The 57,671-nt window shown below is 37.5% G+C and carries 53 protein-coding genes (2 of these 53 cut by a window edge); 42 read left to right on the top strand and 11 right to left on the bottom strand.

The features are described 5' to 3' along the window. Positions 1-1,478, bottom strand: the 5' portion of a protein-coding gene (gene htpG / locus KXJ69_RS07140) for a molecular chaperone HtpG (protein ID WP_219052304.1). Its footprint begins 412 nt before the window's first position; the window shows 1,478 of its 1,890 coding nt (coding positions 1-1,478); the start codon lies at positions 1,476-1,478; its stop codon lies off the left edge, out of view. 312 nt (positions 1,479-1,790) lie between these two features. On the opposite strand from htpG, the gene KXJ69_RS07135 reads away from it, so the two are divergent. Next, a complete protein-coding gene (locus tag KXJ69_RS07135; RefSeq protein ID WP_219052303.1) occupies positions 1,791-2,801 on the top strand; it encodes a 3-oxoacyl-ACP synthase III family protein in 1,011 nt (336 codons plus the stop codon). Positions 2,802-2,993: 192 nt separating this feature from the next. Here KXJ69_RS07135 and KXJ69_RS07130 read toward each other — a convergent pair whose 3' ends face one another. Beyond that, complete coding sequence (locus tag KXJ69_RS07130) at positions 2,994-5,528, bottom strand: TonB-dependent receptor (protein ID WP_219052302.1); 2,535 nt, start codon at positions 5,526-5,528, stop codon at positions 2,994-2,996. 325 nt (positions 5,529-5,853) lie between these two features. On the opposite strand from KXJ69_RS07130, the gene KXJ69_RS07125 reads away from it, so the two are divergent. Continuing rightward, positions 5,854-6,213 carry a CoA-binding protein gene (locus KXJ69_RS07125; RefSeq protein WP_219052301.1) on the top strand — a complete coding sequence of 120 codons (360 nt, stop codon included), beginning with the start codon at positions 5,854-5,856 and terminating at the stop codon, positions 6,211-6,213. Here KXJ69_RS07125 and KXJ69_RS07120 read toward each other — a convergent pair. Then, a complete protein-coding gene (locus KXJ69_RS07120; RefSeq protein ID WP_219052300.1) occupies positions 6,190-7,647 on the bottom strand; it encodes a sodium:solute symporter in 1,458 nt (485 codons plus the stop codon). The two genes, KXJ69_RS07125 and KXJ69_RS07120, sit on opposite strands and share 24 nt — an antisense overlap. A 165-nt stretch (positions 7,648-7,812) precedes the next feature. Here KXJ69_RS07120 and KXJ69_RS07115 point away from each other — a divergent pair, with 165 nt between their 5' ends. From KXJ69_RS07115 to KXJ69_RS07075, 9 genes are all read left to right on the top strand, one after another. After that, the gene (locus KXJ69_RS07115) at positions 7,813-10,329 is read left to right on the top strand and encodes a T9SS type A sorting domain-containing protein (RefSeq protein WP_219052299.1); all 2,517 of its coding nucleotides are present in this window, start codon (positions 7,813-7,815) and stop codon (positions 10,327-10,329) included. Between the two features lie 84 nt (positions 10,330-10,413). Continuing rightward, on the top strand, positions 10,414-11,034 hold the full coding sequence (gene recR, locus KXJ69_RS07110; RefSeq protein ID WP_219052298.1) for a recombination mediator RecR: 621 nt from the start codon (positions 10,414-10,416) through the stop codon (positions 11,032-11,034). Between the two features lie 3 nt (positions 11,035-11,037). Further along, positions 11,038-12,168: a glycosyltransferase family 2 protein gene (locus KXJ69_RS07105; RefSeq protein WP_219052297.1), complete on the top strand. Its 1,131-nt coding sequence runs from the start codon at positions 11,038-11,040 to the stop codon at positions 12,166-12,168. Between the two features lie 119 nt (positions 12,169-12,287). Further along, entirely contained in the window at positions 12,288-13,625 is a 1,338-nt protein-coding gene (locus tag KXJ69_RS07100; protein WP_219052296.1) for a dihydrolipoamide acetyltransferase family protein, read from the top strand. A 203-nt stretch (positions 13,626-13,828) separates the two neighbouring features. Continuing rightward, positions 13,829-14,314, top strand: coding sequence for a hypothetical protein (locus KXJ69_RS07095; RefSeq protein ID WP_219052295.1), 486 nt, complete (start codon positions 13,829-13,831; stop codon positions 14,312-14,314). A 246-nt stretch (positions 14,315-14,560) separates the two neighbouring features. Next, positions 14,561-14,914: a hypothetical protein gene (locus KXJ69_RS07090; RefSeq protein ID WP_219052294.1), complete on the top strand. Its 354-nt coding sequence runs from the start codon at positions 14,561-14,563 to the stop codon at positions 14,912-14,914. A 66-nt stretch (positions 14,915-14,980) separates the two neighbouring features. Then, positions 14,981-15,532: a hypothetical protein gene (locus KXJ69_RS07085; protein ID WP_219052293.1), complete on the top strand. Its 552-nt coding sequence runs from the start codon at positions 14,981-14,983 to the stop codon at positions 15,530-15,532. Between the two features lie 184 nt (positions 15,533-15,716). Then, on the top strand, positions 15,717-16,244 hold the full coding sequence (locus tag KXJ69_RS07080; protein ID WP_219052292.1) for a DUF7151 family protein: 528 nt from the start codon (positions 15,717-15,719) through the stop codon (positions 16,242-16,244). A gap of 120 nt (positions 16,245-16,364) precedes the next feature. After that, on the top strand, positions 16,365-17,015 hold the full coding sequence (locus KXJ69_RS07075) for a hypothetical protein (RefSeq protein ID WP_219052291.1): 651 nt from the start codon (positions 16,365-16,367) through the stop codon (positions 17,013-17,015). Here the strand turns inward: KXJ69_RS07075 and KXJ69_RS07070 are convergent. Continuing rightward, a complete protein-coding gene (locus KXJ69_RS07070; protein WP_219052290.1) occupies positions 17,012-17,680 on the bottom strand; it encodes a glutaredoxin in 669 nt (222 codons plus the stop codon). The two genes, KXJ69_RS07075 and KXJ69_RS07070, sit on opposite strands and share 4 nt — an antisense overlap. A gap of 3 nt (positions 17,681-17,683) precedes the next feature. Between KXJ69_RS07070 and KXJ69_RS07065 the strand changes: the two genes are divergently transcribed. The 12 genes from KXJ69_RS07065 to KXJ69_RS07010 all read left to right on the top strand — a co-directional run bounded on the left by KXJ69_RS07065 (position 17,684) and on the right by KXJ69_RS07010 (position 26,841). Further along, on the top strand, positions 17,684-18,457 hold the full coding sequence (locus KXJ69_RS07065) for a 3'-5' exonuclease (protein WP_219052289.1): 774 nt from the start codon (positions 17,684-17,686) through the stop codon (positions 18,455-18,457). 11 nt (positions 18,458-18,468) lie between these two features. After that, positions 18,469-19,080 carry a fumarylacetoacetate hydrolase family protein gene (locus KXJ69_RS07060; protein WP_219052288.1) on the top strand — a complete coding sequence of 204 codons (612 nt, stop codon included), beginning with the start codon at positions 18,469-18,471 and terminating at the stop codon, positions 19,078-19,080. 1 nt (position 19,081) lies between these two features. Continuing rightward, positions 19,082-19,423: an Hpt domain-containing protein gene (locus KXJ69_RS07055; protein WP_219052287.1), complete on the top strand. Its 342-nt coding sequence runs from the start codon at positions 19,082-19,084 to the stop codon at positions 19,421-19,423. Further along, positions 19,424-20,671, top strand: a complete 1,248-nt coding sequence (locus KXJ69_RS07050; protein WP_219052286.1) for a competence/damage-inducible protein A — start codon at positions 19,424-19,426, stop codon at positions 20,669-20,671. 76 nt (positions 20,672-20,747) lie between these two features. Then, positions 20,748-20,987, top strand: a complete 240-nt coding sequence (rpmB, locus tag KXJ69_RS07045) for a 50S ribosomal protein L28 (protein WP_219052285.1) — start codon at positions 20,748-20,750, stop codon at positions 20,985-20,987. 26 nt (positions 20,988-21,013) lie between these two features. Next, on the top strand, positions 21,014-21,196 hold the full coding sequence (gene rpmG, locus KXJ69_RS07040; protein ID WP_219052284.1) for a 50S ribosomal protein L33: 183 nt from the start codon (positions 21,014-21,016) through the stop codon (positions 21,194-21,196). A 12-nt stretch (positions 21,197-21,208) separates the two neighbouring features. Further along, on the top strand, positions 21,209-21,361 hold the full coding sequence (locus tag KXJ69_RS07035; protein ID WP_219052283.1) for a DUF4295 domain-containing protein: 153 nt from the start codon (positions 21,209-21,211) through the stop codon (positions 21,359-21,361). Between the two features lie 98 nt (positions 21,362-21,459). Continuing rightward, positions 21,460-22,413, top strand: coding sequence for a signal recognition particle-docking protein FtsY (gene ftsY / locus KXJ69_RS07030; protein WP_219052282.1), 954 nt, complete (start codon positions 21,460-21,462; stop codon positions 22,411-22,413). 24 nt (positions 22,414-22,437) lie between these two features. Further along, positions 22,438-23,025, top strand: a complete 588-nt coding sequence (locus KXJ69_RS07025; protein ID WP_219052281.1) for an SET domain-containing protein — start codon at positions 22,438-22,440, stop codon at positions 23,023-23,025. Between the two features lie 51 nt (positions 23,026-23,076). Further along, complete coding sequence (gene rimO, locus KXJ69_RS07020; protein WP_219052280.1) at positions 23,077-24,384, top strand: 30S ribosomal protein S12 methylthiotransferase RimO; 1,308 nt, start codon at positions 23,077-23,079, stop codon at positions 24,382-24,384. A 9-nt stretch (positions 24,385-24,393) separates the two neighbouring features. Next, positions 24,394-25,620 (top strand): hypothetical protein, encoded by a 1,227-nt coding sequence (locus tag KXJ69_RS07015; protein WP_219052279.1) that lies wholly within the window; start codon positions 24,394-24,396, stop codon positions 25,618-25,620. Positions 25,621-25,698: 78 nt separating this feature from the next. Further along, positions 25,699-26,841, top strand: a complete 1,143-nt coding sequence (locus KXJ69_RS07010) for a glycosyltransferase (RefSeq protein WP_219052278.1) — start codon at positions 25,699-25,701, stop codon at positions 26,839-26,841. A gap of 45 nt (positions 26,842-26,886) precedes the next feature. Here KXJ69_RS07010 and KXJ69_RS07005 read toward each other — a convergent pair whose 3' ends face one another. Then, positions 26,887-29,577 (bottom strand): TonB-dependent receptor, encoded by a 2,691-nt coding sequence (locus KXJ69_RS07005; protein WP_219052277.1) that lies wholly within the window; start codon positions 29,575-29,577, stop codon positions 26,887-26,889. Between the two features lie 88 nt (positions 29,578-29,665). Next, entirely contained in the window at positions 29,666-30,607 is a 942-nt protein-coding gene (locus tag KXJ69_RS07000; RefSeq protein ID WP_219052276.1) for a tetratricopeptide repeat protein, read from the bottom strand. A 127-nt stretch (positions 30,608-30,734) separates the two neighbouring features. On the opposite strand from KXJ69_RS07000, the gene KXJ69_RS06995 reads away from it, so the two are divergent. The 4 genes from KXJ69_RS06995 (at position 30,735) to KXJ69_RS06980 (ending at position 34,222) form a co-directional block, all read left to right on the top strand. Next, positions 30,735-31,988, top strand: a complete 1,254-nt coding sequence (locus tag KXJ69_RS06995) for a phosphatidylserine decarboxylase family protein (protein ID WP_255571264.1) — start codon at positions 30,735-30,737, stop codon at positions 31,986-31,988. 11 nt (positions 31,989-31,999) lie between these two features. Continuing rightward, the gene (locus tag KXJ69_RS06990) at positions 32,000-33,034 is read left to right on the top strand and encodes a lipase family protein (RefSeq protein ID WP_219052275.1); all 1,035 of its coding nucleotides are present in this window, start codon (positions 32,000-32,002) and stop codon (positions 33,032-33,034) included. 86 nt (positions 33,035-33,120) lie between these two features. Beyond that, positions 33,121-33,606, top strand: coding sequence for a hypothetical protein (locus KXJ69_RS06985; protein WP_219052274.1), 486 nt, complete (start codon positions 33,121-33,123; stop codon positions 33,604-33,606). Positions 33,607-33,688: 82 nt separating this feature from the next. Beyond that, entirely contained in the window at positions 33,689-34,222 is a 534-nt protein-coding gene (locus KXJ69_RS06980) for an acyl-CoA thioesterase (RefSeq protein WP_308701032.1), read from the top strand. Positions 34,223-34,290: 68 nt separating this feature from the next. Here KXJ69_RS06980 and KXJ69_RS06975 read toward each other — a convergent pair whose 3' ends face one another. Both KXJ69_RS06975 and KXJ69_RS06970 read right to left on the bottom strand, forming a co-directional pair. After that, positions 34,291-34,947 (bottom strand): HAD family hydrolase, encoded by a 657-nt coding sequence (locus KXJ69_RS06975; protein ID WP_219052272.1) that lies wholly within the window; start codon positions 34,945-34,947, stop codon positions 34,291-34,293. Between the two features lie 10 nt (positions 34,948-34,957). Further along, a complete protein-coding gene (locus KXJ69_RS06970; RefSeq protein ID WP_219052271.1) occupies positions 34,958-37,450 on the bottom strand; it encodes a M14 metallopeptidase family protein in 2,493 nt (830 codons plus the stop codon). A 123-nt stretch (positions 37,451-37,573) separates the two neighbouring features. On the opposite strand from KXJ69_RS06970, the gene bshC reads away from it, so the two are divergent. The 12 genes from bshC (at position 37,574) to KXJ69_RS06910 (ending at position 52,281) form a co-directional block, all read left to right on the top strand. Continuing rightward, positions 37,574-39,169, top strand: a complete 1,596-nt coding sequence (gene bshC / locus KXJ69_RS06965; RefSeq protein WP_219052270.1) for a bacillithiol biosynthesis cysteine-adding enzyme BshC — start codon at positions 37,574-37,576, stop codon at positions 39,167-39,169. A 63-nt stretch (positions 39,170-39,232) separates the two neighbouring features. Next, on the top strand, positions 39,233-40,762 hold the full coding sequence (guaA, locus tag KXJ69_RS06960; RefSeq protein WP_219052269.1) for a glutamine-hydrolyzing GMP synthase: 1,530 nt from the start codon (positions 39,233-39,235) through the stop codon (positions 40,760-40,762). A 19-nt stretch (positions 40,763-40,781) separates the two neighbouring features. After that, positions 40,782-42,692 (top strand): LysM peptidoglycan-binding domain-containing protein, encoded by a 1,911-nt coding sequence (locus KXJ69_RS06955; protein ID WP_219052268.1) that lies wholly within the window; start codon positions 40,782-40,784, stop codon positions 42,690-42,692. Next, the gene (locus KXJ69_RS06950; protein ID WP_219052267.1) at positions 42,692-43,096 is read left to right on the top strand and encodes an OsmC family protein; all 405 of its coding nucleotides are present in this window, start codon (positions 42,692-42,694) and stop codon (positions 43,094-43,096) included. The genes KXJ69_RS06955 and KXJ69_RS06950 overlap by 1 nt, the downstream gene beginning before the upstream one ends. A gap of 37 nt (positions 43,097-43,133) precedes the next feature. Then, positions 43,134-43,670, top strand: a complete 537-nt coding sequence (locus tag KXJ69_RS06945) for a DUF922 domain-containing protein (protein WP_219052266.1) — start codon at positions 43,134-43,136, stop codon at positions 43,668-43,670. Beyond that, positions 43,661-43,879 carry a DUF3820 family protein gene (locus KXJ69_RS06940; protein ID WP_255571259.1) on the top strand — a complete coding sequence of 73 codons (219 nt, stop codon included), beginning with the start codon at positions 43,661-43,663 and terminating at the stop codon, positions 43,877-43,879. Before KXJ69_RS06945 ends, KXJ69_RS06940 begins: the two co-directional genes overlap by 10 nt. Positions 43,880-44,003: 124 nt before the next feature. Continuing rightward, on the top strand, positions 44,004-45,617 hold the full coding sequence (pyrG, locus tag KXJ69_RS06935; RefSeq protein ID WP_219052265.1) for a CTP synthase: 1,614 nt from the start codon (positions 44,004-44,006) through the stop codon (positions 45,615-45,617). A 110-nt stretch (positions 45,618-45,727) separates the two neighbouring features. Beyond that, positions 45,728-47,620, top strand: coding sequence for a membrane protein insertase YidC (gene yidC, locus KXJ69_RS06930; RefSeq protein WP_219052264.1), 1,893 nt, complete (start codon positions 45,728-45,730; stop codon positions 47,618-47,620). A gap of 169 nt (positions 47,621-47,789) precedes the next feature. Continuing rightward, the gene (locus KXJ69_RS06925) at positions 47,790-48,476 is read left to right on the top strand and encodes a toxin-antitoxin system YwqK family antitoxin (RefSeq protein WP_219052263.1); all 687 of its coding nucleotides are present in this window, start codon (positions 47,790-47,792) and stop codon (positions 48,474-48,476) included. A 40-nt stretch (positions 48,477-48,516) separates the two neighbouring features. Beyond that, positions 48,517-49,707 carry a tRNA 2-thiouridine(34) synthase MnmA gene (gene mnmA / locus KXJ69_RS06920; protein ID WP_219052262.1) on the top strand — a complete coding sequence of 397 codons (1,191 nt, stop codon included), beginning with the start codon at positions 48,517-48,519 and terminating at the stop codon, positions 49,705-49,707. A gap of 10 nt (positions 49,708-49,717) precedes the next feature. Beyond that, complete coding sequence (locus KXJ69_RS06915) at positions 49,718-51,337, top strand: S8 family serine peptidase (RefSeq protein ID WP_219052261.1); 1,620 nt, start codon at positions 49,718-49,720, stop codon at positions 51,335-51,337. Next, the gene (locus tag KXJ69_RS06910; RefSeq protein WP_219052260.1) at positions 51,337-52,281 is read left to right on the top strand and encodes an NAD(P)H-dependent flavin oxidoreductase; all 945 of its coding nucleotides are present in this window, start codon (positions 51,337-51,339) and stop codon (positions 52,279-52,281) included. The genes KXJ69_RS06915 and KXJ69_RS06910 overlap by 1 nt, the downstream gene beginning before the upstream one ends. Here the strand turns inward: KXJ69_RS06910 and KXJ69_RS06905 are convergent, their stop codons facing one another. Together KXJ69_RS06905 and lysA are read right to left on the bottom strand one after the other, a co-directional pair. After that, entirely contained in the window at positions 52,282-53,412 is a 1,131-nt protein-coding gene (locus tag KXJ69_RS06905; RefSeq protein WP_255571256.1) for a serine hydrolase, read from the bottom strand. It abuts the gene before it with no gap. A gap of 2 nt (positions 53,413-53,414) precedes the next feature. Further along, positions 53,415-54,620, bottom strand: coding sequence for a diaminopimelate decarboxylase (gene lysA, locus KXJ69_RS06900; protein ID WP_219052259.1), 1,206 nt, complete (start codon positions 54,618-54,620; stop codon positions 53,415-53,417). A gap of 154 nt (positions 54,621-54,774) precedes the next feature. Between lysA and sucC the strand changes: the two genes are divergently transcribed. The 3 genes from sucC (at position 54,775) to KXJ69_RS06885 (ending at position 57,011) form a co-directional block, all read left to right on the top strand. After that, entirely contained in the window at positions 54,775-55,965 is a 1,191-nt protein-coding gene (gene sucC, locus KXJ69_RS06895; protein ID WP_219052258.1) for an ADP-forming succinate--CoA ligase subunit beta, read from the top strand. Between the two features lie 80 nt (positions 55,966-56,045). Continuing rightward, positions 56,046-56,444 (top strand): tellurite resistance TerB family protein, encoded by a 399-nt coding sequence (locus KXJ69_RS06890; protein WP_219052257.1) that lies wholly within the window; start codon positions 56,046-56,048, stop codon positions 56,442-56,444. Positions 56,445-56,576: 132 nt separating this feature from the next. Beyond that, positions 56,577-57,011, top strand: coding sequence for an Hsp20/alpha crystallin family protein (locus tag KXJ69_RS06885; protein WP_219052256.1), 435 nt, complete (start codon positions 56,577-56,579; stop codon positions 57,009-57,011). 68 nt (positions 57,012-57,079) lie between these two features. Here the strand turns inward: KXJ69_RS06885 and rluF are convergent, their stop codons facing one another. Further along, positions 57,080-57,671, bottom strand: the 3' portion of a protein-coding gene (gene rluF / locus KXJ69_RS06880) for a 23S rRNA pseudouridine(2604) synthase RluF (RefSeq protein ID WP_219052255.1). It continues 191 nt past the right edge of the window; the window shows 592 of its 783 coding nt (coding positions 192-783); the start codon falls outside the window, past its right edge — the gene reads right to left on this strand; it ends in the stop codon at positions 57,080-57,082.

The raw sequence follows: 57,671 nt of genomic DNA, 5'->3' as shown, positions 1-57,671 counted from the left end.
AAGTTATCAATGTGGTCACTGTCCACTCTTACAAAGGAAACTTTTTCTTTCTCACCTTCTAATTTTTGAATTAGATGCGAAATAATGGGCGAATCCAACAACAATATCTCATATCCTTTTTCTTTGGCTGTTTCAATATAGCTGTGCTGTGCTTCTTTGTCTGAAGCATACAAAATCACAAGTTTTTCATCCTTATCGGTTTGAAGATCTTTTATTTTTTCAGAAAGTTCCTCAAACGTAAAATAGCTGCCATCCACGGTAGGATACAATGCAAAGTTTTGAGCTTTTTCGAAGAATTTATCTTCGGTCAACATCCCGTATTCAATCACGATTTTTATGTCATTCCATTTCTTTTCGAAATCTTCACGACTATCGTTGAAAAGACTTTTCAATTTATCTGCGACCTTACGAGTGATGTAACTGGCAATTTTCTTGACATTTCCATCTGCTTGAAGGTAACTTCTTGAGACGTTTAACGGGATATCTGGACTGTCAATTACCCCGCGTAACATGGTTAAAAATTCAGGAACAATACCTTCTACATTATCGGTTACAAACACTTGATTTTGATAGAGTTGAATTCTATCTTTTTGAATGTTTAAGTCCTTTGTCATTTTGGGGAAATACAAGATTCCCGTGAGGTTAAAAGGATAATCTACATTTAAATGAATGTTGAAGAGTGGTTCTTCAAATTGCATTGGATATAACTCCCTGTAAAAGTTTTTATAATCTTCGTCTTTTAAATCGGTAGGTTGTTTGGTCCAGGCAGGGTTAGGATTGTTAATGATATTATCCACTTCTTTGGTAGGAGCAGGATCCTCTTCTTTAGCATCTTTAGGCTTTGAAAGGGTTTCGGTTTTTGTTCCAAATTTTATTGGGATAGGCATAAATTTGTTATACTTCACCAATAACTCACGGATTTTTGCTTCTTCCAAAAACGCTTTTTCATCATCACTTATATGTAGAATGATTTCTGTACCGCGCTCTTTTTTATCGTGCTTCTCGATAGTGTAGTTGGGAGAACCATCACAAACCCAATGTGCTGCCGGCTCATCAAGATAGCTTTTGGTAATAATTTCAACTTTACTTGCTACCATAAATGCTGAATAAAACCCAAGTCCAAAATGCCCAATGATTCCAGCATCTTCAGCTTTTTTGTCTTTGTATTTTTCTATGAATTCTTCGGCACCAGAGAAAGCAATCTCGTTAATATATTTTTGAACTTCCTCTGCAGTCATCCCAATTCCTTGATCGATGATATGAAGTTGTTTTTTCTTTTTGTCGATCTTAACTTCAATCATAGGATTGCCGTATTCTACTTTGGCTTCTCCAATACTGGTAAGATGTTTTAGTTTAAGGGTTGCGTCGGTTGCGTTACTTATCAATTCACGAAGGAATATTTCATGGTCGCTGTAGAGAAATTTTTTAATAAGCGGAAAAATATTTTCCACAGATACGTTTATAGTTCCTTTATTCATGGTTTTTTAACTTTAAAATTATAGTGGGCTTATTTCAAATAGAATACCATTATGAGAAAAGTGACAAGGTGTCATTTTGAGATGACATAAAATTAAATGTTAAATATTGTTTAATAAATTTGTATAAAGATTAAACATTCTTATATTTGTGCAAATAGAAATTCCCAACACAAACTACATTAATTTCTATTTATTGGTTAGGTTGTTTTAAGCTAAGGTGCTCGTGAGGTACCTTAGCTTTTTTGTAATTATATTTTTCTAAATAATCAATACTTCTCATTATATTGTTCTCAGTTTTTAATCAACTATTTTATGTATTCTTCAAAAATTTCAGGATTAGGGCGCTATGTACCCGACAATATTGTAACGAATGATGATCTTTCAAAAATGATGGACACCAATGATGCTTGGATACAGGAACGAACGGGTATAAAGGAACGACGATGGGTAAAACGAGGGAGTGATGATACGACTGCCACCATGGGTGTTAAAGCAGCCAATATAGCTATTGAAAGAGCAGGGATTAATAAAGACGATATTGACTTTATAGTGTTTGCAACCCTAAGTCCAGATTATTATTTTCCAGGACCGGGAGTCCAAGTACAAAAGGAGCTAGATATAAAAACCGTTGGAGCGCTGGACGTAAGAAATCAATGTTCTGGTTTTGTATATGCACTTTCGGTAGCAGATAATTATATAAAAACGGGAATGTATAAACATATTCTCGTAATTGGTAGTGAATTACATTCGCATGGTTTGGACAAAACAACAAGAGGTAGAGGAGTATCGGTAATATTTGGCGATGGGGCAGGAGCAGCAGTGGTAAGTAGAGAAGAGGATACGAGTAAAGGAATTTTATCCACACATTTACATTCTCAAGGAGAGTTTGCCGAAGAATTGGTTGTAAAAGCACCTGGTATGGGTACCCGTTGGGTTACCGATATTATTTCTGAAAATGACCCTAATGACGAAAGTTACTTCCCGTATATGAATGGACAATTTGTATTTAAAAATGCAGTGGTTCGATTTTCTGAAGTGATAATGGAGGGTCTTGAAAAAAATAAACTATCTGTAAGTGATATTAATATGTTAATTCCACATCAGGCGAATCTTCGGATTGCTCAATTTATTCAGCGGAAATTTAAGCTCGAAGATGACCAAGTATTTAATAATATTCAAAAATACGGAAACACTACAGCCGCCTCGATACCTATTGCTTTAACTGAAGCTTGGGAAGAAGGAAAAATTAATAAGGGTGACTTGGTAATTCTGGCTGCTTTTGGTAGCGGCTTTACTTGGGGGAGTGTCATAATTAGATGGTAGAAATAACAAACCCTCAATCCTACTAATTTCAGAGAGAGGGTTTACCTAACAAGTTATAAATTTTTTAAGAGGCTAATCCAAATAAATTATAAAACAAGTTTAAAGGTTTATATATATAGACTATACTTCTTGTAAAATGTTTCAGTGAAATTTAAAATTTAACGTCACTATAACATTTTACATCTTTTGTGACTAAAAAATTCCGCCGCTTCCTTCTTTTTCTCTATCGTCACGATTCTTTCTAGATTTAGCACGGTATTTACCGCCTCCAAATCGGTAAGAAAGATTTACATTAATAGTATTGCTTTCCCAATTAAAGGCACCCACCTGGGCGTAAGGAAGTTCCCCTTCGAAAGCAAATTGCATGGTGTCGAAAATATCGTTGTAATTGATACTGAATGTACCACGACCTTCCCATAGACTGTAGCGAGCACCTACATTTACAAAGTACATAGGCTCCATGGTAAACTGAAGGTTTCTCGATTTTCCTCTATAGAAACCAAAGGCAGATAAACTTAATTTTTCTGTAACTCTAAAGTTGTTAAACATTCTGAAATTATACTGAATGTTATCTACTTGATATTCGTTTAATGTAATATCACTTACGGTTGGGTTTTCGACATCTGCCAGTTGTTCTGAAATACCTTTCTGGGTTTGATTGAATAAATCGAAACTAGCATTAAAGCTCCAAAACTTAGTTGGACGATAGTTGCTTGATAATTCTACACCATACGCAGTTGTATTATCAAAGTTATCATACGTAAGGATTACTTTGTTTAAATCGGTTCTGTCTATAAAAAGAGCTCTGTTTATTTCGTCTTCAATAATTCTGTAAAACACACCTGCTGTAATACTTCCTTTTTCGAGATTACGCGTGTAATTGGTTTCAAAAGAATTGGTGAATTGAGGTAAAAGGCTTGTTTTTCCGAAAGATGAAATCAATGGAGTACTCCATTCGCGAATTGGGTTAATTTGACTCACCCCTGGGCGGTCCACACGACGACTATAACTTACCTGAAACTGATTTTTTTCAGAAGGCGTATAGGTTACAAAAGCCGAAGGATACAACTGGAAATAATCATTTGTAAATTTTTTAAACACACTATCCCCATCAGTGGTAACATCTACTAAAGGATCTGAATTAACGAAAGTAAGATCTTCGGTAACCACACCCGTTCCATAAGCTTCTTCCGTATCGGCAACTTCTTCTACCGTTTCGGCTCTTACACCTACTTGCACACTAAATTTTTCCCAGTTTTTACCAAAGGTGGCATAGGCAGAATAGATGTCACGACTATAATCAAAATTGGTGCTTGGTGCCATAATAAAAGGACCTGTTATGTCGAAGGGATTTACCACCTCTTGCGTAGACGTTCTTCCAATTACAGAATTAAATAACCTAGCTTCCAATCCTAATTCGAGTTTTGTGCTTTCGGTTAATGGATTTACATAATCTAAGTTTACTGTAAGTTGGTCTCTTTCGGTATCTACAAAGTCCATATAATCACTTCCAAAAGTGGCACCCAAAAATCTAAAATCGGCGTCTTCATCATTTTCAAAATCATTATAATCTGCTTCCAATTCTATGTTATGTCCTTCCTTTTCAAAATCTATTTTGTAGTTGAAATTATATTGAGAAGAAATATTGTCATTGTCACTTAAAAAGTCCTGAAGTTCGTCTAAACTTGGGTTGTCGCTATATCTAATATCGGTTATCCCTGTGGTGCTACCTTCATACAAGTTTTGATTGGTAAAGACAGATAAGGTATGTTTATCGTTTAGGTAAAAATCAATTCCAAATTTGAATAGATTGGATTGGCTATCGTCTAGGAATTCAAAAATTTGCTCAATGTTATCATCTGGTCTGTTTACATTTCCGTAGTTTTCATTCACAGAGGTATTATGACCCCAATTTCCGTAAAAGTTAAATTTTCCATTGCGGTAATTCATATCAATATTTGAAGTGAATTTGGGTTGCTTTTCGTAGGTAAGACCCACACTGGCGTTTCCGTTAAATCCAACGTTTACATTTTTATGAAGGATGATATTTACGATACCGCTCATACCTTCAGGATTGTACTTTGCCGAAGGATTTGTAATGAGTTCAATTTGCTTAATGGAAGCAGAAGGAATTTGTTTGAGCAATTGCGCTACTGGAACGTTTGAAAGTTTCCCGTCCACCATGACCCGTACATTTTGGTTACCACGTAAGGAAAGTTCTCCTGTTTGCTGGTCTACACTTACAGAAGGTAAGTTATTCATAATATCCGAAGCCGTAGGTCCAGAAGTTGTTAAATCCTTACCTACAGTAATCACTTTTCTATCCATTTTTTGCTGAATGGTAGTGCGTTCTGCCGTCACAGTAACTTCACCAAGTGCTTCGATATCTTCCTCTAAAAGAATATTACCCAAATCTATATTTCGGTTTCCTCGAGTGATTTCAATTTCGGTGTTATAGGATTTATATCCTATATATTGTATCGATACATTGCTTTTTCCTTCAGGAATTTCTTCTATGGCAAACTGACCGTTATCGTCTGTTACACCACCTGTGATAATGTTTCCTTGAAGATCTTTTACTACAATCGCAACATAAGGTATAGGTTGCTGAAGGTTTTTGTCTATTACAGTTCCTGTAATTTTTCCTAGTTTTTCGTCTTCTGGGCCAACGCCTGCAAAAGATGTTAAGCCTATACTTAAGGCTAAAAGAAAGAGAATTTGTCTCATGATTTGTGGTTTGGTTGTTTTTGATTTTTGATTGATGGTTACAAAAAAGTAACACCCATAAGACGAGGATGTCAAAATTCTGTTACAATTAAAATTTTCTTTAACCTAATATTAACAAAAAACCCGAGGTCTAGAACCTCGGGCCTTGTCTTTACTGCTATTATTAACACTAACCATCAACGTAAAATTTTCACAGTAAAGTCTTGAAATATTTCATTTATATAGACGATGTAAATAGTTTTATGTTACAGTAACTTATTTTTTTAACTAAGTTTTAGGTTTTCTTTTAAGCAAGGATTGTAACTTCGATATTTTAAAAAATACTATGAAGAAAACTTTGGTCATAGGAGCCAGTACAAACCCCAATCGGTATTCATATCTTGCGATTCAAAGATTGGTGTCTGCTCAACAACCCGTAGTTGCTATAGGATTAAAAAAAGGAGTTGTTGAAGGAGTAGAATTTGAAACTGAAAAACTTCCATTTGAAGATATTGATACGGTAACATTATATATTGGTGCTAAGCATCAACCCGATTACTATCACTATATCGTTTCGTTACAACCTAAAAGAGTTATTTTTAATCCAGGGACTGAAAATCCCGAGTTTTACACCATTCTAAAAGAAAATAATATTGAGGTTGAGGTTGCTTGTACGCTGGTTCTACTTTCTACGAATCAATATTAGACCTAAAAAGGTAATGAGACCGTTTATCGGTAATAGTTCGTAACCCACTTGATAACCTCCAAGACTTTCTGCGGGTATATTTCCAATAATGGTAATAATTACAACAGAAGCCAAGGTAACAATCCAAACATATTTATCTCTCACCTTAAACTTGGTGAAAATTCCAAAGGCAAATAATCCTAACAACGGTCCATAAGTATATCCTGCTACCACCAAAAGACTATCAATTACATTACTTGTAAGAATATATTTAAAGGCAATAATGACCAAAACTAAAAGAAAACTCATTCCAATATGGGTCATTTTTCTTATTCTTTTTTGCTTCGCTTCAGGTCGTTTTTCAATGTTTAAAAAATCGATACAAAAGCTAGTAGTTAAAGAAGTTAATGCGCTATCGGCACTGCTGTAGGCAGCAGCAATTAACCCTAACAAAAATGTAATCCCAAGAGTTATGCTAAGACCGCTCTTAAGGGCAATTTCTGGAAAAAGTAGATCGGTTTTTGGAGTGCCATCCATTAAGGGAATTGCAATATCAAATCTTTCTGCATAGATAAATAACAAGGCTCCTAGTAAAAGAAATAAAAAGGTGACCCCAACTAGTACAATGCTAAAAGAAACCATATTTTTTTGTGCATCTTTTAGGTTTCTGCACGTTAGATTTTTTTGCATCATATCTTGATCCAATCCTGTCATACAGATAGTGATAAACATCCCTCCAAAAAAGGATTTAAGAAAATGGTCTTTCTTAAAAAAGTTTTCTGTGGAGAATATCTTATTGTAGTTTTTTAGTTCTTCAGATTGTAAAAAATCTGAAAAACTCCAATTAAGTTCACTATTGATAAAATAGATTGAAAGACAAACAGCAACAAGCATAAAAAGGGTTTGAAGGGTATCTGTCCAAACAATGGTTTTAATACCCGCTCTATTGGTGTAAATCCAAATTAATAAAATCGATATTACCACAGTAATTTCGAATGGAACACCATAGGCGTCAAATACAAATTGCTGAAGCACAATAGCAACTAAAAAAAGCCTAAATGCCGAACCTAAAACACGCGAAACAAAGAAGAAAAAAGCACCCGTTTTATAGCTTACCACACCAAACCTACTTTCCAAATATTGATATATGGAGGTTACATTATGTTTATAATATATAGGAAGTAAAACAAAGGCTACCACAAAATATCCCACAAAATAGCCTAACACCACCTGAAAATAACTGAATCCCGAAGCTTCCACCCATCCTGGTACCGAAATAAATGTAACTCCGCTTAAGGAGGCACCAATCATCCCGAAAGCCACCAAATACCAAGGGGATTGTTTTGACGCTTTAAAGAAAACTTCGTTACTATCCTCTTTTCCTGTAAAATAGGAGATAAGCATAAGAACCCCGAAATAACCTGCAATGAGAATTAAAATATAAATGGGCTGCATAATAGAATGGCTAGGTAAATTTGGATAAAAATACAAACTTATAAATTCAAAAAAGCTAAATTTACCCGTCATTCAAAAAAAACGATAAAAAAACTAGCTTAAAACATTTATTTAACTTGATTTGCAATAATTTGAATTGTAAGTTTGAATCTTAATTTTATTACTATGAAAAAGAAATTATTTTTTATAACAACCGTGATTGCTACCATTCTAATTAGTTATCAGGGATTATCGCAAGAATATTTACAAATGATCGATGCTGGCACTTACAGCGTTGAAGAAATTGTTACTAGTGCCGAAGCCTATTTTGAAGATAAAGATAAAGGACGCGGATCTGGTTACAAGCAATTTAAACGATGGGAATATATGGCAAATCGTCTGCAAAATGATAATGGGTATTTAACCCCATTTACCGAACGCCTTGCCGAACTTGAACAATACAATGCCTACCTAAATGAAACGGCCGATCTAAGACAAAATTTATTTGATGATTGGCAAGAACTTGGTCCGGATTATTGGAATGCTACTACCCATTGGAGCCCAGGTGTGGGTAGGATTACAGGTTTTTCAGTAGATCCAGCCAATACCAACCACATTATAGTAGGAGCCAATACAGGAGGCGTTTGGAGAACGACCGATGGAGCTGCCACGTGGACACCGCTAGGGGATTATTTTTCAAATTTATATGTGTACTCGGTTGCAATAGACCCATTCGATTCAGACACCTATTATTTTGGGTCCTATAGTGGGTTAATTTATAAATCTACCGATGCTGGTGCAACATGGAACTTATTAGGAAATGCAGGAAATTCGTTAGTGAATAAAATTCTGTTGCACCCTACAGACCCGAATATTCTTTTTGCCACATCAGAAAATAGTGGAATATATGGTTCTACAGATGGGGGAACTAACTGGACCAAACTTATTACTACCGAAAATAGAGGATATGATATCGAATTTAAACCAGGTGATACCAACACAGTGTATGCCTCAGGAAATGGATTTTATGTTTCTACAGATGGAGGTGTAAATTTCACACCTATATCGGGATTTAGTAGTGGTGCTAAAATGATTGGCGTATCTGCAGACGATGCTTCTGTGGTCTACGTAGTTGAAGCTGCTGGAGGGCAATTTGGAGGGTTTTATCAATCATCCAATAGTGGTGCTTCTTTTACGCAGTTAAATCATGCTGGTAGAAATTATTTTGGATATGACACCGCAGGTTTTGACCCAGGTGGACAGGCACCAAGGGATATGGATATTACTGTAAATCCAAATGATGTAAACGAGGTGCATATTGCAGGAATTTTAACATGGAGATCTTTAGATGGAGGAGCTAACTTCCTTTGTACTGCCGATTGGATCCCAGATGCTGCCGCTGGGGCTAATATTGGTTATTGCCATGCAGATGTAGATATAATGGAATTTGTTGGCTCTACACTTTACGTGGGTACAGATGGAGGGTTCTTTAAGGCTACGGACACTGGAAATTTAAATGCAGATTATTACGAAGATTTAAGTACAGGTATTGGTATTCGTCAGTTTTATAAAATAGGTGTTTCTCAAACATCTCAAGTTCGCGTAACGGGTGGTTCTCAGGATAATGGTAGTTCCTTTTACGATGAAGGGACTGGACAATGGATAGATTGGGTAGGTGCCGATGGTATGGAAGGATTTGTAAGTAAGGATAATATAGATTTCATGTTTGCAATGATCCAATTTGGTGCCATGTACCGTACCACCAATGGGGGTACCGTGCTTAATGATTTATCTGAGCCTGGTTCTGGATCGGGAAATTGGGTGTCGCCATTTGAACAAGACCCAGTGTTACCAAACGTAATTTATTGTGGGTATAACATTGTTTACAAACATTTAAATAATGGTTCTGGAGGTCCCGGTGCATGGATTCCTATTTCTCAAGATTTTGTTAGTAACATAGACAATCTTAAAATAGCACCTTCAAACAATCAGGTTTTATACGCTTCTAGAAATAATTTTTTGTACAGAACTACAGATGGAGGACTAACAGATTGGACAGCAATGACAACGCCAGGCGGTGTCATTAATTCAATTGCTATACATCCAACTAACCCAGATAAGATTGCTGTTGCATTATCTGGAGCAGGCAAAGTAAAAGTTTCGGATGATGGTGGTGCCACTTGGCAAGATTACGCACTTAACTTACCTAATTTTAGTGCATTGGCTGTAGTATGGGATGATAACGGAGAGGACGGTTTGTATGTTGGGATGGACTATGGTATTTATTATATCGATAATACATTTGCAGATTGGCAACCCTTTAATACGAATCTTCCCAATGTGATTGTAAATGAACTGGAAATTAATCAAGCCGAAGGCAAAATTTATGCAGGTACTTACGGAAGAGGCCTTTGGGCATCTCCTAAGTACGGTGTTATTTTAGAAACAAATGACGTTTTAACTCCAGAGGTGGTAACGTTATTTCCTAACCCAACTTCTGAAACGTTAAAGATTTTATACCAAGGGGAAGTAGAGATGGATATTAGAGTATTCGATACTACAGGAAAACTTGTTGTTTTTGAGCCTAATGTTTTTCTTAATAACCAGCATTCCTTGGATGTTTCCCATTTAAATACAGGTGTTTATTTTGTAAGAATGAACAGTGGTAAAGGGGTTGTTACAAAACGTTTTATTAAAAACTAAAAAAAGTAGTTTTAAAATAGAAAGCCTTAGAACGTCAAGTATTTTCTGAGGCTTTTTTTATATCTTTCAGCCAACAAATACTACATGGATTTCTCATCGAAATTATTGGAAAATGCAGTAAATGAAGTCTCGCAATTGCCAGGTATTGGTAAGCGAACTGCTTTGCGCTTGGTGTTACATTTATTAAAGCAACCCGAGAGTCAAACCCTACGGCTCTCGCAAAGTCTTCAGAAGATGCGAGAGGAAATAAATTTTTGTAAGAACTGTCATAATATTTCAGATACAACACTTTGCGAAATTTGTGCCAATCCTAATAGAGATGAAAGCTTAGTGTGTGTGGTGGAGGATATTCGGGATGTCATGGCAATTGAAAATACCAGTCAGTATCGTGGGCAATATCACGTTTTGGGTGGAAAAATTTCCCCCATGGATGGGGTAGGACCTATGGATTTAAACATCCCTACCTTAGTTGAAAAAGCAAAAAGCGGAAAAGTTTCTGAAATCATTTTTGCACTCAGCTCTACCATGGAAGGCGATACCACCAATTTTTACATATTTAAACAAATTGAAGGCACTCAGGTAACCACAACCACTATTGCTCGTGGAATTTCTGTGGGCGATGAATTGGAATATGCAGACGAAATTACCTTAGGAAGAAGTATCTTACACCGTATTCCTTTTGAAACATCCTTAAAAAGTTCCTAAACTTTGAAACTATCTGTCGTCATTCTCAACTACAATGTGAGGTATTTCCTTGAGCAGTGTATCCTTTCGGTGCAGCGTGCGATGAGGGATTTGGATGCCGAAATTATTGTGGTGGATAATGCCTCCCAAGACGATAGTTGTGCCATGGTGAAACAATATTTTCCTTCGGTCATACTCATTGAAAACAAAGAAAATGTAGGTTTTAGTAAAGCCAACAATCAAGGAGTGGCAATTGCCAAAGGAGAATATATTTGTATTCTCAACCCAGATACCGCAGTTGCAGAGGACACCTTTGCCAAATGTATTTCTTTTGCCAAAGCGAATACAGACTTAGGAGCACTAGGGATTTACTACCTCGACGGAACCGGAAATTTTTTACCAGAAAGCAAACGTAATCTTCCTACGCCAACCAGATCGCTCCTTAAAATTTTAGGAATTGCTGGTGGAAGAAGGGGCTATTATGCCAAATATTTAAATGAAAAGGAAACTGGTAAAGTTGAAATTTTGGCTGGAGCGTTTATGTTTTTGAAAAGAGAGGTGTATCTTGAAGTAGGAGGGTTTGATGAAGACTATTTTATGTACGGGGAAGACATTGATATCTGTTATAAATTAATGCAAGCGGGTTACACCAATTATTATGACGGAAGCAACTGCGTGCTACATTATAAAGGAGAAAGTACTCAAAAAGATGCAGCCTATCTGGATCGTTTTTACGGTGCGATGCAAATATTTTACAAAAAGCATTTTAGTAAAAATAAAGTAACTACGGCCTTTGTTTCTTTTGGTGTAAAACTTACAAAAGCCTTTAAAGGGACGCAATCAAATAGAAATAAGAATGACGAACACAGTGCAGAAGAAGTTTGGGTGCTTACGGAAGATTTATCCCTCCTAAAAAGCCTTTCAGAAATTTTTGAAATTCCTGTTAAATCGGTTGCAAAAAGAGCGGTGGAGGAAGATTTGGTTTCCAATAAAATGATTGTATTCGATTCGCAATATCTGTCGTATAAATTTATTTTTCAGTTGATGGAAAAGCAGAAAAACAGAGGGAATACTTTCCGTATAAAACCGCCCAAATCTCAATTCATTATTGGAAGCGACCAAAGCGACCAAAAAGGTGGCACTGTGCTACTTTAGTTGAAGAATTCTCAACGAATTTCAAAATTTTAGCAAACCTTTTAGAAAATATAAAACAAAAACATCCAATTTTAATTAATTTTGCATCGTCCTTTTGTAAAAAAGCATACTAAAAAATTATGGCAAGATTTGAACTGAAATTACCTAAAATGGGAGAAAGCGTTGCAGAAGCAACCGTAACCAATTGGCTTAAAAACGTTGGCGATACCATTGATTTGGACGAAGCGGTACTGGAAATCGCTACCGATAAGGTGGATAGCGAAGTTCCTAGCGAAGTGGAAGGTGTTTTAGTAGAACAACTTTTTAATGTGGATGATGTGGTGCAAGTAGGACAAACCCTAGCTATTATTGAAACTGAAGGCGGCGATGCGGCTCCTGCCAAAAAGGAGGAGAAGGCAGAAACCCCTGTTGAGGTGGCTCCCGAAGTGGTTTCGAAAGTAGAAGAAACCGTTGTAAAAGCAAAAGAAGCAATTCAGCCTGCTATTGAAAGTACCGGTGACCGATTTTACTCACCGCTGGTACGAAATATGGCATCGGCAGAAGGGATATCACAAGCAGAATTAGATGCTATTCCTGGTACTGGCAAGGACGGACGTGTCACAAAAAATGATATGCTTGCCTATCTTGAAAATAGAGGCAAACAACCTGCTGCAACGGCAAGCGCAACTGTCACTTCGAGTCCATCAGTCTCCCCGAGCGCAGTCGAGGGGTCTCAACAAAAATCCAAAGCCCCTGTGAGTGTGAACGGCGGCGACGAAATCATAGAAATGACCCGTATGGGCAAACTCATTGCCCACCATATGGTAGAAAGTGTGTCTACTTCGGCGCACGTGCAGAGTTTTGTAGAATGTGATGTTACCAATATTTGGAACTGGCGTAACAAAGTAAAAGATGCCTTTGAAAAACGCGAAGGCGAAAAATTGACGTTTACCCCCATCTTTATGGAAGCGGTGGCAAAAGCCCTTAAAGACTTCCCTATGATGAATATCTCTGTAGATGGAGACCGCATCATTAAGCGAAAAGACATTAACCTTGGGATGGCAGCTGCCTTAGGTGACGGAAACTTGATTGTACCGGTCATAAAGAAAGCAGACCAACTCAATTTGGTAGGGATGAGCAAAGCCGTTAACGACCTTGCCAACCGTGCACGAAACAACCAGTTAAAACCTGACGAAATCCAAGGCGGAACCTATACCGTTACCAACGTTGGAACCTTTGGAAGCATTATGGGAACGCCTATCATTAACCAACCCCAAGTAGGGATTTTGGCCTTAGGTGCCATCCGTAAAGTGCCTGCGGTGATAGAAACTCCAGAAGGTGATTTTATTGGCATACGGTTTAAAATGTTCTTATCCCATAGCTACGACCACCGAGTGGTCAATGGTGCGCTAGGCGGACAGTTTGTAAAACGCGTCGCCGACTACCTAGAGGCTTGGGATATGAAACGCGAGTTTTAAAAAGTAACATTTGTCATTTCGAGCTGTCACGCTGAGCCTACCTGTGCTGAGTTGTCACACTGAGCTTGTCGAAGTGCTGTCGAAGTATCGAAGTGCCAGTGAGAAATCTCAAAAAAAGTATAAAAAAAGGGGTTTTTACCCCTTTTTTTATGTTCTTCAATTTTAGAAATTGGTGGTTTCATTAACCATTAATTTCTTTTATTATGGCAAATATTACACATAATTTAATTGACCAAACCCTAGACCCCGCCACGCTTTCCGAAATTGAAAACCATCTTAACGCAGTAGAAGCCTTACTGCCCAAAAAAGCGCTCACAGCCGATGAGCGAAAAAAGTATCGTGGATTGGATGTACGTAACCTAGCTTTTGTAGAAGCCGCACTTAAAGTGCAAAAGACCCTTCCGCTTACCGTCTTGCCAGACCCCATGAAAAGTGAGGGAATGGAAAAAGATCTCACGCTTTACAAACAAGCAAATAAAATTAATAGTCGCATAAATCATATTGCTAGATTACTGCTAGACGTAGAGCGTATTGTAGCGCACGAGGCATACAGTATGGCATTGGCACATTACAAACTATACCAAGTAGGTAATAAACTTGGGTTGCCCAATGCCAAAACGGCTGTAGAGCAAATGGAATGGCGCTTTAAAAGCCACGGCGGGGGAAGAAAAAAAGACGATTCGTTGTAAAAGTTAGTTTTTAACTAACACAAGTAACCAAAAACCTAACCGCAGTTAGTTAAAAACTAACAAGTGTAACCAAAAAGCTAACATCAGTTAGCTAAAAACTAACAGGAGTAACCAAAAAGCTAACAGCGGTTAGTCAAAAACTAACCATAGTTAGCTAAAAACTAACTCGAGTTAGCCAAAAACTAACCAATGTTAGAAAAAAACTAACTTTTAACATATATGTAGAATACTAAACCAAAAAAAACGATGAGAGTACCTAAAAAAATTGAGTTTCCGCATCTTGGGCGTATGCTGGGTGCATTTTATAAGGCTCAGCATGTAAATAAAGCCGCTTTGGCAAGAGTGCTACAAAAGGCAAGACCAACGGTGCATAAATATCATAAACGTAGCACCTTACAGTGTAAATTGCTTTGGGATATCTCAGTGGCGTTGCAACACAATTTCTTTGCAGATCTCGCTGCACAGCTCCCAAAAGACTATACCACCCATGCGCCAGATAGCACCACGCCGCTACAAGAACGCATTGCCATACTAGAAGAGGAAAACAAATTGTTAGCCTCAAAACTGGAAGAACTAAGGGCAGCAGTACGAAAAAGTTAATTTGCTATCTTTGGGATAACAGTAATAAATGTAACGATATAACAAGCTGGCAATAATTTAAACTGAATGCAAAACGACCCAAATCTAGCAGTAATTTTAGCTGTAGTTTTAAATTTGCTGATTTTTATAATCTATCTGATTTTAAAAAACAATGGAGAAAAGGGAAGCATATTTAATGGTGCAGTATTTAGTAATCCGATTAAACTCTTCGGACTTGCAAAACGGACTGAAAATAATGGATTAAAATTCACATATTTCGCATTGGTTTTTTCGATTCCGATTCTGACAGTTCTATTTGCGTTTACAGCATTCACTCAAATGTCTGAATTTATAAATCGTGACGAATGTGAATATCAGGAATACTTTAGAAATCAAGAATGGAATGGAAAAATTGTTGATAAATATCTTGATAAAGAAAATCACGCTTATCAAACAATAAGTATAGAAAATGAAAAAGGAATTTTTAAAATACAGGACGGAATTTTATCGGAATTTAATAATTACGAACTGATTCAAATTGGAGATTCTATTTCAAAAACCAAAGGAGAATTAATAGCAAACTTGTATAAATCGAACGGAAAAACGGAATTGAATTCTGATTTTGACTGTGGAAAATAAAACACTATGCACAACAATGTATAACCGCAATTATGGCGGATTCGACTACCCTTCGACGAGCTCAGGGCAGGCTTAAATGAATCCACTCTGAATTGCTAACGTCAGTGCTTAACCGAAAACCATTAACTTTAATCCCATAACAGACGGTTATACGAGACCGTTAGGCAACATTAAATCTTTGTATATGACTAAAAGAATTCTTATAATTTTATTTTCCACCCTACTTGCACTCATAAATTTTAATTGTGAGGGTGAGGATGGAATCAATAGCTTATTAAACCTTTCTGAGATAGGTCCGGGTATTGACTGTGAATTTGGGGGAGTTATGATAGAATCTGGATTGGATTCAAATAACAATGGAATACTTGATAATAATGAAATTGATTCAACAAATTTTTTCTGCAATGAAAATGAGCTGCCAGAAATTTATTCAGCAATATTGCAGCAATCTGGAACAGATTCTCCAACAGCAACTGTCTTAAAAAATGACTTAGATATTGAAATTGAATGGTCACGCATTGCACAAGGAAGGTTTGTGGGGTTTGTTAATCCTTCTTTAGATTTAGAAAAAACTATACTCTTAACGAATAGCTCCGAATTAGAGATAACATTTTCAAATTCGAATGAAATACAGATATTGAATACCTGTGGAGTTAATGCCTATTGTGACGGTTTTGAAAATGTCTCAATAGAAATCAAGGTATATGATTAAACGTTGTCTAACACCCGTATATAACATATAAAACCCTTCAAATTTTCCCACAAAAACCCTAGCCTAAAAAGTGCAGCTTTTATGCTATCTTTACCTACGATTACTAATCTCATTATCCACATGAAAAATTGTATTACGCCTATTTTTTTAGTGCTCTTTGTATTTGTGTTTACAGCCTGTAAAAATGACATTAAAAAAGAACAAGTACAAGACGACACGGCTACAGACTCTATTTATTCTAACATCGACGATGTAGTGGAAGAGGACTATGAGCCCGGGGATGAGGAAATACGTGAGTTTGGTATTATCGAAACCATTGAGGACGGAGGGTATCCCTTTTTTGTGGTAACGGTCAATTTTGTAGAGCGTAACATCAAGCACGATTTTAACCTTAATATCGAAGCCATCGATATGGATATGGAAGAACTCGCAACGCTTACGGACCAATGGGCAACGATTTATTACACTGCCGATATAGAAAATTTTCTATATGATTTGCAGTTTAAAGGCGAATCGGTTTTTGGAGAATATGCTCCAGAAAAAACAGATCCTAGCTGGAAAAAAATAATAGGGGTTTTAAGCGGCGCAGCAGAAGTTACGGCAGGTGATCTACCCGATACAGTAACAGTTACAAGTGAAGAAGGCACCACCTTAAACTTCGATATTTTTATCGATGCCGAGACCGTGAAAGCCAACGGGAATCAAGTGACTGCTTTTTATGAGGTGCGTGGAGTAAACACGATTACGCATCTTCAACCAGCAGAAGATTAATTGTTTTTGGAAATTTCTTCAATGGTTTTTTCTAAATCATCATACCCAAAAATGGTATAGGTTTTATTCCAAATCACAGGAAACCGAATCTTGGTGGTTTCTTGTAATTCCTTATCGATAAAATTCATAAACTGCCGGTAAAGTTTAGGGTCTTCATCAATATTAAAATTGCGATGATTTATTTGATCTCTAAACAAAAATGCAGATAGATTATCACATTTTTTGCAATCGGTTTTAGAAAATACCACCACTTTGTCTTTTAATACATTTTCAATATCCACGACCTCTTCTTCAGGTTCAAGGGTAAGGCTGTTGTCAAGATTTTCGTTTACAATAAGATTGTACGTATAGCTCGACTCTTGGTCTTCCATTTCAATCAAGGTCATCACATGCACCTTTTTGTGAGGAGGAATGTTCATGACCACGGGACGGTCTGCACTGCGACGATAACCCTGTGCGGTAAGCATAATAAATACATTTAGGGTGTCGGCTGTTTTATTTTCAGCCATGAGTACTACGCGTTTTCCATTTTTCTTTTCGGTAACCACAACTTTGTCTTGTTGCGAAAACCCAAGAACGTACATGAATAGCGTAAAAAATAGAATTAGTTGTCTGTTCATACCAAAAAACGAAGATAGTATTCCTATTTTTGTAACACAAATCATACCATGGAGTTAAACTTAAAAAAACCTATTTGCTTTTTCGACCTTGAAACCACAGGGGTTAATGTGGCAAGCGACCGTATTGTGGAAATTTCTATCTTAAAGGTTTTCCCTAACGGAAATAAAGAAAGCCACACGTGGCGAGTAAATCCAGAAATGCCCATTCCGCCTGTGGTTAGTGCCATCCACGGTATTACAGACGAGATGGTCGCCAACGAGCCCACCTTTAAAGAATTAGCGCCCAAAGTGTTTCAATTAATAAAGGATAGCGACTTAGGCGGATTTAATAGCAACCGATTTGATATTCCGTTATTGGCGGAAGAAATGCTTCGCGCCGATATTGATTTTGATATGAAAAAGGCACTATCAGTAGATGTGCAAACGATTTTTCATAAAATGGAAAAACGAACTCTGGAAGCGGCCTATAAATTTTATTGCGATAAAAACCTAGATAATGCGCATAGTGCCGAAGCCGATACTATGGCAACCTACGAAGTGCTAAAAGCGCAACTTTCAAAATATGAGGAACTTGAAAATGATATTAATTTTTTAGCCGATTTCAGTTCGCATCGTGAATTTGCCGATTTTGCAGGATTTATTGGGTATAATAAGGATGGAGAAGAGGTGTTTAACTTCGGAAAACATAAAGGAACGTTGGTAGAAGAGGTGTTGGATAAAGAACCGGGCTATTTTGGCTGGTTGTTAAATGCAGATTTTCCGCTGTACACAAAGAAGGTGCTCACTCGAGTGAAATTACGTAAACTGAATACGAAACAATAATTTTCCGAATAATGAAGATTATTTGCATAGGAAGAAATTATACAGAGCATATTGCAGAACTCAAAAATGAAAGGCCCACAGAGCCTGTTGTGTTTATCAAACCAGATTCGGCGGTATTATTAAAGAACAACCCTTTTATAATTCCTGAATTTTCGCAAGACATTCACCACGAGGTAGAGGTTTTGGTAAAAATTAATAAGATTGGGAAGTACATCGATAAAAAATTTGCGCATAAGTATTATGATGAAATAGGATTGGGCATTGATTTTACCGCACGGGATCTTCAAAGTAAATTAAAAGAAAAAGGATTGCCTTGGGAAAAAGCAAAATCCTTTGATGGTGCTGCCGTGATAGGTAATTTTTTACCTAAAGATTCGTTTAAGGATAGTAATGATATTAACTTTAGCCTTCAAAAGAATGGCGAGGTGGTTCAAAAGGGGAATACCTCCTTTATGTTGTGGAAAATTGATGAGTTAATCGAATATGTTTCAAAATATTTCACATTAAAGATAGGAGATATTATATTTACCGGTACGCCCGCAGGTGTTGGCAGGGTAGCACCCAATGATGTTTTAAAAGGATACATAGAAAGCAAAGAGCTTTTTTCAATAAAAGTTAAATAATATGAGTACAATATATTCAGTAGATAGTTTAAAAGAAATAGCTGGTGACGACCAAGATTTTATGGCAGTAGTAGCCGAAACTTTTTTAACTGAAATCCCACCAGATTTAGAAGCGCTAGTAGGAGCAGTGGAAAATGACAACAGAGAATTGGCCTATCAATTTGCTCATAAAATGAAGCCCAATATCGAAATGTTTGGTATCGATTTATTAAAGGATATTACAGCTATTGAAACCTGGACGCGATCATCCAAAAATAAAAGTGCCATACAAGACACGGTAGAAAAAGTAAACACCACCCTGCACAAAGTTTTTGAACAGCTTAAAAAAGACTTCGCCCTATAAATGCTTGCCGAAATAATTACCATTGGTGATGAAATTCTCATAGGCCAAATTGTAGATACCAATTCGGCTTTTATAAGTCAGCAACTCAATAAAATTGGGGTGCAGGTGCATCAAATTACTTCCATTCAAGACGACAGAGAGCATATCCTTTCCACCTTTAAAGAGGCTTCACAAAGAGCCGATTTAGTTTTAGTTACGGGGGGTTTAGGGCCTACCAAAGACGACATTACAAAACAATGTTTTTGCGAATTTTTTGAGGATACATTGGTGGAAGATGCCGTAACTAAAAAGCATATTCAGTATTTATTCGATAAGTATTTTCAGAAAACACCTACTCAAATGAATTTGGATCAAGCTTTGGTTCCTTCAAAAGCGACAATTCTTTTGAATGAACACGGAACCGCTCCAGGTATGTGGATGGAAAAAGACGGCGTGGTGTTTGTTTCGATGCCTGGTGTGCCCTATGAAATGAAATATTTACTCACGGAAAAAGTCTTTCCGAAAGTAATTGAACATTTCCAGCGACCCTTTATCTACCATAAAACCTTACTTACCTACGGATTGGGCGAAAGCGCCATTGCCGAAAGAATTGAAGAATGGGAAGATGGATTGCCCAAACATATAAAGTTAGCGTATTTGCCTTCTATGGGAAGAGTCCGACTAAGATTATCCTCAAAAAGTAATGATGAGGTAAGAGTAAAAGAGGACGTTGATATATTAATGGACGAACTTGTAGAAAAATTAAAAGATATTGCCATTGGTTTTGAAGAAGAAACTTCGGTGGTCGATAGAATAGGTTCTTTATTAATTAAACAAGGAAAGACCTTAAGTTTAGCCGAAAGCTGTACAGGAGGCGCTATTGCCGAAGAAATTACCCAATTGGCTGGGGTTTCCAGTTTTTATAGAGGAAGTATTATACCGTATGCAACCGAGTTAAAAACTTCGATTTTAGGGGTAGATGCAGCGCTTATAAAAAAGCATAATGTGGTAAGTATTCCAGTTGCAGAGGCGATGGCAATCCAATCCACAAAAATATTTAAAAGTGATTATGCTGTTGCGACTACAGGGATTGCAGGACCTAGTAAGGGCGATGGCGATGATGAGGTGGGTACGGTATGCATTGCTATTGCTGGCCCTAGCGGTGTTGTTTCGGAAAAATTTCTCTTTGGGAAAGCACGTGAACGCGTTATTAGAAAGTCGGTAAATAAGGCTTTTGAAATGCTTCTAAAAGAAATTTCAAAAAACTAAATTTCTTTTGTTGTACACCACAATTAATTTTATTAAATTTGCACCCTGTTTAAAAATAACTATCAAAAATTAGGTTATGTCAAGAGTTTGTGAGCTAACTGGAAAAAAGGCGATGGTTGGAAACAACGTATCCCACGCGATGAACAAAACCAAGCGTAAGTTTAACGTTAACTTGGTTAAGAAGCGTTTTTATATTCCTGAAGAAGATAAGTGGATTACATTACGTGTTTCTACTTCGGCAATGAAAAATATTAACAAAAAAGGAATTTCTGCAGTGATTAAAGAAGCTCGTGCAAACGGTCATCTTTCAAAGTAATTGCATAACCATAAAGTCTATTTACAATGGCTAAAAAAGGAAACAGAGTTCAAGTAATCTTAGAATGCACAGAGCATAAAGAAAGTGGTATGCCAGGAACTTCTCGCTATATCACTACCAAAAATAAAAAGAACACTCCAGATAGAATGGAGTTGAAGAAATTCAACCCAATCTTGAAGAAAATGACTGTTCATAAAGAAATCAAGTAAAAATAGAGCGTCATGGCAAAGAAATCAGTAGCAACGTTACAAACCGGATCTAAGCGTTTAACAAAAGCAATAAAAATGGTAAAGTCGCCAAAGACTGGAGCTTATACCTTTGTGGAAGCTATTATGGCACCAGAAGCAGTAAACGACTGGTTGAACAAACAATAATCAACCGTACAATATATACCTGAAGCCACTTTTTTACGAAGGTGGCTTTTTGTATTTTTGATGATTGCTTTAACAAAACATAATCTCATTTCAAATACATGAGTTTTTTTAAAAAAATATTTTCCAAAGAAAAAAAGGAAACACTTGATAAAGGTCTAGAGAAATCTAAAAACACTTTCCTCGATAAACTTTCCAAGGCTGTTGCCGGTAAAAGTAAAGTAGATGACGATGTCCTTGATAATTTAGAAGAAGTATTAGTGTCTAGTGATGTTGGTGTAAATACAACTCTAAAAGTAATTGAGCGTATAGAAGCTCGAGTAGCTAAAGATAAGTATTTGGGAACTGAAGAATTAAATCAAATTCTAAGAGAGGAAATAGCGGGACTTTTAAGTGAAACCAATACAGGTGAAGCGACAGAATTTGCAATTCCTGAAGGAAAAAAACCGTATGTAATTATGGTGGTAGGAGTAAATGGTGTTGGAAAAACCACAACCATTGGAAAACTTGCCTATCAATTTAAAAAAGCAGGAAAAAAAGTAGTGTTAGGTGCTGCCGATACCTTTCGTGCTGCCGCGATTGATCAACTTCAAATCTGGGCAGATAGAACCGATGTTCCCATAGTAAAACAGAGTATGGGAAGTGATCCAGCAAGTGTTGCTTTCGATACATTAGAAAGTGCGGTGAATCAAGATGCAGATGTGGTAATTATTGATACCGCTGGTCGTTTACACAATAAAGTGAATTTAATGAACGAGCTTACTAAGGTAAAACGGGTGATGCAAAAAGTAGTGGTAAATGCACCCCATGATGTATTATTAGTGTTGGATGGTTCTACGGGACAAAATGCATTTGAACAAGCCAAACAATTTACTGCAGCCACAGAGGTGACCTCCCTTGCAGTCACTAAATTGGATGGAACTGCCAAAGGGGGTGTGGTAATTGGAATTAGCGATCAGTTTCAAATTCCTGTAAAATATATTGGTGTGGGAGAAGGAATAGAAGACCTTCAAGTTTTTAATAAGTTTGAGTTTGTGGATTCTTTTTTTAAGTAACTTCGCTTAAAATTAATTCACTTTATGATTCATCCACATACCGAGTTGAGCTTTATCAACGATGAAATTGGTCACGGTGTTGTAGCCACTCAGTTTATTCCCGCGGGCACTATTACTTGGGTACTTGACGAATTAGACAGAACTTTTACTCCAAAGCAATTTCAGAAAATGAATGAATTGTACCAAGATATCTTAGAAACATATAGCTTTCGAAATAGCAGCGGGAACTTTGTGCTTTGCTGGGATCATGGACGATTTGTAAATCATAGTTTTAAATCCAATTGTCTTTCCACGGCCTACGATTTTGAAATAGCCATTAGAGATATTCATCCGGGCGAACAACTTACCGATGATTACGGCTATTTAAATATTTCTATGCCGTTTAAAGCTGCAGACGAAGGGACTAAACGTAAAATGGTTTATCCAGACGATTTAGAAAAATACTATCCAGAGTGGGATAAAAAATTGGAAGAGAATTTTCCAAAAATCCCCAAAGTGCCTCAACCATTAGCACCCTTACTTCCTAAAAGTGTTCAAAAAGAAATAGATGCAGTTTTATTAGGTAAAAAACCACTTGCATCCATTTTAGAATTGTATTACAAGCCTAAATAGGTTTCCTTTCCATAGTTTAAAGTATCTTTGCAGCTTCAAATCAAAGAATCCATGCGGACTAAGAGTTTAAAGAAGAACAAAATCAATGTAGTGACCTTGGGCTGTTCCAAAAATGTTTACGACAGTGAAGTGCTCATGGGGCAACTACGTGCCAATAATAAAGAGGTTGTTCACGAAGAGGAAGGCAATATTGTAGTGATTAATACCTGTGGATTCATCGCCAATGCAAAGGAAGAAAGTGTGAATACCATTTTGGAATTTGTTCAGAAAAAAGAAGAAGGATTGGTCGATAAAGTATTTGTGACTGGCTGCCTTTCGGAAAGATACAAACCCGATTTACAAAAAGAAATCCCAAATGTTGATGAGTATTTTGGAACTACCGAATTACCTGGTTTATTGAAAGCCCTTGGTGCCGATTACAAACACGAGCTTATTGGAGAACGTCTTACCACAACCCCTAAAAACTACGCGTATTTAAAAATAGCCGAAGGTTGCGATCGTCCCTGTTCGTTTTGTGCCATTCCCATCATGCGAGGAAAACACCGAAGCACACCTATTGAAGATTTGGTAATCGAAGCTGAAAAATTAGCTGCAAACGGCGTAAAAGAACTTATTCTTATTGCACAAGATTTAACCTATTATGGGTTGGATTTATACAAAAAGAGAGATTTAGCTAGATTACTCAAGGAGCTTGTTAAAGTAGAAGGTATTGAATGGATTCGTTTGCATTATGCCTTTCCCACAGGCTTTCCTATGGAAGTGTTGCAAGTGATGCGTAACGAACCTAAAATTTGTAATTATATCGATATTCCCTTGCAGCATATTTCAGACAGTATTCTAAAATCTATGCGCCGCGGAACAACTCAAGAGAAAACAACAAAATTGCTGAAAGAATTTCGCGAAGCGGTACCAGAAATGGCTATTAGAACTACGTTAATTGTGGGATATCCCGGCGAAACCGAAGAAGATTTTCAAACCTTAAAGCAGTGGGTTCAAGAAATGCGTTTTGAACGCTTGGGTTGTTTTACGTATTCCCACGAAGAAAATACCCATGCTTACAATTTGGAGGACGACGTTCCGGAGGAAGTGAAAATGGAGCGTGCCAATGAAATTATGGATATTCAATCGCAGATCTCTTGGGAGTTAAATCAGGAAAAAATTGGAAAGGAATTCCGTGTGCTTATCGATAGAAAAGAAGGTGGATATTATGTGGGAAGAACTGAATTTGATAGCCCAGATGTGGATAATGAAGTGTTGATAAATGCAGAAGAAGGTTATTTGAGAACCGGTGATTTTTTCCAAATTAAAATTACAGATGCTTCCGACTTTGATTTGTACGGAGAACTCGCAAAAAGCTAGTATTTTATAATGAAATATTTTTTCTTTTTTTCGGTGGTGTTTTTTTGGAGTTGCAAAGAAACTTCTGAAAAGCAAGAAACAGCCCAAAAGGTAAATGAGGTTGTTGTTTCCATAAAAAATCCTTCGGCTGAAAATAGCTCACTGCCTCGATTATTCAGTAATGGAGAGGAACTATTTCTTTCTTGGATTTCAAAAAAAGATTCACTCTCCATTTTAAATTATTCAAAATATAGCGATGGGGTTTGGTTGCCTTCTGAAGAAATTATTTCGGGGACCGATTGGTTTGTTAACTGGGCAGATTTCCCTCAAATTGCCGAAAATAGCGGAAACATTCTTACAAGTTATCTTCAAAAATCGGCAGACGGAACCTATACCTACGATGTTAAGTTGAATCTTTACAACGATTCCACCAAAACGTGGAAACGTAATTTTATTCTACATAACGATGGAACAAAAAGTGAACACGGGTTTGTTTCCATACAACCCTATGTGTCTAATTCTTTTTTTGTGACCTGGTTAGATGGTCGAAATACCGCAGGAGGTCATGAAAATCATTCTGAACATGGGAATAGTGCTATGAATTTGCGAGGAGCCATCGTATTTGAAGATGGCACGATAGATTATGATAAAATTCTTGATGATCGTGTTTGTGATTGCTGTAATACTGCAGCGGCAATTGGTTCAAATGATGAATTAATTGTCGTTTATAGGGACAGAAGCGAAGAAGAAGTAAGAGATATTTCAATGAAACGTTGGACACGAGATAGTAATTGGTTACCACCAATAACTATTGGCAATGACCAATGGAAAATAGCAGGTTGTCCTGTCAATGGTCCTGCTGTTGATACATATGAAAGTTCCACAGCGGTAGCCTGGTTTACAGGCGTAGGAGATGAAGGAAAAGTAAATGTCGCTTTTTCAGGAAACTATAAAAACCCAATTCGAGTAGATGCTGGCAATGCAACAGGAAGGGTAGATATAGTGATGCTTTCTGAAACGGAAGCTGCTGTTTTATGGATGGAACCTCAAGGAGAGGATGAGGTCATTCAATTGGTAAAAGTTTCTTCCAATGGTGATAATGGAGTACCCATTACGATTTCAAAAACCAGTCGTGAACGTGCTAGCGGCTTCCCACAATTGGAAAAAGTAGGAGATACCTTGTTTGTTGCTTGGACTGTTACTGCTAAAGAAAGTTCAAAAATTGAGATGGCATCCGTATCTTTGAATGTATTGTAGCATTATATTCTGAAATTCAAACTTCTTATTATCGGCCATACATTTCCTGAGCCTAGCACCACGGCCGCGGGTAACAGAATGATGCAATTAATTTCACTTTTTCAAGAGGCTGGATATACCATCACATTTGCATCTACGGCTTCTGAAACAGAATATTCTGAAACATTACAGCATCGAGAGATTACAACAAGGACTATTTTATTAAATAATGCTTCTTTTGATTCTTTTGTAACAGAACTTAACCCCTCCATCGTGCTTTTTGATCGCTATATCACCGAAGAACAATTTGGTTGGCGGGTGGCAGAAAACTGTCCTAATGCGCTTCGGATTTTAGACACAGAAGATTTACATTTTCTACGAAAGGCGAGAGAAGAGGCTTTTAAAAAAAATATGGAAATCGATTTGTTTTCAGAAACGGCAAAACGAGAATTGGCGAGCATTATACGTAGCGATTTGTCGTTAATCATTTCGGAAGCTGAAATGACACTGCTGAAGGATACATTTCAAATTCCTTTGGGAATACTATACTACCTCCCCTTTTTGTTCGAAGAAAATTCAGAAAATGTTCCTTCCTTTCAAGAGCGCCAGCATTTTATTTCCATAGGTAATTTTCTACATGCGCCCAATGTAGATGCAGTCGTTTTTCTGAAAAATGATATTTGGCCCAAAATAAAACAACAACTTCCCGAAGCCGAATTGCATATCTACGGAGCGTATGCCCCCAAACATATTTTAGAAATGCATAATAAAAAGGAAGGTTTTATCATAAAAGGCTGGGCCGAAAATGTAAAAACCGTGATGGAAAAAGCAAAAGTGTGTTTAGCCCCCTTACGATTTGGCGCAGGATTAAAAGGAAAGCTATTGGATGCAGCAATAAACGGAACCCCTGCAGTTACTACATCCATTGGCGCAGAAGGGATGTATACCATAGCTATTTCAAGAGAGGATGTTTCAGCGTTTGTGGATGCTTCGGTACCACTTTATTCCCAAGAAAAAATCTGGAAAGAACAGCAAAAAGAAGCCTTTCAAGTGGTAGCAAAGCATTTTAAACGGGAAAATTTTTCAAAAGATTTTATTGAAAAAATAAACCGACTACAAACTCAATTGAAACAACATCGACAAGCCCATTTCATGGGGCAAATTCTGCAGCATCAATCGCTACAAGCCACCAAGTTTATGAGTAAATGGATTGAGGAAAAACATAAAATCAAGGCTGAATAAAAAAACCCTCCTAAAGGAGGGTTTTAGTTTTAAATGGGGAGTTTTTTAAAAATTGAAATCCAAACGTCCAAAGTAATAGGCTCCGCCAAATCCCATTTGTACAGAATCCCAATATCCTCCTGCTTCGGTCCAGTCATCTTGTTGGTCTGGGTAAACGTTAAATAAGTTGTTACTTCCAATACTTAACTTAACACCCTCTGAAAGTTGATATCCAATGGTTAAATCTGTTACAAATTTTGCTCCGTAGGTATCTGTAGCTGCTGCAACTAGGTTATTAAAACCACCATAATCTGCAGGATCTTCAAACATTTGAAAATCTAAAAGTTGTACTTCGCTAAAGCGAGTTTCAGAAACGGCGAAATTCCATTTGTCGATGGCGTACATAAGATTTAAACCAAATTTACTGTCAGGAGCAGAAGCCAATAAAAAGTATTTGTCTCTTTCTCCAAAAAAGGTCTGTTCGTCTAAGCTTCCATTTTTTACTTTGGTAATTTCCATATCATTTAAGTTCCCTACAAATGCAGCATTAAAGGTTCCATTACCAAGGGCTGTTCTATAAGAGAGAACGACATCCAAACCTAAAGTTTCTGTATCGGCTCCGTTAGCGAAAAACTGTGCAGCTTCTACCCCTGGAATGTTGGTAGCATCAAAATTTCCGGTTAATACAATACGGTCTTTAATACTTATAAAATAACCATCTACCGTAGCCGTAAAGCTTCCAAATTTTCCTGTAACTCCTAATCCAGCATTAAAGGCAGTTTCTTCTTGTAGCGGTCCAATTCCAAAAGATCTAGTTACAGGGCTATTGTTTGGCGATAATACAGACTCTAAGGCTTCTCCTCCAACAAAGTTGGTAAATCTTAAGTTGTAATAAATTTGAACGAGTGATGGGGCTCTAAAACCAGTACTTACGGAAGCTCTCACATTAACATCATCAGACGCTTTAATTCGAGTAGCTAATTTACCGTTTAACGTACTTCCAAAGTCGCTATAGTTTTCGTAACGTACAGCACCACTTAATAAAAATGCATCCGAAATATCTACTTCAGCATCTGTATATAAGGATACGTTAGACCTGCTTCTATCTACTTCATTGGCTGGGCTATACCCAGGAAATCCTTGAGACCCTCCTGGTCTAGGATCTCCAGAAATAGGATCTACCGGCTGAGTTTGTGTTGCTGGATTGGTGATGATAATTCCATCCTCATCAAAAGTGCCATAAGAGCCAGGTTCTCCAGCAAAAATGGTAAATCTTTCGGTACGATATTCTGCACCAAATGCAAGGTTTAAACCACTGGCAACATCTTCAAAATATTTTGAAAAATCGACATTAAATGAATTTTGACTTAACGAGTGCCCACCAGCATCAAAATCGGTAGGGGAAGTTGCTCCCAAGGAAGCATTGAGGGTGCCTTTTATAAAATAGTGAAAGTTGTTCTTTCCCCAAGTATTACTAATATCGGCTTTCCATTCGTTTCCTAAATCGGTTCTTACCCCAAAAGAAACAGAATTGTCTATAATATTTGAGGTAATTCTTGGTGTAAATCCATTAGGATAAATTGAAGGAATCACACGAGCACCGCCATTTCGAGTAAAAGCATAGGCATCGGTATCTCTATAGTTTCTTCCTCCAAAGGCATAGATTTCTGTAAATTCACTAACAGGAAGAACAAGGTTTCCCATAAAATTAAACCCTTCAATTGCTGCTTCTCCAAATCCTTTTCTAAAATCGAATGCAGGACGTAGTGTTTTATTTTTCTTTAGGTATTCTCCTGTGAAATTTACAAAACCTCCTTTTTCACCTAATGCCACTCCATAGTTAACACCAGCTTTCACAGAACCTCCATCAAAACTTTGATCCGATCCAATTTTATTTCCGTCAGTATCGGTTTCTAAACGAAAACCATCGGTATTCCAAACTCCATAATCGTCTTCGGCAAATGCACTAGTATCTACATCGGCATTGGTACTATAGGCACCATAATTTACAAACCCTGTTACCTCATCCGTGGTATCTTTTAATACAATATTTATGACCCCAGCAATAGCATCAGAGCCATATTGCGCAGCAGCACCATCTCTTAAAATTTCTATACGCTTTATAGCCGATGCTGGTATTGCGTTTAAATCGGTTCCCGTATTACCACGACCTCTTGTTCCAAAGATATTAACCAAAGAAGATTGGTGTCTTCTTTTACCATTAATAAGCACCAATGTTTGATCGGGACCTAATCCTCTCAGTGAAGCAGGATCAATATGGTCTGCTCCATCAGATCCAGATTGTTTATTAGCATTAAAAGAAGGAGCTGCGTATTGTAACAACTCATTAATTTCTATTTTACCAGCTTGTGTTGTAACACTTTGTACATCTATTATATCGATCGCAACAGGGGTGTCCGTGGCGGTGCGTTTGGAGCTACGTGAACCCACTAATTGTACTGCATCCAGCAGAAATCCTTCCGTGAGAATTACATTTATCTCACTTTGCCCATTTACAGCCATTTCTTGGGTTTCGAAACCTACATAGCTAAATTCTAACACTGCATTTTCAGAAACTTGAAGAGAATACTTACCATCAAAATCGCTTGTAACTCCATTGGAAGTTCCTTTTTCTACCACATTCACACCTGAAAGAGGAATGTTGTTGTTGTCTTTAATAACTCCTTTTACGGTAGTTTGAGAAAGTACTGAGAAGCCCATAAGGCAAAAAAGCATACCAAAAATAATTTTTTTCATAATGTTAGGTTGTTTGTTTACATACCTAAATTACCTTTTTTTATTGAATAAAATTATCTTGAGAAAAAATAAAGTGTCCTATTACTATTTACCTTTGGATATACGGTTTCGCTAAATCTGTTTCGGCGGCGATGTAGCCAAAGGAAGCCCAATCATTGCCTTTTAAGATTTCTTCAAAAATTTCCATTCCTTTTTGTGGGTTTCCGTTATACCAAACCCAATTTCCAATGGCATATTTTAAGGCACTGTTTGAAGCACTTTCTTCTGTTGGGAAAGGATATAATTCCTCTAACGGAATTTCCCCTTTGTAAAAAAGACACGCCTGATAATAGGTGGTGTTTTCAATTACGTTCATGCCTGGTTTTATATTCCGAAGGTAATTATCTCCCGCTTCTTTGCGACCCATTCGGTTTTGTATCATATAAATCCAGTGCGTTGCCGAAACCACATTATCTGGAGCATTTGAGGTTGATAAACAGGATTTAAAAGCATCCAAGGCTTTAGGTAATTGGCGGTCTAGGTAATAGGCCAATCCCAAATGGTAATAAATATTCCCATGCAAAGTACTCACAGGGATGTTTTGTGCGTTGGGCATGCCATCCTCTTCAATTTGGTTTTCGGTATCTTTTATAAGTTCAGCCGCAAGAGAAAGATCGGCTATGGCTTTGTCAAATTCACGAACTGTTATATATCGGTGGCCACGGTGGCGCAACAATCTTGGTTGGTTAGGAAACTGCTCCAATCCGTAACTGTAAATCGCAATAGCCTTACGATAATCTCCAGTATAGGCTTGAAAGCGACCATACCATATCAAATTTTCTAAACTGTCTGGGTCTTTCTCGAAGGCTTTTTTCTTTTCTAGGTATTGAGCCGAAAGTTTTTCATCTGGTGTTGCTGAAAATAAAGTATCGCCACTTTGAGCAATCGCTTGATAGGGATGATTCCAATCATTGGAAATTTCAACTTCTTCAGAGTGATTTTTACAGCCTAAAAAGCTTAAAACGCAGAATAAAAATAGGAGTTTTTCCATGAGGTTAAAGATACATTTTTGACTTTAAATTTTCCGAAGAAAATTTGAATTCGAGAATTACGTATTTGTACTTACTTGAATTGTAGCGGATTACATTTAGCTTTGAGTATAACAAAAAAGCAGTAATATGGATGTACAAATGAATACTCCCTATCGTGTAGGCGAATGGTTACCCAGTGATGTAAAATTTCTTCAAAATTGGTTAAAGGATCTTATTGTTGAGGTAGACAATACCCCAAAAGAGTGGCATCCTGTCGTAGAGGATTTAAAAAATTTAATTGAAGGTGATGCCAAACTGTATATGCTTTTTAACCTTATGTTTGAGCAAGTGCCAGAGAAATACAAGCACAATCCTGCCGGAGGTCCGCAAGTGCGTAATTATTTGCATGCACTGGAACTCATCAATACCATTATAACCAAAGCTCCCGAATATAATGAAACGGGTTTGGTGGGATTCCCTATTAATGCCATTTTTGATTATAGCATGGGAACCTCGGCTGGTTTTGCTGCGTTTTTGGACCCTCGCCTTAATGCACAATTAAAAAAGGTGCTTAACGAATGGGGAAAATTTCTAGACTCAAAAGACTCTGCCTATGTGCTGAATGAAAATCCGCGTAGTGGATGGTTTGGGGAAGATGCCAAAAAAGCAATGCCCACCTTTATCGAAGACTTTGTGTGCGATCCCACGCTACCGCATTACGGATTTACCTCCTGGGACGATTTCTTTACACGCGAGTTTAGAGAAGGCATTCGGCCTGTGGCGAGTCCTGAAGATGACAACGTGATTGTAAACGCGTGTGAGTCGGCACCCTACCGAAAAAGTGTAAATGTACCACTACAAAACACCTTTTGGATTAAAGGACAACCCTATGCCTTGTCGCATATGCTCAATCACGATCCCTACACCCAATTATTTGAAAACGGTACCGTATACCAAGCCTTTTTAAGCGCCTTGAGTTACCATCGTTGGCATAGCCCTGTAAGCGGCACTATAAAAAAAGCCTATGTGATTGACGGCACCTATTATTCGGAAACCTTGGCCGAAGGCTACGATCCTTCGGGGCCTAATAAATCGCAGGGGTATATTACCGAGGTCGCTACAAGAGCCTTAATCTTTATTGAAGCCGATAATCCCGCCATTGGGCTCATGTGTTTTATGCCCGTAGGAATGGCTGAAGTATCTACTTGCGACATTACCGTGTACGAAGGACAACACGTAGAAAAAGGAGAGGAGATAGGAATGTTTCATTTTGGAGGCTCTACGCATTGCTTAATTTTTCAACCTCATGTAAAACTCGATTTTGACTTTCATGGTCAAAAACCGGGTTTAAATTCTAGTAATATTAAAATTAACTCACGAATTGCTACGGTAATTCCATAAAACTAAACATTATGAAAACAGAAGTAGAAAGTATTGGTAGCGGATTTCAAAATACAAAAGATACAAATTCAAGAGCCATAGGCGATGTAATTGCCATGCAAATGGCATCTATTACTTATTGTTCATTAGACGGTTCCAATTCCGTAAAAAATACCTTAAAACAATATTTGCCTAGTTGGCAACTTGTTTGGGAGCCTGTTCAAGCTATTCAGGGAGATTGGGCCTTTATAGCATATAATGGTGTTCAATATGTAATTGCCATTCGAGGCTCGATTTTAAATTTTTCGTGGGGTGCATTCGATAATTGGTTTAAACAAGACTTTAATTTATTTACACAGGTACCATGGACGTATACCGACGATACTAGCATTAATCCTAAGATTTCGAAAGGTTCAAGCGAATCTCTTACCAATTTAATGCAGTTGGTAGATAATAATGGTGATACCATGTTAAGTTTTCTACAAAAAAATGCTTTTCCTCAAGAAAAATGGATTTGCATAACAGGACATAGCCTTGGCGCCAATTCTGCAACCATTGTAGGGCCTTGGTTACAATACGAATTATTAAAAGGTGGATACACAATGCCAACCATTTTTTCGATTCTCACTTTTGCCGCCCCTTGTTCATGGAATGCAGGTTTTGCAGAACAATTTGATGCCAACTTAACACATACATGGCGTTATTATAACGAAATTGATGTCGTGCCTTATTCGGCAACCAATATTATAGGCGTAGGGAATTTATTCCCATCTCCAGCACCAAATGCACACAATATTACTGTTACCTACGATGGAATTACAGTTAGTCTAGCCGAAGCTTGTGATGCTATTCAAGCATCATTAGATATAAGTGAAGCCATAAATAAATCTTGGTACACGCCTGTAAATCAGTATAGAGGAAGTATTGCGCTCAATACGGGAAAAGAGATTTTCTCTGTTACAGGAAAAGACCCATTGGAACAGTGGTTTGAACAAGTGGGACAGCAACACGCTCATAACCATTATTTAAAATGGTTGGGGTCTGGTCCATTGACCTGTGCCAAATAAGTAATGGTAAATCCTTATTTTAGCAAGTACTATAGTATACCTTTTGGAGGTATATTTTCTGATTTGTTATTAAAAATTTCGTCACTATGAAATTAGTATTTGTTATTATTTTGAGTGTTTTATGTTTTCAAAACCCTACTATTTCAAATGTAGCATTAGAAGACTTTATTTTTTCAGAACAAGAACTTCCTAGGGGATGTAAATTGAAACCCATACTGAGTAGTGACAAGTTGCCTTGTGGTATTCAATCCAATCCCTTTATTTCTTCAGATTCTGATTTTTTAGTATGTTTTATGCGCATGATGCATCTAGGTTCAACCTTAGTACCCGATATCGAAAAAGGCTTGTTTTCAGTCTATGAAGATACTTCTGAAATTGGCATTTTTGGCTTAGAAACGAGTTCACCAGAAGTTGCCAAACAAATAAAAAAGGATATGCTTGCAAATAATCCTAATGATCCCAACGGCAAGATATTTTTGTCTGAAAATATCCTCATTTATCTGTGGCAGGACCAAGCCAGAAACCAATCCTTTAACGAAATTGAACAATTAATAAAGACAAAATTGGATTAACACATTGGTTTTGAGGATACACCAAGCTGAAAGTAATTTTGAATCTCAGAAACATAAGGACTAAAAACTAAAATTCTAAACTATGATTTATTATTGGGTACACATGATCTATATCTACATTGGGTCAAGAATATTCTGGAAAAAAGTTAAACCTACTTCTAAGTTAACTCGGACAAGAAGAGTTAATATTTTGGATTGCGAATCCTTTCGGTTTATGGCTAATTCAAAATATTTCTACTATATGGACCTAATTCGATACGAAGTAGTTTTTCGGTCAAAGCTGTATGAGAATACTATAAAAAAAGGCATGTTTGGTGTTTTAGCATCCCAAAAAATTATATACAAAAAGCCCCTAAGAATGTTTAAAAAGTTTGACATCACCTTAAAATTAGAAGGCTCAGATGACAAATGGGTATATCATAGACAAACCTTTAAGCAAAATAACCAAATATGCGCCATAGGATTCACAAAAGCTGGATTTTGGAAAAACAAAAAAGCACAGAGTATGACCGAAATTCTTATGAACAGTGATCCAGATTATGAAATGAAACCTCCTCCCGAAAAAGTTTTATTCATGTTTGAAAATGATTATCTAACCCTAAAAAATGGGCGTTAGCATTAAATAAAACCAAACACCTATTCCCAAAAAACAGGAGAACTTCCCATTGATATTTTTGAAATAAATTAAACCCACCCCTTCACTCTCTCAAATCCCAATTCCCTAAAATCTCCCACCACCTTATCGGCTAGGCTATAGTCTTGGTCTTCGCTATGGAGGCTGTTATAACCCACACAAAATATCCCAGCACTTTTCGCAGCGGCAATGCCGTTGGTAGAGTCCTCAATCACCATACACTGTGCTTTGGAGTGTCCCGAGGCTTGAGCGGCCTTGATAAAAATTTCGGGGTGGGGTTTGCTTTTGGCAAGGTCGGCACCGCTTAGTTTGGCGACAAAGTATTTGTTAAGGTCAAAGCGATCAAAAATTCGGTTAATATTGGTCATCGACGCCGAGGAGGCGAGTACGAGGGTAAGTCCGTTATGGTAATAGTCCTGTATTAACTCCAACACTCCAGGGAGCAGTTGGAGGGGGTTGTCGTGTTCAAATAAATATTTAAAATGCTTGCGTTTACACACCACTAAGCTTTGTGGGGTTTGGGTAAGCGAAAAGGTGCTTACTAATGTTTGGCAAATCTCTAGGGTGCTTTGTCCTGTAAAGCTGGTGTAAAGCGCTTCAGAAACGGGAATATTCATTTCTTCAAACATCTTAAAATAGGCCTTACGGTGTAGGGGTTCGGTATCTACAATCACCCCATCCATATCAAAAAGAACTGCTTTTAGCATCTAGTATCTTCTAATCTAGCACCCACACGTTGCTATTTACCATAAAAAGGCTGTTTACAAAAAATAGCTTTCCGTTTTCCCAAAAAGAACGGAACATGACATCGTCTACCAAATAGACAATGCTACCGCTTCCTAGTTGGGATTCTCCAAAGACTAAAGAGTTTTTAAGTCCTGCTTTGGCATCGTTTCCTGAAAATCCAGAAACGCTTACGGCATCGCCATCGATATAGCCTACATTATACCCATTTTCCAAAAATTGGTAGGAATCGTTCCCCAGTTTTAAACTGTAATAGGTGTCGCCATAGCCAAACGCCATAGGGTGGGAGGGGTCTAGTTTCACTTTGTAAATACTTCCTGTAATAAAGTTGGTGACACTGGCGCGTTCACGTTGGTCGTAAGGCGTAAGATTGCCTTTGGGCTTATCTTCTTCTTTTTCGGCTTCGTCTTTGGCGTTTTTCTTTAAGTCGAACCCATCCTTATCTACAAAACTCTTTAGGGCATTATCAATGGCAATGACTTTCCCTCCTTTTTGTATCCAGGCTTTTAAATCGCCTAAAGTACTGTCGTTTAAAAAACGATTGTACCAACCACTAGGCAATACCAAAACATCAATTTTGCTAAGGGCTTCCACACTAAAATCATCGGTATCGATGGACGTTACAGGATACTTGAGTTGTTGCTCCATAAAATGCCACAATGCACCATAACTTAAAGAGGACACGCCACTTCCTTTAAGCATGGCAATTCGGTTTTTGTTGATAATTTTTACATCGGTCGAGCCAAAATCGGTACCGTTATCGCTAAAACTAGTGGTGGCCACATTCAGATTTCTATGGTGTTTGTTGGCTGTTTTGGTGACAATTTCGGTGAATTTTTCGTTGGTGCGGTTATCACTTTTGGTAATCACCAAGCTTCCTTTACTGAATTTCTGCCCCTGGATACTCAAGTCCTTTTCCGAAAAGCGCACTTTAATATCTTGCTGGAGTAAATCGGCTAAAAAGGCAGCGTCTTGTAGGCTGTTCCATTCCACAATATATCCTGCTAAAGCCGAAGCTGGAGCCACTTGATTGATGACTTTTAAATTTGGATTTGTGCCATTAGCCGCAACCAAACTGGTACTTGCCACGGCGTCCAATCCATAGGCATACGGAAGACTCCATGCAGTGATATCGTAAGTAAGGGGTTCGTCCAATTTGGCGTCTTGTTCAAAAAGTACTTTTACCATTTTCCCTTTTGGCTGATTGGTACTTACTACCAAGGCTCCCGCAGCGTTCATACTTCCTTTGTTTCCTTGATAATTCAATCCGCTAACGCTTCCACCCGTGGCAAAGCCGTATTTTATTTCGTGTAAGTCTAACAATTGGGTGAGCGCATTGATTTTATCGGCATCTCCTTTTAACACATAACTTTTATACTTTAAAGCGCTATTATCGAAGAACTTTTTGAATTCGGTATTCAATTTTTTGGCATTCATCGAAGAAATTTCCACAGTAGAAAGCCCTGTGGTGGTATGATGCGCCACTCGGTCCACCAAGGTAAGCTCGTAGCCTTCATCGGTGTAAATCCCTAAACCTGCACGTCCGTGACCCGCTTGCTCGTAAGTCATCCCAATGGAACCCATATAGGTAGGGTAGGTATCACCGTAACTAGGGTATAGCAAATCGAAAAACTGACGGGTAAAAAATAACCAACCTTCTTTGTCGAAGTATTTGGCGTGGTTTTTCCCAATTTGCGTTTGGAAATCACGTTGCCAAGACGAAATAATTTCGTGATAGGGTTCTGCAGCAGGTGCAAAATAATAAGGTTCGTTAATTCCCTGCTCGTGAAAATCCACGTGTACGTGTGGTAACCACTGATTGTAAATTTTTATCCGTTGCTGGCTCTCCACTTGACTTGCCCACGCCCAATCGCGGTTGAGGTCAAACAGATAGTGATTTGGGCGACCTCCTGGCCAAGGTTCGTTGTGTTCGGTGGCAAGCTGCACAGGATTGTAAGGGGTGGCTTTTACTTGATTGTACCAGTTGGCATAGCGATCGCGACCGTCTGGGTTAATACAAGGGTCGATGATAACCACCGTATTTTCTAACCATGCTTGTTTTTCGGTAATGAGTTTATAGAGGGTAAGCATCGAGGCTTCGGTACTAGAAGCTTCGTTACCGTGTACGTTATAGCTTAACCACACAATGGCGATTTCCGGAGTAGCGTTTCCGCTTAAGATTCCCGTTTGTTTTAAATTATCGGTACGTATTTGCTCAATATTGGCAAGATTTTTAGGAGAAGAGATCACCGCATAGGTAAGCGGACGACGCTCGTAGGTCTTTCCGTAGGTTTGGTAAGTCACCATATTGCTATTGGCGGCAACATGTTCAAAATAGCGTACCACATCGGCATGGCGAGAAAACTCGGTGCCAATTTCATAGCCTAAAAATTCGGCTGGCGATTGAAGTTGTGCAATAGCAATACTTGAGGAAATAAATAAAATAAGTGCGAAAATATTTTTCATGGGTTAGAAAATTTTGAAGGGTTAAAGATAGCAAAACCCCTTTTCATTTTTTAACATTAACGTATCTTTAGGCTTCATAAATGGGAAACTGTTTATTTTTGTGAACCTTTCTGAAACGCAACTATGCCAAAACAATATATTTCGTACTCCAAAACGGGTTATTTTTCAAAACTCATCTGTGATTATTTGGCTCAAAAGGAGGAACTAAACACGTTTTATCATCGGTTTCCCAACCTTGAAAATTTTAAAACTCAAGTAAAAGAAAAACAATTGTCATTTCGCCCTGAAGGGAGAAATCTCTTAGTGCAACAGCTCAAAAAGCAATACGAATGTTGCTCTCCATCGGAAGCTACCTTACAAAATATTGAAGCATTACAAAACGAAACCACCTTTACCATTACCACAGGCCACCAACTTAATTTGTTCACGGGGCCTTTGTATTTTTTATACAAGATTTTCGACACCATAAATCTTTCGGAACAACTTAATGCAGCCTATCCCAAACATCACTTTGTTCCTGTGTATTGGATGGCTACGGAAGACCACGATTTTGATGAAATCAATTATTTTAATTTTAAGGGAAAGAAAATCGCTTGGGATAGAAATAGTGGAGGTGCGGTAGGTGAATTGTCTATGGAAGGATTGCAAAAAGTGTATGAACTTCTGAAAAAAGAATGGGGTGGATCTAAGAATGCAAAAGAACTGCTGAAACTCTTTTCAGAAAGTTATGTAAAGCACAATAACCTTGCAGACGCTACCCGAAATCTAGCCAACGAATTGTTTAAAGATTATGGGTTAGTCATTATTGACGGAAATGATGCTGAACTAAAAAAGGCTTTTATTCCCTTTGCTGAAAAGGAATTGACCGAGAATTTGTCCTTTAAAAAAGTAACGGAAACGACCCAAAAGTTGATCGAAGCAGGATATGGCGAGCAAGTGCATCCAAGGGAGATAAACTTGTTTTATTTACAGAAAGGAGTGCGAGAACGTATTATTGAGAAAGAGGGAATGTTTTATGTAAACGATACCGACATCTCTTTTTCAAAAGAAGAAATCCTTGCAGAACTACAAAACCACCCTGAACGATTTTCACCCAATGCGTTATTACGACCATTATATCAAGAAGTAATATTGCCTAACCTTTGTTATATAGGAGGCGGTGGCGAATTGGCGTATTGGTTTCAGTTAAAGGATTACTTTGAAGCAGTTGCTATACCGTTTCCACTATTATTATTACGGAATTCGGCCTTGTTAGTGTCAGGACAACTTTCCGAAAAACTTGAGAAGCTCAACGTGCCTATTTCTGAAGTATTCCAAAAACAACACGAACTCAAAACGTGGTACACCAAAAAGCTTTCAGAAATTGAGATTGATTTTTCAAGTCAGCGGAAACATTTACAACAGCAATTTAAGGACTTATACGAATTGGCAAAAAAAACCGATGCCTCCTTTGTAGGAGCTGTGGCAGCGCAAGAAAAGAAGCAGCTCAACGGACTCGATAACCTCGAAAAACGTTTGTTAAAAGCCCAAAAACGAAAGTTGGCAGACCAATTGGACCGACTGACTGCTATGCAAGACGAACTATTCCCCAAAGGAAGTTTGCAGGAGCGTACCCTTAATTTTTCAGAATTGTATTTGGAGTTGGGAGCAGAGTTACTTTCAGTATTAAAAAAGGAGTTGGAGCCGTTGGTAAATGAATTTACAGTTTTAAAAGTTTAAAACTTTAATAAAAAAGTTAGTATTCTATCTTAGCCAAAAACAAAAAACACCCTATTTTTGCCTATGCAAAACAACGTCCTTATTTTAGATTTTGGTTCGCAGTTCACCCAACTTATTGCAAGACGGGTTAGAGAACTCAACATTTACTGCGAAATTCACCCTTACCACCACATTCCAGAAGATTTGTCAAGCTTTAAGGCAGTCATCCTTTCGGGGAGTCCTTTTTCGGTACGTGCCGAAGATGCACCACATCCCGATTTATCCAAAATTAAAGGAAAATTACCGCTATTAGGCGTTTGTTACGGGGCGCAGTATTTGGCACATTTTTTTGGAGGTGAAGTTGCTCCTTCTAATACAAGGGAGTATGGAAGAGCCAAGCTCAATACCATTTTAGACACGTCCAATTTGTTTATAGGAATCCCAGAAGGTGCCCAAGTGTGGATGAGTCATAGTGATAGTATAAAAGTACTTCCCAAAAAAGCGATTAAGCTAGCCAGTACCGATGACGTTGCCAATGCCGCTTACCAAATTGAAGGAGAAGAAACCTATGCCATTCAGTTTCATCCAGAAGTCTATCATACTACTCACGGAAAGCAATTGCTTGAGAATTTCCTCATTGAAATTGCAGGGGTGAAACCCAATTGGACGCCTGCTGCTTTTGTGGATACCACCGTACAAGAGTTAAAAGAAAAATTGGGAAACGATAAAGTGGTTTTAGGACTCAGTGGAGGCGTCGATTCTACCGTAGCAGCAGTACTCTTACATAAGGCTATTGGGAAAAATCTGTATTGTATTTTCGTAAACAACGGATTGCTACGTAAAAATGAATTCCAAAATGTGCTTGACCAATACGAACATATGGGATTAAATGTGAAAGGAGTGGATGCTTCGGCACGTTTCTTGAAAGCATTGGCAGGGGTGAGTGAGCCTGAAGCAAAACGAAAGGCTATTGGGAATGCCTTTATTGAAGTGTTTGATCACGAAGCACATTTGGTGGAAGATGTTGATTGGTTGGCGCAAGGAACGATTTATCCCGATGTCATTGAAAGTGTTTCGGTGAATGGGCCTTCGGTTACTATTAAATCGCATCACAATGTGGGAGGATTACCCGATTTTATGAAATTAAAAGTGGTAGAGCCGTTACGAATGTTATTTAAAGATGAAGTACGTCGCGTTGGAGCCCAAATGGGCATCGACCCAGAATTATTGGGAAGACATCCGTTTCCTGGGCCTGGATTGGCGATTCGAATTTTGGGGGACATTACAGAAGAAAAAGTGCGTATCTTACAAGAGGTAGACGCTATTTTTATCGACGGACTTAAAAAATGGGATTTATACGATAAAGTATGGCAAGCGGGAGCTATTTTGTTACCCGTGCAAAGTGTAGGAGTAATGGGAGATGAACGTACCTACGAAAAAGTAGTGGCGTTGCGAGCAGTAGAAAGCACCGATGGAATGACCGCAGATTGGGTGAATTTACCGTATGAATTTTTACAAGAAACCTCCAACTATATAATAAACCGTGTAAAAGGCGTTAATAGAGTAGTTTACGACATTAGCTCTAAGCCACCAGCCACCATCGAGTGGGAATAATATTAAAACCATTAACTAAGTGAAATATCTAATCATCATTTTTTCTTTTCTTCTGCTGCATTCCTGCATTAGCTATGCCGAAATTCCTTCGCAAGAAACCTATAAAACCCATAAAGTTGAAAAAGGTGAAACCGTGTACAGCATTGCAAAAAAATACGGCGTAAGCGAAGAGGCAATTTACCGTTTAAACCCAGATGCTAAAAACGGAATCACTTCCAGTAGTGTTTTAATTATTCCTGCCGCAAGCGGAAATGAATTAAAAGTAACAGGGTTTAAAACGCATAGAACAAAAAGAAAAGAAACGCTTTTCAGTATTTCTCAAAAATATGGAGTGACCATAGATGACATTAAGAAATACAATAAGTTTTTATATTCTGAAGGATTAAGAAAAGGAGATAAACTTGAAATTCCGCAGTTTGAAAAGGTAGTTATTTCTGAAACCACTACTGAAGTTACTACAGAAATTGAGACTATAAAAGACACTCAAATTCATGAGGTGCAACCCAAAGAGACCTTTTACGGCATTGCCCGTATGTATGGTATTTCTGTAGTAGAATTAAAAGCACTAAACCCAGAATTAAAAGAAGGTTTGCCTATTGGCACTAAATTGAATGTTCCTAAAACCTCCGTGACCGAATCGGCTACCATTGAAGAATCAAAATTCGATTTTTATGAAGTGCAGCCTAAAGAAGGGTTTTATAGGTTAAAAGTAAAATTAGGACTAACAGAAGAGGAAATTGTTGCTCTTAATCCGTATGCAAAAGACGGATTAAAAGAAGGAATGATTTTAAAAATTCCGAGAGAAGCTTCCGAAGCCATTTCAATAAATGCTAATAAAATTAACCTTGAGAATACTATTGTAAACACTTGGAAGAAAAATGTGGTGGTATTCCTTCCGTTTCAGTTGCCTGAAGTGGTTTCAGATTCTATAGATTCTCAAAAGGATATTTTAAAGAAAAATAGAACCCTTCGTATTGCGTTGGATTTTTATAGTGGAGTGCTTATGGCAACAGACTTTGCCAAAGACAAAGGGATCTCGATAGATTTAAAAGTGTATGATTCTGAAGGAAGCAAAACCACACTAAACTCCATCCTGTCCCAAAACGATTTTTCAGAAGTGGATGCTGTTATTGGGCCACTATTAAGTAAAAGTGTCGAGTTTGTCGCACAAGAATTAAAGGGAGATAATGTGCCCGTTTTTTCACCCTTAAGCAATCGAAGTATTAAACTCACCTCCAATTTGTTTCAGACGCTTCCCGATGAAGAACTGCTCACTCAGCAAATGATTCAGTTTTTAAAAGACAATCACGAAGGAAAAAAAGTGATTCTTATTGCCGATAGTGATAGCAAAACGAAACAGCGGGTTCTAGCTGCTATTCCATCCGCTACCACACTTTCGCCAAGAGAAAAAGGATTTTTATATGTGACGGATATTCAAGGAAAACTTGATAAGACCCTAGAGAATTGGGTGATTTTAGAATCGAATAACCCTGTCCTTATTAGTAATGTGGTGGGTATTTTAAATGGAATGAATTCGAACGGAAATGTGCGTTTGTTCACAACGAATAAGAATGACAATTTTGAATACGATGATGTTTCTAATATGCATTTGGCCAATCTTAATTTTACATTTCCCTCGGTAAGTAAAAGTTATGATTTTGAAGAAAAAGACGCCTTTATTGTGAGTTACGAAAACAAATACGGTGTATTGCCTAATCGATATGCCGTGCGTGGATTCGATTTAACGTATGACGTGTTGTTGCGTTTAGCAGCTGCAGATACAATTTATGATGCTGTGAATAGTGAATCGGAAACAGAATATGTTGAAAATAAATTTCGTTACGATAAAAAGTTATTTTCTGGATATACCAATCAAGCCTTCTATATATTAAAATATGGGGAAGGACTTAAAATAGAAGTTGTTAAATAATGGCTACCTCAAAAGTTACCTACTTAGGAAATCTTCGTACATCAAACGAGCACTTAAAATCGGGCGACACCTTTATCACAGATGCGCCTACCGATAATCAAGGCAAGGGAGAAGCTTTTTCGCCAACCGATACCGTGGCCACAGGATTGGCAAATTGTATGTTGACGACTATGGGCATTAAAGCCGAAGGCTTAGGTGTTGTCTTAGATGGCGCCACCGCCACGGTGACCAAAACGATGGCTTCCAATCCGCGTAGGATTTCAAAAATTGAAGTGGAGATGCAGCTACCTGCTGGAGTTTCCGATAAAAATCAAAAAATATTAGAACATACGGCAAAAACCTGCCCTGTGGATTATAGTTTGCATCCAGATATTGAACGCCTTGTTCAGTTTAACTGGGGATAGCTACGTTCAATATTTTTAAAAATCCATCGTTATTCAAATGATGAATATCATTATCCTTTTTTTGCTTCCTTTTTTCGGAATAATTTCTACTTTTGAAGAAGAAAAAATCGCTTGGGACGCAAATAGACCGCTTACTTGGGAAGATTTTAGAGGCGTGCCCAATCGAGCCGATAGCTTTGTGGCGAGTACCAATTCTGGAATTTCTTTTTCTTTTTCGTTTAGCGAACGAAATGGCGTTGCAAACATTCAATATGCTGTGGTGAGTAATTTTTACCCAGATCTTTCTTGGTATCGCCCAGAGCGAGTGACTCAATATATTTTAGAACATGAGCAAACCCATTTTGATATAAGCGAGTTACACGCACGGAAACTTCGGAAAGCGCTTTCTTCTTTAAGTCACGATAGAGATTTTAAAGAGAAAGCCGAAACGATTTACAATAGGTTGGAAGCCGAACGCCGTGCCATGCAAACGCAATACGATAAAGAGAGTGACCATTCTAATGTAAAAGAAATGGAATACCAATGGCGAACTAGAGTTGCACAAGAACTTAATGCCTTGGACGCTTGGAAATAGATAAAACGCACCTCATTGAGCTTGCTAACTACAAAATGCCTTTTGGAAAATACGAAGGCCACTATCTTTTAAAAATCCCTGAATATTACTTCGCTTGGTTTGCTCAAAAAGGATTCCCTGACGGCAAATTGGGCAGGATGATGAAAGAAATGCACGAAATTAAAATAAATGGGTTGGAGGGATTGTTGAAGCCTTTGGTTAAAAAGTAGCTTACGATGTTTTTTTAAGAATCACTTCAGATTTAATTTATCATTCTAATATTTCCAAAATTCTTTAGCCACCTCCGCACAAAAACTGTATCTTTGCATCCCGTATAGGTAACACGCACACTTTATGAACACTACAAAGTACATCTTCGTTACGGGCGGGGTTTCATCATCTTTAGGGAAAGGTATTATCGCTGCATCGCTAGCAAAACTATTGCAAGCGCGTGGATATCGTGTGACCATTCAAAAGTTAGATCCGTATATAAATGTGGACCCTGGAACGCTAAATCCGTATGAACATGGTGAGTGTTATGTGACCGATGATGGTGCAGAAACCGATCTTGATTTAGGGCACTACGAGCGTTTTTTAAATGTATCCACATCGCAAGCCAATAATGTTACCACAGGACGTATTTACCAAAGTGTCATTGAGAAAGAACGTCGAGGTGAATTTCTTGGAAAAACCGTACAGGTCATTCCGCATATAACAAACGAAATTAAAGAACGTATTCAAATCCTTGGAAACAATGGGGAATACGATATTGTAATTACCGAAATTGGTGGAACGGTAGGGGATATTGAGTCGTTGCCATACATCGAATCGGTGCGTCAATTAAAATGGGAATTAGGATTTCATAATACCTTGTTTATTCATTTAACCTTGATTCCGTATTTATCTGCTGCGGGTGAATTAAAAACAAAACCTACACAACACTCGGTAAAAACATTGATGGAAAGTGGTATCCAAGCAGATATCTTAGTGTGCCGTACCGAACATGAATTAAGTGACGAACTGCGTGCAAAATTGGCCTTATTCTGTAATGTTGAAAAAGATTCAGTCATAGAATCTATAGATGCGTCTACCATTTACGATGTGCCTAATATGATGTTGGAAGAAGGTCTAGATAAAGTAGCGTTAAAGAAGCTAGACTTAGACGATACCAAAGAACCAGATTTAGCACAATGGAATCAGTTTTTACAACGACATAAAAACCCAAAAGGTTCAGTAAAAATTGGTCTTATTGGGAAGTATGTCGAGCTTCAGGACAGTTATAAATCAATTTTAGAATCTTTTATCCATGCGGGCGCAGCTAATGAAGTAAAAGTGGAAGTGGTGTCTATTCATTCCGAATTTATTGATGCAAAAAATATTGAAAAGGAACTAAAAGGACTGGACGGTATTCTTGTGGCTCCTGGTTTTGGAGAACGCGGTATTGAAGGTAAAATTGAAGCCGTTCGATATGCTCGGGAAAACAATTTACCCTTTTTAGGGATTTGTCTTGGTATGCAAATGGCAGTAATTGAATATTCTAGAACTATTTTAGGATTAAAAGATGCCAATAGTACCGAAATGAATCCTGTAACATCCAACCCAGTAATTGCACTTATGGAAGAGCAAAAGCATATTAAAAATATGGGGGGAACCATGCGTTTGGGTGCTTGGAAATGTGATTTAAAAGAAGGCAGTATTGTAAAGAGTATTTATAAATCAAATACCATCATGGAACGCCATCGTCATCGATACGAATATAATAATCAATATCGTGAGGCTCTTGAAAATGCTGGTCTGGCCGCTACTGGGGTAAACCCAGAAACAGGCTTGGTGGAAATTGTAGAAATACCATCGCATCCTTGGTTTGTGGGAGTACAGTATCATCCAGAATATAAAAGTACCGTTGCCAATCCGCATCCGTTGTTTGTAGGATTTGTGGCTGCGGCTTATGAACATTCAAAAAAATAGCGACAATTTGTCTGAACCTTTTTTTAGGCGAGATTGTTGTAAACAAAATAAAACTTCCCCCTTTGAAGGGGGATTGAGGGGGATGTCAATCAACCTCTAATTTTAATTATATGGAAGAAAAAAAATTTGACCTCAATACGTTAATCGGATTTTTATTGATTGGAGGAATCCTTTTATGGATGCTTTATCAAAACCAGCCAACTCCTGAAGAGATTGAAGCCGAAAAAGCAAAGACCGAACAGGTTGTTGAAGAATCCACAACTTCAGATATTCAAAATACTCCTGTGTTTGAATCTTCAATAACAACAGAAAATACGGTAAATACATCCGATTCTTTAGCTATTTCAGAATTGCAAAACAGACTTGGCTCTTTTGCGTATTCAAGTACGTTACCTTCAGCAAAGGAGGGTACTACCATTGTTGAAAATGATGTATTACAATTAACCGTAAGTAATAAAGGAGGCTTCATTGTTGAGGCAAAATTAAAAGACCAAACACAATACCGTGGCGAGCCTGTATATCTTATAAAAGATGGAAATAACGATTTCAATCTTCAGTTTTCGGCAGAAAATAGATTACTAAATACCCGTGATTTATTTTTTGAACCAAGGATATCCAAAAATGGAGAAAATCAAGTACTTTCTATGAAGTTAAAAACTTCCGAAAGTGCTTATATAGAGTATCGTTACGAGTTAAAACCAGGCGAGTATATGCTTGATTTTAATCTAAGAACGCAAGGATTGGATGGTGTAATAGATGCCTCCCAACCTATGTATTTGGATTGGAATTATAAAGGCTACCGTCAGGCGAAAAGTATCTCCTACGAAAACCGCTACACACGACTTACCTATGAGTTCGAAAATGGGGATGACCACAGTAAACTTTCTCCTACTGGAGAGGATGAAGAGACCGAAGTTGATGTCACTTGGTTAAATTTCCGTCAACACTTTTTTAGCTCTATGATTTTAACCGATACTGCTTTTAAAGAAGTAAAGTTCACTTCCGAGGACTTAGTGAAGGATGAAGAAGTGGATACTCTTTTCACCAAAAAATACGGTGCTAGAATGTTACTGGAGCCCAAAGGGGGAGCGTTGGCATATGACATGAATATGTACTACGGACCAACGGATTACCAAATTTTTAAAACCTACGATAGAAATCTAGATGAGGCGATGCCCTTAGGATGGGGGCTGTTTGGTTTCTTAAACAAATACCTTATTATTCCAGTATTTAGTTTGCTAAGTGATTGGTTCCCTGCTGGAATAGCGATTATTGTATTGACCATTTTATTCAAATTATTGTTGTCACCTGTACAATACAAACAGTATGTTTCTCAGGCAAAATTGAAGGTATTAAAACCAGAATTGGATGAAATAAAAAAGAAGTACGAAGGCAATAACATGAAGATTCAGCAAGAAACCCTCAAACTTCAAAACATAGCAGGAGCGAGTCCGTTAAAGGGATGTTTGCCAGCTTTGTTACAAATTCCTGTCTTTTATGCGTTGTTTACCTTCTTTCCAACGGCATTCGATTTACGACAAAAAAGTTTCCTTTGGGCAGATGATTTAGCGAGTTACGATGTGGTGGCAGAACTTCCTTTTCATATTCCCTTTTATGGAGACCATGTTAGTCTTTTCCCAATATTAGCTTCTATAGCCATCTTTGTGTATATGATGATGAGTATGGGATCTACCATGCAGCAACAGCAGCAACCAGGGATGCCTAATATGAAGTTTTTAATGTACTTATCACCGCTCTTTATGTTGGTTTTCTTCAATAACTATGCGAGTGGACTTTCGGTGTATTATTTAACTTCAAACTTGATTACTATAGGAATTATGGTAGTGATTAAGAATTTTATTATTGATGAGGATAAGATTCACGCTAAGATTCAGGTAAACAAGAAAAAGCCTAAAAAGCAAAATCGTTTTCAGCGAAAAATGGCTGAAATGATGGAGCAAGCTGAAGCTCAGAAAAAAGCACAACAAAAAAATAAAAAGTAGTAAAGCATTTAGTTTTATTGAAAATGCTTCGGTACAATTTTTGAAAGTTTTATTTCATCTATATAAAACATTTGATAAATGGGAAGATGGAATGCCTTTTTTTTAAATCTTCGTTGGATTTATAAAATTTCTTTAGGGGCATTTCGTTAGCTAATTAAAAATAGTAACAATGAAATACACCCTTTATATTTACATTATTTTATTTGGTTCTTCACTTTGTGCACAAGAATCAATAAATCAAATGGATGCCAATGGGAAGCGTCATGGGGTTTGGAAAAAAACCTTTCCTGGAACACAACAGATTCGATATGAAGGTGCTTTTAATCATGGAAAGGAAGTGGGTGTCTTCAAATTTTACTGTGAAGAATGTGGGAAACAGCCATCAGTGGTAAGCACTTTTAATGACAAAGATGACTCGGCTTGGGTGCAATATTTTACCATAAAAGGGAAATTGGTTAGTGAAGGAAAGATGATTGATAAAGAACGTGAAGGAGAGTGGGTTGCCTATCATGAAAAGTCCAAACAAGTCATGAGTCGTGAGTTTTATAAAGACGGAAAACTCCACGGGAAACAAACTACCTATTATCCAGATGGCAAAGTAACTGAAGAAATTACCTATGTCAATGGAATAAAGGAAGGTGAAAATTTATACTATTCTCCAGAGGGGGTTTTGATTAAAAAACTTCAGTATCGTAACGATCAATTGGAAGGTGCTGCTATTTATTATGACGCTTTTGGTGTTGTAGTAATTGAAGGAAATTACAGGCAAGGAAAGAAACATGGGCTTTGGAAATACTACAAAAATGGCCAACTCGAAATGGAAGAAATTTACCCTAAACCACTCAAAAAAGGATAATCGCGTAAGTATTTTATAACTTTACCGTCCTATAATCAAGATGAAGAAACGAGTTGTCGTAGGATTAAGTGGAGGTGTGGACTCCAGTGTTGCTGCATATCTTTTAAAAGAACAAGGATATGAGGTCATTGGCTTGTTTATGAAAAACTGGCATGATGATTCTGTGACCATTTCAGACGAGTGTCCATGGTTAGAAGATAGCAATGACGCTATGTTAGTGGCCGAAAAACTCGGAATTCCCTTTCAAACGATCGATTTAAGTGAGCAATATAAAGAACGTATTGTGGACTATATGTTTCACGAATACGAAATGGGACGCACACCCAACCCCGATGTGTTGTGTAACCGAGAAATCAAATTTGATGTATTTATGAAAATCGCACTAAATTTGGGTGCAGATTATGTAGCTACAGGACATTATTGCAGAAAAGGAACGATTGAAAAAGAGGGAAAAGAAGTCTATCAATTGCTTTCGGGAAAAGATCCCAATAAAGACCAATCTTATTTTTTATGTCAGTTATCGCAAGAACAATTGGCGAAGACTTTATTTCCTATTGGTGAATTGCAAAAGCCTGAAGTACGTAAAATAGCTACAGAACAAAATTTAGTTACAGCAGAAAAAAAGGATTCCCAAGGCTTGTGCTTTATAGGGAAAGTTCGTCTTCCAGATTTTTTACAACAACAATTGAAGCCCAAAGAAGGGTTGATAGTTGAGGTACCTTCAGCGTTTTCGGAATATGGAAAAACAACGCCAGAATTTACTTCCGAAGCGGAGCAAATTCGGTTTCTTTCAGAAAAGTATTCCTATAAATTGAAGGATGGAAAAGTAATTGGGAAACATCAAGGAGCGCACTTTTTTACAAAAGGACAACGCAAAGGACTGGCCGTTGGTGGAACCAAAGAACCCCTCTTTGTTATTGACACAGATGTTAAAGAAAACATCATTTATACAGGGCAGGGTAAAGATCATCCGGGATTATACCGAAGAGGTCTTTTTGTAAAAGATGATGAGTTGCATTGGATTCGTGAGGATTTAGCATTGCAAATAGATGAAACTATGGACATAAAAGCTAGAATTCGGTATCGTCAACCACTTGAAAAAGCAACATTATATAAAACGCTTTCAGGTTTATATGTTATATTTGAAAAGCCACAATCTGCGATCACCGAAGGGCAATTTGTTGCATGGTATCAAGGTGATGAATTAGTTGGTAGTGGAGTTATTTCCTAAAAAAAAGTATATGAAAAAAGTAGTATTATTAGTTTTGGTCTTTGTTTTTCAATTTGGGAATGCACAGATACAAGATGCATGGGTGTTTTTTGCAGATAAAGAAAATGTGCAATTTTCGATCGATAATCCCTTAACGATTTTAACGCAAGAGGCCGTAGATAGAAAATTGCTTCATGAAGTCCTTATTGACGAACGAGATGTTCCTGTTACAGAAGCGTATGTCACTCAAATAAAGAATGCATCTGGGATTACGTATTGGGCAAAATCTAAATGGATGAATTGTGTGTATGTACAAGGAACTATGCCAGATATTGAAGCTCTTTTAAATCTTTCCTTTGTAGCAGATATTGAATGGGCAGATAAAGATTTAAATTTTCCTAACCCAGTAGGAACGGCTCAAGATAAATTTACAATTGAAAATCAAACTTCAAGAATTGAATATAATTATGGGGCAGCCGCAAATCAGATTGAAATGATAGAAGGCGACTACCTGCACGAATTAGATTTTACAGGAGAAGGGATGATTATTGGAGTGACAGATTCTGGTTTTCCAAATTTTGCTACTAATCCAGCATTTTCACACGTTGTTAATAATAACCGACTCTTAGGGACTTTCGATTTTTTTAGTCGAACTACAAATGTAGAGGGTACAGGACAACATGGTGTAAATACAACTAGTGATATAGTTGGGTTTTTAGAGAATCAATTTGTGGGTACAGCACCTAATGCTTCACTCTATCTTTTTAGAACTGAATATGGACCCGACGAAAATCCTCGTGAGGAAGCCTGGTATGTAGAGGCGCTCGAAAGAGCAGATAGTCTAGGGGTGGACGTTATCAATACCTCTTTGGGGTATCAAGAATACGATAATCCTAATTACACTCACACCTATGAAGACTTAAACGGTGTAACCACTTTTGCGGCAAGAGGGGCCAACATAGCTTTTGAAAAAGGGATGATTTTAGTTACTTCTGCAGGGAATGCTGGTAATGGTTTTGGAACTGTTGCAACACCAGCAGACGCCATTGGATTATTAGCTGTCGGTGCGGTAAATGCCGCGGGCAATTATGCATCCTTTAGTTCTAGAGGGCCTACGGTAGACGGAAGAATTAAACCTGATGTGATGGCTCAAGGCCAAGGTTCAGCTGTAATACGGGAAAATGGGACGGTCGATTTTAGCAATGGGACTTCTTTTAGTTCTCCTATTTTAGCAGGGGCAGTAACCTGCTTATGGCAATCTAAACCCGATGCAAAAAATTATGAAATTATGCAGATTGTTCGTGAAACAGCTAGCATTTATAATAATCCAACAGATGAAATGGGTTATGGTGTAGCCAATTTTAGAGATGCTTACAATGCGTTGCATAACCTTGGAATCGAAGATCAATTTTTGAACAATAATTTTGCCGTATATCCTAATCCAGTTAAGGATATTTTAAATATTTCGTTCCCTCAAAATGTTACCAATGCTGAAATTACGTTGTATAATATTTTAGGAAAGGAAGTGATGAGGACTCAAGTAACGGCTTCTGGCAACCAAGTGATGCTTTCTTCTTTACCACAAGGGATTTATATTGCTACTGTTATTGCAGAAGAAACAAAAAACTCTTTCAAAATTATTAAGCAATAGTGCCAAATAATATTACCCAGCTTTTTGGAATCCAATATCCCATTATTCAAGCTGGGATGATTTGGAATAGCGGTTGGCGATTAGCCAGTGCTGTTAGTAATGCTGGTGGATTAGGCTTGTTAGGGGCTGGCTCTATGTATCCCGAAGTACTTCGGGAACACGTTCAGAAATGTAAAAAAGCAACCGATAAACCTTTTGGGGTCAATGTACCTATGTTATACCCCAACCTTCAGGAAATTATCGATATTATTATTGACGAAGGGGTGAAGATAGTATTTACTTCTGCGGGAAATCCGAAAACGTATACTGCCCACTTAAAAGAAAACGGAATCACTGTTGTTCACGTAGTAAGTAGTGTAAAGTTTGCACTTAAAGCGCAAGAAGCGGGTGTAGATGCAGTGGTTGCCGAGGGTTTTGAGGCAGGCGGACATAACGGAAGAGAAGAAACAACCACATTTACTTTAATCCCTATGGTTCGCGAACAAATATCCGTACCCCTTATTGCGGCTGGCGGAATTGCCACTGGTAGAGGAATGCTTGCTGCCATGATTTTAGGAGCCGATGGAGTGCAAGTGGGTAGCCGATTTGTCGCTTCGGAGGAGAGCAGCGCTCATCCGGCCTTTAAAGAAGTAGTAGTGAATGCCAAAGAAGGTGATACCGAGCTTACACTGAAAGAATTAGCGCCTGTGCGATTGATTAAAAATAAATTTTATCAAGACGTTAAAGAACTCTATAAAAAAAGTCCAACAGTGGATGATTTAAAAGCACTTCTAGGACGCGCTCGCGCCAAAAAAGGAATGTTTGAAGGGGATTTAGAAGAAGGAGAATTAGAAATTGGGCAAATTGCCGGACTCATTCATGATATAAAACCAGCTGCTACTATTTTACATGATATGCTAAAAGAATATGAGTTGGCCAAAAAAGAAGTTTCTAATCTTTTCTAATTACTTTTCGTGTTCCTGTAAATAAATTTCTCTCCCTAATTGTGCTAAAAAGGGAATCCCAATTTCTTCATATTCATATGTGTCATCGTTAAAAATTTCATTTTTATTCACCAAAATGGTAGCTGTTAGTAAAAATTCAATACCAGCTTTTTCATCAACGATATAAGCAGTTTCCGTAAGTGTGCCATAGGCATATCCTACTTTATTATATATTTTGAATTGCTCTGGAATGCGATCCTTGGAATCTCCATAAAGAAAGAATTTTCCATAACTATCGTAAAACTCATCTTCCTTATAGCCGCTTTTGCGAGGTACAGAATGCATATTTTTTTTAATACGATTCAATGTGTTTTCTGAAATGCTGAAGCGTTCATTTTCTGAAAATACTTCTGGAAAAAAAAGTCGTTTCATTAATTTGTGCTGCGCTTCGATAGGGAAGTAGTTTTTTTCAGAAAAATCCATGGGCTCGTTCACAAGAGCCCCATCTCGCATAAAGCCAATTCCTTTTTGTAGTTTCTTTATTTGTAGGTTTTCAATAATTGAATCTTTTCCACCACCCAAATACAAGGTATCCCTTTCAGTGTAAAAAACCAAGGTATCTCTTTGTTGTCTTCCAGCATTTTCAATTGCCAAACGATGCGAAATTCTCATAGGAGAAATTCCTTTGCTGTCTAGTTTAGCATTAATATAATCTCTGCCCAAAAGTTCATACAATCTATTATAAGCCTCATTATCACTTACCGAAAAAATCTGCCGAATATCGTCCTCCACCGTATGAAGAACACTATCCCCCTTTATCTTATAGGATGTGGTGATACCTACACTTGAAATACTATCTAAGTATTCAGCTGCCAAAATAGCTACAGGTAATTTGACTGTGCTTGCTGGGTAAAAATAGGCGTCAGGATTATTTCTGAAATCATAATCCACAAAATAGACTTTTCCTGTAGTGTCTCTATTTATCTCAGAATATTGAATCTGAATTTCAAAATAATTAGGGTCGTGCAAGACTTTTAACATGGCGGGATGAGCACTCCACAATACTTTTTCTATTGGAGAAATTTCGGGTTGTTTACAGGAAACAATCAGAAAAGTTAGAAGGATAGGTGATATTATTTTGAAATAATTCAAATTTAAAGGTCAAAAATGAGTTGGTTTTTTACCAAATCCTCAAAGGTTTCTCTTTTTCGAATGAGGTGTGCTTTGTCTTTATGCCATAATACTTCAGCTGGGCGGTACCGAGAATTGTAATTACTTGCCATGGTAAAACAATAGGCTCCAGCATTGCTAAAAGATAAAATATCCCCTTCCCTAATTTCAGAAATACGGCGGTTATTGGCGAAGGTATCGGTTTCACAAATATAACCTACCACGCTGTAAAAACGTTCCTTTCCATTAGGGTTACTTATGTTCTCAATTTCGTGCTGACTCCCATAAAGCATAGGGCGAATTAAGTGATTAAAACCACTGTCTACTTGTGCAAAAACAGTTGAAGTAGTTTGCTTTACCACATTTACTTTTACTAAAAACTTTCCAGCTTCACTAACCAAAAATTTACCTGGCTCAAAGGCTAGCGTCAACTCTTTACCATAATTTTTGCAAAATAAATTGAATCGTTCTGTGAGTTTTTCGCCAAATTCTTCTATGTTGGTCTCGATATCTCCAGCCTTGTATGGGACCTTAAATCCGCTTCCAAAATCAATAAATTCGAGGTTTTTAAAATTTTTGGCGGCTTCAAATAAAATTTCCGAAGCGTATAAAAACACATCAATGTCTAAAATATCACTACCTGTATGCATGTGAATACCGTTAATAGTCATTTTGGTATTTTCCACAATTCTTTTTATATGTGGCATTTGATGGATGGAAATTCCAAATTTACTGTCAATATGACCAACAGAGATATTGGTATTTCCACCCGCCATCACATGCGGATTAACACGAATACACACGGGAGTTTTAGGATGCCGTGTCCCAAATTGTTCCAAAATGGAAAGATTGTCAATATTTATTTGAACCCCTAACTGCGCTGCTTTTTCAATTTCTTCAAGAGAAACTCCGTTGGGGGTATAGATAATTTTTTCAGCAGGAACACCTGCATCCAAAGCCAATTTTACTTCCTGTATTGAAACAGTATCCATACCCGCTCCAAAAGAATGCAATAATTTAAGCACCGAAATATTTGAGAGTGCTTTAACAGCATAATTAATCTTTACCTTTTTTACTTTCGAAAAAGCACTACTTAAACGTTTATACTGAGCTTCCATTTTTGAAGCGTCATATACATAAATGGGGCTTTCATATTCCCTAACAATAGATAAAAGGTCTTGATGAGTCATTTTCTTTTTAATTAATGTGTAAAAATAAGTAGGATGAAATAAAATTTCCCTCTAAAAATCAGAAACTTCTTCTATCCCTTTCATAAATCTGAAAACATACCACAATTCACAGCAACATTTATTACTTTTGTGGTTCTGAAAAAACAGATCAAAAATGAATTTACACGAATACCAAGGAAAAGAAATATTAAGTAGTTTTGGCGTAGCAATTCAAAGAGGTGTGGTTGCTCAAACTCCCGAGGAAGCTGTTGTGGCGGCAAGAAAACTAACTGAAGAAACAGGTACAAGTTGGCACGTAATAAAAGCACAGGTACATGCAGGCGGACGTGGAAAAGGAGGCGGTGTTAAACTTGCTAAAAGCCTTGAAGAAGTAGAAAAACTTTCGGGTCAGATTATAGGGATGAACCTTATTACCCCACAAACAAGCGCCGAGGGGAAAAAAGTGCATCAAGTATTAATTGCCGAAGATGTATATTATCCAGGCGACAACGAGCCAGAAGAGTACTATATGAGCGTGTTGTTAAATCGCGCTACTGGAAAGAATATGATTATGTATTCTACCGAAGGCGGAATGGATATTGAAGCGGTGGCCGAAAAAACACCTCATTTAATTTTTACTGAAGAAATAGACCCTACGCAAGGATTATTGCCTTTTCAGGCTAGAAAAGTGGCTTTTAATTTAGGACTAAGTGGACAAGCTTTTAAAGAAATGACCAAGTTTGTTACAGCACTTTATAAAGCCTATACCGAAGCGGACGCTTCTTTATTCGAAATAAATCCCGTGTTAAAAACTAGTGATGATAAAGTAATTGCGGTAGACGCGAAAGTAACCTTAGATGATAATGCGTTGTTCCGACATAAGGATTATGCGTATATGCGTGATTTGCGCGAAGAAAATCCTATTGAAGTCGAAGCTAAAGAGGCGGGATTAAACTATGTAGACCTTGATGGAAATGTAGGTTGTATGGTAAATGGTGCTGGATTAGCTATGGCAACTATGGACTTAATTAAACAAGCGGGTGGAGAACCAGCTAACTTTCTTGACGTGGGAGGAACTGCCGATGCTGAACGCGTCGAAACTGCCTTTAAATTAATTTTAAAGGATCCAAATGTAAAAGCCATATTGGTGAATATTTTTGGAGGAATTGTTCGTTGTGACAGAGTAGCTCAGGGAATTGTGGACGCTTATAAGAATATGGGAACAATCAATGTACCCATTATCGTAAGATTGCAAGGAACCAATGCAGATATCGCCAAAGAATTAATTGATAACAGTGGATTGGACGTACAATCTGCTATTGAGTTTCAAGAAGCAGCAGATAAAGTACAAGCGGTACTTTCATAATAAAAAGGATATTTAATATTGAAGAGCCCCATTTTGGGGCTTTTTTGTAGAAATTAATCAAAATTTACTAGTATTGCAATATGAATAATTCGAACCAAAAATCGTTGCTTAGTGACTTAATCTATATTGCCAATGCTGATGGTAAAATAGATTCTTCAGAATATGATTTTATTCACAGAATTGGTGCTCGTATGGGGTTAACAACTCAAGATATTGATGAATTATTCACTCACCCAGAACCATCTTCTCCTCTTTTTTCAGAAATGGAACGAATCACGCATTTTCATAAGTTACTAATGGTCATGAATGTTGATAAAGTAGCTCATGAGTCAGAAGTGATTGCCCTGCGAAACTTTGGTCTTAAAATGGGCATACGACCCGGTGCAATAGATACTATCTTGATACGAATGAATGAGTATGAAGATAAAATAATCCCTTCTCAAGAGCTTGTAGCGATTTTTCAATCTTACTATAATTAAATTCAAATTCTTTCATTTAGGACAAAATGTCTTGTAATTGCCTGATAAACAAGACAGAATGACTGTTTTTATGATTTGGAACTGCATTTGCATATAGAATGTTAAAAAGTGTAATCCAAACAATAAAAAGTCATGAAAATAGTTAGAAAAAGTAACCCATGGTTGCCAAGCATAATGGATGAATTATTTCCTGAAAACAGGTTAGATTCAATTAATTATGAAAGATTTAGCATTCCTTTAGTTAATATTAAGGAAGATTTTTCGACCTTTGTAATCGAATTAGCGGTACCGGGTTTGAAAAAAGAAGATATTGCTATAGAAGTTGAAAAAAACCTACTTAAAGTTTCTTCAAAAAAGACTTCGGAAGAAGAAAACACAGAAGATAAGGAAGGTGTAAAATTTACTCATAAAGAGTTCAACTTTTCAAGTTTTGAAAGATCGTTTACACTTCCAGAACTCATAAATGTGGATAAAATCCAAGCAAATTATGACCACGGAATAGTAAGCATTGCGCTTCCTAAAGTAGAAGAAGCAAAAAATATTAAACGCATGGTTGAGATTTCATAATTGAAATTAAATTTGGTTAGTTAGTTGAAAAGACCGCGCACTCCTCAATCGGTGCGCGGTTATTTTTTTTATCGATTTCTCCGTTTTCCCTGCGTCTTTTTTTCTTGTACATCTACAAAGGAACTATTTTCCGAATCCTTAATAGAATCCCGAAGTCCTTTAAGTTCTTCTTTTGTTAAGTCACGCCATTTTCCAACGGGTAAATTTCCTAATTTAATATTCATAATACGAATACGTTGTAACGAAACTACTTCGTATTCCAGATATTCACACATGCGTCTAATTTGACGATTCAATCCTTGAACTAATACAATCCGAAACACAAACCGACTTATTTTTTCTACAGTACATTTTTTTGTTACTGTTTCCAATTCTTCCAAATAAATTCCATTGCGCATTCGGTTGATAAAATCATCGGTAATGGGTCGATCTACTTTTACGATGTATTCCTTTTCGTGGTCATTGCCAGCCCGAAGTATTTTGTTAACGATATCACCGTCATTCGTCATTAAAAGCAAGCCTTCACTGGGTTTGTCTAGCCTTCCAATGTGGAAAATACGTTCTTTGTGATTGATAAAATCAACGACATTTCCTTTTACTCGAGTATCGGTTGTACACGTAATGCCCACAGGTTTATTGAGAGCGATATACACCAAATTG

Origin of the sequence: Halomarinibacterium sedimenti (assembly GCF_019312585.1) — a bacterium.
GTDB classification, from domain to species: domain Bacteria; phylum Bacteroidota; class Bacteroidia; order Flavobacteriales; family Flavobacteriaceae; genus Halomarinibacterium; species Halomarinibacterium sedimenti.
The sequence above is the reverse complement of the archived record's forward strand: the minus strand, read 5'-3'. Positions and strand labels throughout refer to the sequence as shown.

Bases quoted from the DNA above. Each gene is read 5' to 3' on its own strand.
- pyrG (WP_219052265.1), top strand. From the start codon at position 44,004: ATGAACACTACAAAGTACATCTTCGTTACGGGCGGGGTTTCATCATCT.
- KXJ69_RS07125 (WP_219052301.1), top strand. From the start codon at position 5,854: ATGAAGAAAACTTTGGTCATAGGAGCCAGTACAAACCCCAATCGGTAT.
- yidC (WP_219052264.1), top strand. From the start codon at position 45,728: ATGGAAGAAAAAAAATTTGACCTCAATACGTTAATCGGATTTTTATTG.
- KXJ69_RS07005 (WP_219052277.1), bottom strand. From the start codon at position 29,577: ATGAAAAAAATTATTTTTGGTATGCTTTTTTGCCTTATGGGCTTCTCA.
- KXJ69_RS06970 (WP_219052271.1), bottom strand. From the start codon at position 37,450: ATGAAAAATATTTTCGCACTTATTTTATTTATTTCCTCAAGTATTGCT.
- lysA (WP_219052259.1), bottom strand. From the start codon at position 54,620: ATGACTCATCAAGACCTTTTATCTATTGTTAGGGAATATGAAAGCCCC.
- KXJ69_RS07115 (WP_219052299.1), top strand. From the start codon at position 7,813: ATGAAAAAGAAATTATTTTTTATAACAACCGTGATTGCTACCATTCTA.
- ftsY (WP_219052282.1), top strand. From the start codon at position 21,460: ATGAGTTTTTTTAAAAAAATATTTTCCAAAGAAAAAAAGGAAACACTT.
- KXJ69_RS07025 (WP_219052281.1), top strand. From the start codon at position 22,438: ATGATTCATCCACATACCGAGTTGAGCTTTATCAACGATGAAATTGGT.
- KXJ69_RS07050 (WP_219052286.1), top strand. From the start codon at position 19,424: ATGCTTGCCGAAATAATTACCATTGGTGATGAAATTCTCATAGGCCAA.
- KXJ69_RS07120 (WP_219052300.1), bottom strand. From the start codon at position 7,647: ATGCAGCCCATTTATATTTTAATTCTCATTGCAGGTTATTTCGGGGTT.
- KXJ69_RS07000 (WP_219052276.1), bottom strand. From the start codon at position 30,607: ATGGAAAAACTCCTATTTTTATTCTGCGTTTTAAGCTTTTTAGGCTGT.
- rpmG (WP_219052284.1), top strand. From the start codon at position 21,014: ATGGCTAAAAAAGGAAACAGAGTTCAAGTAATCTTAGAATGCACAGAG.
- KXJ69_RS07035 (WP_219052283.1), top strand. From the start codon at position 21,209: ATGGCAAAGAAATCAGTAGCAACGTTACAAACCGGATCTAAGCGTTTA.
- KXJ69_RS07135 (WP_219052303.1), top strand. From the start codon at position 1,791: ATGTATTCTTCAAAAATTTCAGGATTAGGGCGCTATGTACCCGACAAT.
- KXJ69_RS06995 (WP_255571264.1), top strand. From the start codon at position 30,735: ATGGATGTACAAATGAATACTCCCTATCGTGTAGGCGAATGGTTACCC.
- KXJ69_RS07065 (WP_219052289.1), top strand. From the start codon at position 17,684: ATGGAGTTAAACTTAAAAAAACCTATTTGCTTTTTCGACCTTGAAACC.
- KXJ69_RS06925 (WP_219052263.1), top strand. From the start codon at position 47,790: ATGAAATACACCCTTTATATTTACATTATTTTATTTGGTTCTTCACTT.
- rpmB (WP_219052285.1), top strand. From the start codon at position 20,748: ATGTCAAGAGTTTGTGAGCTAACTGGAAAAAAGGCGATGGTTGGAAAC.
- recR (WP_219052298.1), top strand. From the start codon at position 10,414: ATGGATTTCTCATCGAAATTATTGGAAAATGCAGTAAATGAAGTCTCG.
- guaA (WP_219052269.1), top strand. From the start codon at position 39,233: ATGCAAAACAACGTCCTTATTTTAGATTTTGGTTCGCAGTTCACCCAA.
- KXJ69_RS07055 (WP_219052287.1), top strand. From the start codon at position 19,082: ATGAGTACAATATATTCAGTAGATAGTTTAAAAGAAATAGCTGGTGAC.
- KXJ69_RS07060 (WP_219052288.1), top strand. From the start codon at position 18,469: ATGAAGATTATTTGCATAGGAAGAAATTATACAGAGCATATTGCAGAA.
- KXJ69_RS07090 (WP_219052294.1), top strand. From the start codon at position 14,561: ATGAGAGTACCTAAAAAAATTGAGTTTCCGCATCTTGGGCGTATGCTG.
- rimO (WP_219052280.1), top strand. From the start codon at position 23,077: ATGCGGACTAAGAGTTTAAAGAAGAACAAAATCAATGTAGTGACCTTG.
- mnmA (WP_219052262.1), top strand. From the start codon at position 48,517: ATGAAGAAACGAGTTGTCGTAGGATTAAGTGGAGGTGTGGACTCCAGT.
- KXJ69_RS07070 (WP_219052290.1), bottom strand. From the start codon at position 17,680: ATGATTTGTGTTACAAAAATAGGAATACTATCTTCGTTTTTTGGTATG.
- KXJ69_RS07015 (WP_219052279.1), top strand. From the start codon at position 24,394: ATGAAATATTTTTTCTTTTTTTCGGTGGTGTTTTTTTGGAGTTGCAAA.
- KXJ69_RS06915 (WP_219052261.1), top strand. From the start codon at position 49,718: ATGAAAAAAGTAGTATTATTAGTTTTGGTCTTTGTTTTTCAATTTGGG.
- KXJ69_RS07075 (WP_219052291.1), top strand. From the start codon at position 16,365: ATGAAAAATTGTATTACGCCTATTTTTTTAGTGCTCTTTGTATTTGTG.
- KXJ69_RS06975 (WP_219052272.1), bottom strand. From the start codon at position 34,947: ATGCTAAAAGCAGTTCTTTTTGATATGGATGGGGTGATTGTAGATACC.
- KXJ69_RS07080 (WP_219052292.1), top strand. From the start codon at position 15,717: ATGACTAAAAGAATTCTTATAATTTTATTTTCCACCCTACTTGCACTC.
- KXJ69_RS07085 (WP_219052293.1), top strand. From the start codon at position 14,981: ATGCAAAACGACCCAAATCTAGCAGTAATTTTAGCTGTAGTTTTAAAT.
- KXJ69_RS07100 (WP_219052296.1), top strand. From the start codon at position 12,288: ATGGCAAGATTTGAACTGAAATTACCTAAAATGGGAGAAAGCGTTGCA.
- KXJ69_RS06890 (WP_219052257.1), top strand. From the start codon at position 56,046: ATGAATAATTCGAACCAAAAATCGTTGCTTAGTGACTTAATCTATATT.
- KXJ69_RS06885 (WP_219052256.1), top strand. From the start codon at position 56,577: ATGAAAATAGTTAGAAAAAGTAACCCATGGTTGCCAAGCATAATGGAT.
- KXJ69_RS06980 (WP_308701032.1), top strand. From the start codon at position 33,689: ATGATTTATTATTGGGTACACATGATCTATATCTACATTGGGTCAAGA.
- KXJ69_RS06985 (WP_219052274.1), top strand. From the start codon at position 33,121: ATGAAATTAGTATTTGTTATTATTTTGAGTGTTTTATGTTTTCAAAAC.
- sucC (WP_219052258.1), top strand. From the start codon at position 54,775: ATGAATTTACACGAATACCAAGGAAAAGAAATATTAAGTAGTTTTGGC.
- KXJ69_RS06945 (WP_219052266.1), top strand. From the start codon at position 43,134: ATGATGAATATCATTATCCTTTTTTTGCTTCCTTTTTTCGGAATAATT.
- bshC (WP_219052270.1), top strand. From the start codon at position 37,574: ATGCCAAAACAATATATTTCGTACTCCAAAACGGGTTATTTTTCAAAA.
- KXJ69_RS07130 (WP_219052302.1), bottom strand. From the start codon at position 5,528: ATGAGACAAATTCTCTTTCTTTTAGCCTTAAGTATAGGCTTAACATCT.
- KXJ69_RS07010 (WP_219052278.1), top strand. From the start codon at position 25,699: ATGATGCAATTAATTTCACTTTTTCAAGAGGCTGGATATACCATCACA.
- KXJ69_RS07095 (WP_219052295.1), top strand. From the start codon at position 13,829: ATGGCAAATATTACACATAATTTAATTGACCAAACCCTAGACCCCGCC.
- KXJ69_RS06950 (WP_219052267.1), top strand. From the start codon at position 42,692: ATGGCTACCTCAAAAGTTACCTACTTAGGAAATCTTCGTACATCAAAC.
- KXJ69_RS06990 (WP_219052275.1), top strand. From the start codon at position 32,000: ATGAAAACAGAAGTAGAAAGTATTGGTAGCGGATTTCAAAATACAAAA.